Consider the following 55,380-nt stretch of genomic DNA (forward strand, 5'->3'; position numbering starts at 1 on the left):
TCGATGTTGGCTGTCCGCTATGGAGACACAACGGCTATGTCTGCTGATGGCCGAGCGCGGTCTTGCGGCGTGAGTGACTGACCGGCCGCTCCCGCTGCAAACCAGCCCTACAGCCAGCAACTGCAGCTTCCGGCTGAATTGAGTCGTTCAGGTTCCCTGGCCGCACGTCAACATTTAGCCGGAGGACCAGTCATCGACTCCGCTGCAGCGCCCTCCTGTGGCGGTACCGATGCTCGGTCTCGATTCAAGACCCATTGACTTGGCCGAAGGATTGACGTCCATGAAAGCGAGCAAGCCTGCAGCCGCTTTGCGTGGCTATCAAGAGCTGCACTTTCTCGGGCTGCGACAGGTTTTGATTCACTGAATTTGTATGAGGCGCTAAATCTTAAAAATTCGACAGCTTTAAGAGGCATTTTTTCGGTGCGTCTTCCTCCCTTGCGAAGTCGACAGGGTATGTTTTTCTGGCCATCGCGGGCTTCTTTCACCTCGGTGTCGGCCAGTCCCACCAAGGTGAAGCTGGGCAGGCCGTTGGCCAGGTGCACTTCCACGCACACCGGCCGGGCCTCCAGCCCCAAAAGGGCGCGCGAGCGCACCAAACACAAGCCCATGAATTCCCTCCTTGGGGGCGCCTTCGGTCTGGCGCACGTTTTGTGTGCACCGATGTGGTGCGTCCGTCTTTTGAGCCCCCGACCGATGCGGGTCCTGCGTTCGCACAGGACCGCTTTTTGTGCGGGAGCGGGCGAGTTTGGCGGTGCTGCCTGGGGGGAAACGCCCACGGGTATGCGCTCTTTCGCATGACTGGCACGGACGTTGCAATGGGGTGTCAGCGATTGAATCCAGACCGGGGTTGCCCGGGTCAGTCCACAAGCGCGGTGTCGGCCTTCAGGTCGGGCCACCCTTCAAAACAGAAGAGGAATCACAGCATGAAAATGGTTTCAGCCATCATCAAACCGTTCAAGCTGGACGAGGTGCGCGAGGCACTCTCCGGCATGGGCGTGCAGGGCATCACGGTGACCGAGGTCAAGGGCTTCGGGCGCCAAAAGGGCCACACCGAGCTTTACCGCGGCGCCGAGTACGTGGTCGATTTCCTGCCCAAGGTCAAGGTGGAAGCCGCCGTGGCCGACGAACTGGTGGACCGTGTGATCGAGGCCATCGAAGGTGCCGCGCGCACCGGCAAGATCGGCGACGGCAAGATTTTTGTCACCCCGCTCGAACAGGTGGTTCGCATCCGCACCGGCGAGACCGGCAAGGAAGCCCTCTGATTTCCGCCCCCTGACCTTCGAAAGAACACGGACATGAAAAAACTCATCGCATCCCTGTTGCTGGGCGCGGGCCTGGCATTTGGCGGGCTGGGCGCCATCGCGCAGACCGCACCTGCAGAACCCACTCCAGCCGTGGCCGCGCCGGCGGCTGACGCTGCACCGGCCGCGGCTCCTGCTGCCGCCGCACCGGCGGCTGCCGAGGCTGCACCGGTCGCCGCCGAAGCGCCCAAGGAAACCGTCGACAAGGGCGACGTCACCTGGATGATGATCTCCACCATCCTGGTGATCCTGATGGTCATCCCCGGCCTGGCCCTGTTCTACGGCGGCCTGGTGCGCAGCAAGAACATGCTGTCGGTGCTGATGCAAGTGATGGTGGTGTTCTCGCTGATCTCGGTGCTGTGGGCCGTGTACGGCTACAGCCTGGCGTTTGGCGGCGAGGGCCTGATCATCGGCAACCTGAGCAAGGTGTTCCTGGCCGGTATCACGCCTGAGACGCTGGCGGCCACCTTCACGCCCGGCGTGATGATCCCCGAGTTCATCTTCATCGCCTTCCAGGCCACCTTCGCCGGCATCACCTGCGCGCTGATCGTGGGTTCGTTCGCCGAGCGCATCAAGTTCAGCGCCGTGCTGCTGTTCTCGGTGATCTGGTTCACCTTCAGCTACCTGCCGATCGCCCACATGGTGTGGGGCGCTGGCGGCTACCTGTTTGGCAAGGGCGCGCTGGACTTCGCTGGCGGCACCGTGGTGCACATCAACGCCGCCATGGCTGGCCTGGTGGGTGCCTACCTGGTGGGCAAGCGCATCGGCTACGGCAAGGAAGCCATGGCCCCGCACAGCCTGACGCTGACCATGGTGGGCGCCTCGCTGCTGTGGGTGGGCTGGTTCGGCTTCAACGCTGGCTCCAACCTGGAAGCCAACGGCGGTGCCACCCTGGCCTTCATCAACACCCTGGTCGCCACCGCCGCCGCCGTGCTGGCCTGGTGCGTGGGTGAAGCCCTGGGCAAGGGCAAGGCCTCGATGCTGGGTGCCGCTTCTGGTGCCGTCGCTGGCCTGGTGGCCATCACCCCGGCCTGTGGCACCGTGGGCCCGATGGGCGCCATCGTGATCGGTCTGGTCTCTGGCTTCCTGTGCCTGTGGGGCGTGACCGGCCTGAAGAAGATGCTGGGCGCTGACGACTCGCTCGACGTGTTCGGCGTGCACGGTGTCGGTGGCATCGTGGGTGCCCTGCTCACCGGTGTGTTCTCTGCCGCATCGCTGGGTGGCATCAAGGCCGACGGCTACTCCATCGCCAGCCAGATGGTGGTGCAGGCCGAAGGCGTGGTGATCACCATGGTGTGGTCGTCGGTGGTGGCTTTCATCGCCTACAAGATCGTTGACATGGTGGTGGGTCTGCGCGTGACCGAAGAAGCCGAGCGCGAAGGCCTGGACATCAGCTCGCACGGCGAGACCGCGTACAACCGCTGATCGCTTTCCCATCCCTTCATGGGTTTGCTCCAAGGACTGCGTTGACCATCGGCGCAGCGCCTGCTCTGTTACCCCCGCGTGGCCAAAAGCCCGTGGGGGTTTTTTCATTGGGGTCCCCCTAAGATGCGCCGCGCCACATCCACAAAGGGAGGAACCCATGCACATCACCCGTTGGCCCGTCGTTCAGGCTGCCGCCATTGCCTTGGTCTTGGCCTGTGGCCCGGTTCATGCCGAGGGCACGAAAAAGGTGGTGCGCAGCGCCCCCCGCGTGAAGGTGCATGAGGCGCCCTCGCACGAGACCCCAGCCCAGCGCGACCGCCGCCTGCTGCGCGAGTGCAAGGGCCGGCCCAACGCGGGCGCCTGCCTGGGCTACGCGAGCTGAGGCGGCCAGCGGCTTTGCAGCCGCGCGTGCAAAAAATTCAAGTGCCGCCGCCAGGGCGCGCACTACCATCGCTGACATGTCCGACACCCAGGAACTCTTGCCCACCGACTGGATTGACCGCATCCGCGCCGCGGCGGCCGATCGCACCCGCCTGCATATCGTGGGCGGTGCCACCAAGGCGTTTGCGCGCGCGGCGCCCGAGGGTGAGGCCCTGTCCACCCTGGGCTTTCGCGGCATCGTCAGCTACGAGCCCACCGAGCTGGTGGTGACGGCCCGCGCCGGCACGCCGCTGGCCGAGCTGGAGGCCGCGCTGGCCGAGCAGGGCCAGTGCCTGGCCTTCGAGCCACCCCACTTTGGCCCCGGCGCCACCGTGGGCGGCATGGTGGCCGCGGGCCTGTCGGGCCCGGCCCGTGTGGCCGTGGGTTGCGTGCGCGATTTCGTGCTGGGCGCCCGTTTCGTTGATGGCCAGGGCCAGTGGCTGACCTTTGGCGGCCAGGTCATGAAAAACGTGGCTGGCTATGACGTGAGCCGCGTGCTGGCCGGCAGTTGGGGCCAGCTTGGCGTGATCGGCGAGGTGAGCCTGAAGGTGCTGCCGGTGGCGCCCGCCGAGGCCACGCTCTTGTTCCCCTTGGGGCAGCGCGAGGCCCTGGCGCAGTTGCACTGCTGGTGCGCCCAGCCCTTGCCGCTCAATGCCTCTTGCTGGGTGAAAGACACCACCGCCGCTGGCGCGCCGGAGTGCCTGTTTGTGCGCCTGCGCGGCGCCAAGGCCGCGGTGGAATCGGCCTGCGAGCGCATGGTTCGCGAGGCCGGCGGGCAGCGCCTGGACGCCGCGCAGGTGGCGCCCGATTGGGCCGCCTGCCGCGAGCAGACATTGCCCTTCTTTCAAGCGCCCTCGGCCGCGCACGCCCTGTGGCGCCTGTCGGTGCCGCCCACCGCGCCGGTGCTTGATTTGCCGGCGTCGCCGCTGATCGAATGGCACGGCGGTTTGCGTTGGGTGTGGGCGCCGCTGGACGCCGCCGATGCCCTGCGCGCCACGGCCCGCGAGGCGGGCGGGCACGCCACCTTGTTCCGCACGCCGGCCTCGGGCGACGGCGGTGTGCCGCGCGAGCAAGCGCTGGCGCCCGCCAACGCGGCCATCGCCCAGCGCCTGCGCGCTGCCTTCGACCCCGCTGGCGTCTTTTCGCCCGCTTCGGCCTGATCCCTCGCCATGCAAACCCACCTCTCCGACGAGTTCGCGCAGCGCGCCGATGGCCGCGCGGCCGAGGCCATTCTGCGCAAGTGCGTGCACTGCGGCTTCTGCACCGCCACCTGCCCCACCTACCAGTTGCTGGGCGATGAACTGGACGGCCCGCGCGGGCGCATCTACCTGATCAAGCAAGTGCTCGAAGGCGCCGAGCCCACGCGCAAAACCCAGCAGCACCTGGACCGCTGCCTCACCTGCCGCAACTGCGAAAGCACCTGCCCCAGCGGGGTGGATTACGGGCACTTGGTGGACATCGGCCGTGCCATCGTCGATGAGAAAGTGCCGCGCCCGGCTGGCGAGCGCGCCGTGCGCTGGCTGCTCAAAGAGGGCCTGCCCTCGCCCGCCTTTGGCCCGGCCATGAAGCTGGGCCAGGCGGTGCGTGGCTTGCTGCCCGAATCGCTCAAGGCCAAGGTGCCGCAGCCCCGGCCCGCGGGCGCCTGGCCCACGCGCGAACACGCCCGCCGCGTGCTCATGCTGGGCGGTTGCGTGCAGCCCGCCATGGCGCCCAACATCAACGCGGCCACCGCCCGCGTGCTGGACGCGGCTGGCATCCAGACCGTGGTGGCCGCTGAGGCCGGTTGCTGCGGCGCGGTGAAGTTCCACCTGAACGACCAGGACGGCGGCCGCGCGCAGATGCGCGCCAACATCGACGCCTGGTGGCCGCACATCGAGCGCGGCGTGGAGGCCATCGTGATGAACGCCTCGGGCTGTGGCGTCACCGTCAAGGAATACGGCCACCTGCTCAAAGACGACCTGGCCTACGCCGAGAAGGCCGCCCGCGTGAGCGCCATCACCAAAGACCTGAGCGAGTTGCTGCCCACGCTGGTGCCGGCGCTGAAAGACCGCCTGAAACGCGCGCCCGAGGGCCTGATCGGCTTTCACCCGCCCTGCACCTTGCAGCACGGGCAGAAGCTCAAAGGCGGCGTGGAACAGCACCTGGGCACCCTGGGGTTCAAGGTGGCCGTGGCGCGGGTAGAGCCGCACCTGTGCTGCGGCTCGGCGGGCACTTACTCGGTGCTCAACCCCGACATTGCCTACACCCTGCGCGACCGCAAGCTCGGCCACCTGGGTGAGATGAAGCCGGCGGTGATCGCCAGTGCCAACATTGGCTGCATCACCCACCTGCAAAGCGGCACCGACACACCGGTGCGGCACTGGGTGGAACTGCTCGACGAAGCCTTGAGCTGAGGCCCCCGCATGATCCCCGCGCTGGCCACCTTGCTCGTGTTCCAGTTGCTGGGCGAATCGCTGGTGTTGGCGCTGGGTGCGCCGGTGCCCGGCCCGGTGGTGGGCCTGGCCCTGCTACTGCTCGTCCTGGTGCTGAAGCCGGCTGTGCTGGACGCGCTGCGGCCCACGGTTCAGACGCTGTTGCAACACCTGTCGCTGCTGTTCGTGCCCGCCGCCGTGGGCGTCATGCAGCACCTGCAGCGCCTGGGCGATGAGGCCCTGGCCATTGGCGTGGCCCTGGTGGTGAGCACCCTGGTGTGCATGGCCACCTCGGCCTGGACCATGCTCTGGCTCATGAAGCGCGTGGCGCCGAAGGAAGGGCCCAAGCCATGAGTGCCCCGCTGCCGCTGCCCGCGCCCCTGGCCGACATCTGGGTCTACCTCTCGGCCACGCCCTTGCTGGGCCTCACGCTCACGTTGCTGGTGTACCAAGGCGCTTTCGTGCTGTACCGCCGCAGCGGCTTCAACCCCCTGGCCAACCCGGTGGCCATGGCGGTGGCGGTGCTGGCCACGCTGTTGTGGCTCACGGGCACGCCCTACGCCACCTATTTCGAGGGCGCGCAGTTCGCGCACTTCTTGCTGGGGCCGGCCACCGTGGCGCTGGCCGTGCCCTTGTTCGAGCAATGGCAGCGCTTGCGCCGGTTGTGGCTGCCGCTGCTGGGGGCTTTGGTGGTGGGCTCGCTCTCGGCCACCGTCACCGCCATTGGCGTGGGCTGGGCACTGGGCGCGAGCAAGGCCACCTTGGCCTCGCTGGCGCCCAAGTCGGTCACCTCACCAGTGGCCATGGGCATTGCCGAAAAGATCGGCGGCATTCCCTCGCTCACCGCCGTGCTGGTGGCGGGCACCGGCATCGTGGGGGCGGTGACGGCGCGCTCGCTCTTCAATGCGATGCGCATCCAAGACCCCACCGTGCGCGGCTTTGCGCTGGGCACGGCGGCGCATGGCATCGGCACCGCGCGCGCCTTCCAGGTGAGCGAAGAAATGGGTGCCTTCGCCGGCCTGGCCATGGGCCTGTCGGCCCTGTTCAGCGCCCTGACCTTGCCGCTGTTGGCCGGGGCCTTGCTGCGCTGGCTCTGAGGCCGATCAGCCCAGGGCCTGCTCAATGTCTTGTGTGAGCTTCTCGGGCGCGTCTTGCGGCGCGTAGCGCTTGAGCACGCGACCGTCGCGCCCCACGAGAAACTTGGTGAAGTTCCACTTGATGGCCTTGCTGCCCAGGATGCCGGGCGCCTCTGCCGTGAGCCACTGGTACAGCGGGTGGGCGCCAGCGCCGTTCACGTCGATCTTGGCCATCATCGGGAAGCTCACGCCGTAGTTGCGCTGGCAGAAGGTGGCGATCTCGTCGTTGCTGCCCGGGTCTTGCTGGCCGAACTGGTTGCAGGGAAAGCCCAGCACCACCAGGCCGCGCGCGGCGTAGGTTTCGTTCAGCTTCTCCAGCCCCCCGAACTGCGGCGTGAAGCCGCAGGCGCTGGCGGTGTTCACGATGAGCAGCACGCGGTCACGGTACTGGTCGAGCGAGACGGTCTGGCCGTCGATGGTCTGGGCCTGAAAGTCGTAGACAGTGGTCATGGCGGCATCTCGGTGAGGACGGGCTGCCATGGTAGAGCGCCGCCGTTCGGCTTGCAGGTGTGACACCAAAGTACCCCATAAGCTACCGCAGTCGCATGCTCTCGTTGCATACTGGCGCGCATTCAGAAAACCTTGTTTGCAATTCAATTGGGGACGGCTGATGGGCGAGGCGTATCGGGTGGCGCTGGTGGGGTTCTCGCACGAGGAGGTGGGCACCTTCGTGTCCTTCTTTCGCCTGGCCGCCCGTCGGCCGCCGGCCTACCAGGTGCAGGACGAGGTGCTGGACGCCCAGGCGCTGATCGTCAACGCCGACGACACGCAGGCCATGCACCTGGTGCGCTATGCGCAGCTGCCCGGCAAGGTGCTGCTCGTGGGGCGCAGCGACCGGGGCACGGGCTGGCCGGTGCAGCACCGCCCGGTGAAGCTGGTGCAGGTGCTGGGCGCGCTGGATGGGCTGGTGGGGCCTTCCCGCACCGCGCCGCCACAGAGGCGCAGTTCGGACAGCATTCCTGAGGCCGTGCGCCGTGTACAACGCGCGGCCGTGCCCGAGACCACCTTTGCCCTCACTTTGCCGATGCCGCGCCCCGACTTGCCCGCCCTGGCCGAGCACCGGGTGGGCGTGATGCCGCTCACCGAAATCGGCGCCGATCACGACCTGCCGGTTCGCATCCCGCGTTCGCCCCATTCGCGCCGGGACAGCGACCCCAAAGAGCTGCCGCTGCCCGAACGCGGCGATTTACTGGTGGTGTCGCAAAGCCTGGTGGAAGGCCGGGTGCTGCTGCGCCGCTTCAAGAAATACGGGCTCAAGGCCGACTGGTCGCGCGAGGCGACGCAAGCCCTGGCGCTGATGCAGGCGCACCCTTACCGCATCGTCGTCATCGACCACCTCACCGGGCACCCGGACGCCTTCGAGTTGTGCCGCGCCGCCAAAAAAACGCGGGGCCCCAAGGGGCCGCCGGTGGTGATTTTGTTTGCGTTGATGGTGGGCACCATGGAGCGCATGCGCGCCAGCTTGGCGGGCTGTGATGCGTTCTTGTCGCGCTCGGTGAACGAGGCCGATCTGTACAAAACCCTGGCCCAGCACCGACTGGTGCACCTGGACGGTTTCGCCCCCACGAACTTCGGGTTCTGAGCGGCCGGCTCAGCCGTGCAGATCATCGCGGCGGGCGATTTCCAGCAGGCGCTCCAGCTCGTGCGGGTGCGCGCGCTGGTTGTGGCGGTGCCAGATGGCGATCAGCAGCATGACGCCGGCCACCAGCACGCCGAAGGCCGTGATGGCGGCAAAGGCCGACCAGCCCATGCCAGTGGAGAAGCTGTACAGGAAGCCCAGGCCAAGGATGCAGGCCTGTTCGTTGAAGTTCTGCACCGCGATCGAGCGGCCCGCGCCCATGAGGTTGTGGCCGCGGTGTTGCAGCAAGGCGTTCATCGGCACCACCAGGAAGCCGCCCAGCCCGCCCAGCAGCACCAGGAAAGGCGCGGCCACCCAGACGTTGTCGATGAAGTTCATCGCGATCACCAGCACGCCCATGCCAATGCCCAGCGGCATCACGCGCGTGGCCTGGTCCAGGCGCATGCGCAGGGACGCCACCACCGCACCCACGGCCGTGCCCAGCGCCACCACCCCTACCAGTGAAGAGGCCTGTGTGGTGCTGTAGCCCAGCGCCGCCGCCGCCCAGGCCAGCACGATGTAGCGCAGGTTGCCGCTCACGCCCCAGAACAGGGTGGTGGTGGCCAGCGAGATCTGCCCCAGGCGGTCTTTCCAGAGGCGGGTGTTGCAGAGCCAGAAATCGGGCAGCAGGGCCAGCGGGTTGCTGGGCATGGGGCGCGGTGTCACGCCAGTGAGCGGGATGCGCGTGTTGAACCAGGCCGCCAGCGCGTACACCGCCACCAGCGCCGCGATGGCCGCCTCGGCCGGGTGGTCAAGGCCCGTGTGCAAACCGGGCAGGTCGATCGACAGCAGCGCCCCGGCCACCCAGGGGCTGACCAATTGGCCGCCCAGCAGCACGCCCAGGATGATGGAGGCAATCGTCAGGCCCTCGATCCAGCCATTGGCCTTCACCAGCTGGGAGGGCGGCAGCAGTTCGGTCAGGATGCCGTACTTGGCCGGTGAATAAGCGGCAGCGCCCAGGCCCACCAGGGTGTAGGCCAGCAAGGGGTGCACGCCCACCAGCATCAACAGGCAGCCCACCACCTTGATGGCATTGCTGATGAACATCACCTGGCCCTTGGGTCTGGCGTCGGCAAAGGCGCCCACGAAGGGCGCCAGCACCACATAGAACAGGGCAAACATGGGCACCAGGGCGGCGCTTTGCCACTCGGGGGCGTGGCGGGAGCGCAGCAACTCGATGGCGGCCACGAAAAGCGCGTTGTCAGCCAGAGAGCTGAAAAACTGCGCCGTCATGATGGTGTAGAAGCCGCGCTTCATGGCGATGATGGATGGGCCTTGGGGGCCGTGGCCGCGTGTCCGCGCAGGGGGCCGTGGCTGAGATTTGTGCGACAGTAACCGAGTGTCTCGGAAGGGTGGCCGGTTATAGCACGCGCCCTTGACGCCGCCGGGCAGGATGTGCCCCAGTGTCAGGTGCCTTCTGGCGCTTCCCGAGAACCCTTGCACACCATTTCATTGCGCCATGCCCCGTCCGATTCTTGCCACCGTCCACCCCGAAGCCCTCCGCCACAACCTGCAGCGCGCCCGCGACTGCGCGCCCGATTCGCAGGTGATGGCGGTGGTGAAAGCCAACGCTTACGGGCACGGCATCGAGCGCTGCTTTGACGCCCTGCGCGCCGCCGACGGCTTTGCCCTGCTCGACCTGGACGAAGCCCAGCGCCTGCGCGCGCTGGACTGGCGCGGCCCCATCCTGCTGCTCGAAGGCGTGTTTGAGCCGCGCGACCTGGAGCTGTGTTCGCGCCTGCACCTGTGGCACGCGGTGCACTGCACCGAACAGATCGACTGGCTGGCCGCGCACAAGACGCAGGTGCCGCACCGCGTGTTCCTCAAGCTCAATTCCGGCATGAACCGCCTGGGCTTCACCCCGGCGGCCTTCCGCAGCGCCTGGGCGCGCCTGAACGCCCTGCCGCAGGTGGATGAGATTTCGTTCATGACCCACTTCAGCGACGCCGACGGCCCGCGCGGCATTGCCCACCAAGTGGCCGTCTTCGAGGCCGCTACCGCTGACTTGCCGGGCGAACGCAGCCTGGCCAACAGCGCCGCCATCCTTCGCCACGCCACCAGCCCGCTGCGTGGCAGCGGCAACGGCCACCTGGCGGCCGACTGGGTGCGCGAGGGCATCTCGCTTTATGGCAGCGCACCCGACTATCCCCAGCACAGCGCCGCCGACTGGGGCCTGCTGCCCACCATGACCTTGTCCAGCCGCCTGATTGGCGTGCAGCAACTGCGTGCCGGCGACACCGTGGGCTACGGCTCCACCTTCACCGCCGATGGCGACCTGCGCGTGGGCGTGGTGGCCTGTGGCTACGCCGACGGCTACCCCCGCGTGGCGCCCACCGGCACGCCGATCCTGGTGGCCGGGCAGCGCACCCGCACCCTGGGCCGCGTGAGCATGGACATGCTGGCCGTTGACCTGACGCCCGTGCCCGAGGCGGGCATTGGCGCCGAGGTGGTGCTGTGGGGCCGCTCGGCCACCGGCGCGGTGCTGCCGATTGACGAAGTGGCGCGGGCAGCGGGCACCTTGTCGTACGAACTGATGTGCGCCGTGGCGCCCCGCGTGCCCTTCGCCGCCGCGGCCTGATCGCACCCGCTGGCGCCCGCGCCAGCCCACGGGAGTTGGCCCCTTGATACTGGGGGTAGTATCAGAATATACTGATGCACCAATCAGGAGGTCCCGCCATGCCCATTCGATCCGCCGTTCGCCGCCACCGCCCCGTTGCCTGGGCAGGGGCGGCCGTGCTGGCCTTGTCATCCCTGGTCTGGATGGGGGCACACGCCGCGGGCGAGCCCGCCACCGCCGGGCCGCAGGTGCCGGTGCTCACCGTGGGCGAGCGCGCCGTGGGCGACGGCCTCACGCTGGACGGCAGCCTGCAGGCCGTGCGCCAGAGCGTGCTGTCGGCCCAGGCCAGCGGCCGCATCGCCACCCTGGCGGTGAAGGCGGGCGACCGGGTGAAGGCAGGTCAGGTGCTGGCCACGATTGACGACCGCGTCACCCAAGCCGGCGTGGCCCAGGCGCAGGCCGGCGTGGCCCAGGCGCAAGCGACCCTGGTGAACGCACAGGCGCAATTCGATCGCACCAAAGAGCTTCGCGCGCAAGGTTTCGTGGCCCAGGCCGCGCTGGACACCGCGCAGGCCCAGCTCAAGGCCGCGCAGGCGGCGGTGAATGCCGCGCGCGCCGGGCAAACGCAGTCTGACCTGGCGCAGGGCTTCACCCGCCTGACCGCGCCTTACGACGGCTGGGTGCTGGCCACCCACGCCGAAGCCGGTTCGCTGGCCCAGCCGGGCTCGCCGGTGCTCACGGTGTACGCGCCGCAGCCCATTCGCGCCGTGGTGCACGTGCCGGCCTCGCAACAGGTGCTGGCCGAGCAGGCGCAGCGGGTGGAGGTGCTCTTGCCCGGCACCTCGCGCTGGGTGAAGCCGGCGGCCGCCAGCCGCGTGCCCGCGGCCGACCCGGTGTCGCAGACGGTGGAGTGGCGCCTGGACCTCAGCGCGGACGACAGCGCCACCCAGGTGCCCGGCCGTGCCGTGCAGGTGCGCTTTGTGGGTGGGCAGGCGCAGCGCCTACTGGTGCCGGCCAGCGCCGTGCTGCGGCGCGGCGAACTGACGGCGGTGTACGTGGCGCCCGAGGGCGGGCAGGCCTTTGTGCTGCGCGCGGTGCGCCTGGGGGCGTCCCACGGTGAGGCGGGCTTCGAGGTGCTGGCCGGCCTGCGCGGCGGTGAGCGCGTGGCGCAAGACGCCGTGCGCGCCGGTCTGGCGGGCGCCCGCCCCGCCCCCTGAGGAGGCCGCATGAACACCAACCACAAGCTGGGTGCCTCGGGCCGCGTGGCGCGGCTGTTTCAGGCCAACGCCATCACGCCGCTGCTGGCGATGGTGGCCTTGCTGCTGGGCTTTTTCGCGGTGATGGTGACACCGCGCGAAGAAGAACCGCAGATCAACGTGACCATGGCCAACGTGCTGATCCCCTTCCCTGGGGCGTCCAGCGCGGACGTGGCCAGCCTGGTGGCCGGCCCGGCCGAGCAGGTGCTGTCGCAGATCGCCGGCATTGAGCACACCTACTCGGTGGCGCGCCCCGGCATGGCGGTGCTCACGGTGCAGTTCCAGGTGGGGGTGCCGCGCACCGAGGCCTTGGTGCGCCTGTACGACGTGCTCAACGCCAACCAGGATTGGCTGCCCGCCAAGCTGGGCGTGCTGCCGCCCATCGTGAAACCCAAAGGCATCGACGACGTGCCCGTGCTGGCGGCCACGCTGTGGAGCCCCGACGCCGCCTCGGCCCACGAGCTGCAGCGTGTGGCGTTGTCGGTGGAGGGTGAACTCAAGCGCGTGCCCGGCACCCGCGAGATCGACACCATCGGTGGCCCCGGCCGCGCGGTGAACGTATGGCTGGACCCGGCCCGCCTGCGCGAACGCAGCGTGAGCGTGGCCGCCCTTCAGCAGGCCATTGCCGCCGCCAACCAGGCCATGCCCGCGGGCAACGTGGCCAACCCCGGCGCGGCCAAGGGTGAGCCCGGCCTGCTGAGCGTGCAGACCGGCGAGTTCCTGCGCAACGAAGACGACGTGGGCGACATCGTGGTGGGCGTGAGCCAGGGCCGCCCCATCTACCTGCGCGAGGTGGCGCGGGTGGAGGCCGGTGCCCAGCAGCCGCAGCGTTACGTGTGGTTCACCCCTGGCGCGGCCGAGGGCGGCCAGCACGCCGGCCAGAGCTTCCCGGCCGTGACCATCACCGTGACCAAGAAGCCCGGCCAGAACGCGGTGGACGTGGCGCGCCACGCACGCGAGCGCCTGGCCGAGTTGCAGAACAGCGTGATCCCCGACGGCGTGCGCGTGAGCATCACCCGCGACTACGGCCAGACCGCCGCCGAGAAGGCCAACAAGCTCATTCAGAAGCTCATCTTCGCCACCGGGAGCGTGATCGTGCTGGTGGGCCTGGCGCTGGGTCGCCGCGAGGCCGTCATCGTGGGCGCGGCGGTGGTGCTCACCCTCACCGCCACCCTGTTCGCCAGTTGGGCCTGGGGCTTCACGCTCAACCGCGTGTCGCTGTTCGCGCTGATCTTCTCGATTGGCATCTTGGTGGACGACGCCATCGTGGTGGTGGAGAACATTCACCGCCACCGCCAGCTCACGCCCGATGCGCCGCTGCGCGAGGTCATTCCGCGCGCGGTGGACGAGGTGGGCGGCCCCACCATCCTGGCCACGCTCACCGTGATCGCGGCGCTGCTGCCCATGGCCTTCGTCAGCGGCCTCATGGGGCCGTACATGAGCCCCATCCCCATCAACGCCAGCATGGGCATGGCCATCTCGCTGGCCATCGCCTTCACCGTCACGCCCTGGCTGGCCTTGAAGCTCACCAAGGCCGACGGCCACGCCGCGCACGGGCCGTCGAAGCTGACCACCGCGCTGCAGACCACCTTCACCCGCGTGCTCACGCCGCTGCTGGCCAGCGCACGCAAGCGCTGGCTGCTGCTGGGCGGCATCGTGGCCGCGCTGGTGTTGTCCATGGGCCTGGCCGTGGTGCAGTGGGTGGTGCTGAAGATGCTGCCCTTTGACAACAAGAGCGAGTACCAGGTGGTGCTCGACATGCCGGCCGGCACGCCGCTGGAAAACACGGCCGCTGCCCTGCAAGACATGACGGCCTACCTCAGCCGCCAGCCCGAGGTGGCCAACGTGCAGGGCTACGCCGGCACCGCCAGCCCCATCACCTTCAACGGCCTGGTGCGCCAGTACTACCTGCGCGCCGAGCCCGAGGGTGGCGACCTGCAGGTGAACCTGATCGACGCCCACCAGCGCCACGAGAAGAGCCACGCCATCGCGCAGCGCCACCGCCCCGAGCTGGAGAAGATCGCACAGGCCCACGGCGGGCGCCTTCAGGTGGTGGAAGTGCCGCCCGGCCCGCCCGTGATGTCGCCCATCGTGGCCGAGGTGTACGGCCCCGACCTCAAGGGCCGCGAGGCCCTGGCCCAGCGCGTGGCCAAGGCCTTTGGCGACAGCGCCGACATCGTGGGCATTCACACCTCGCTCAAGGAAGAGGCCCCGCGCGCCTTCCTGCGCATCCAGCGCCAGCGGGCCGAGTCGCTCGGCATCCCGGCCCAGGCGATTGCCCAGACCGTGGCCGGCGCGCTCTCAGGCGTGGACGCCGCCTACCTGCACGACGAAGGCCACTCGCGCGACGCCGTGCCGGTGCGCCTGCAACTGCCGCTGGACCGCCAGATCGGCCTGGACGCGCTGCTGGCCCTGCCGATGCAGGCCGCCAACGGCGCCATGGTGCCGCTGTCTGAGCTGGTGCGCGTGGAGCGCGGCGTGATCGACACCCCGCGCTTCACCAAAGACGGCCTGCCCGTGGTCTACGTGATGGGCGACATGGCCGGCCGGCTCGATTCGCCCCTGTACGGCCTGTTCGGCATCCGCCCGCATCTCAGCGACGCGGCCCTGCCCAACGCGGGTGAGCTGGGCGAGTACTGGATTCGCCAGCCGTCTGACCCGTACCGCGCCTACGCCATCAAGTGGGACGGCGAGTGGCAGATCACGTACGAGACCTTCCGCGACATGGGCGCCGCTTACGCCGTGGGCCTCATCCTCATTTACCTGCTGGTGGTGGCCCAGTTCAGGAGCTACCTCACGCCGCTGGTGATCATGGCGCCCATTCCGCTCACGCTGATCGGCGTGATGCCGGGGCACGCCCTGCTGGGCGCGCAGTTCACCGCCACCAGCATGATCGGCATGATCGCGCTGGCCGGCATCATCGTGCGCAACTCCATCTTGCTGGTGGACTTCATCGAGCTGGAAACCGCACGCGGCGTGCCCTTTGCCGAGGCGGTGGTGCAGTCCGCCGCGGTGCGCGCCCAGCCCATCGCGCTGACGGGCCTGGCCGCCATGATGGGCGCCTTCTTCATCCTCGACGACCCGATCTTCAACGGCCTGGCCGTGTCCCTGATCTTCGGCATCGCCGTCTCCACCCTGCTCACGCTGGTGGTGATCCCGGTTTTCTATTACGCGCTCTACCAGAAGCGCCACGCCGCCCCCGGCGCCCCTGTCACCCCCACCAGCCCCATCCCTCAAGGAGATTGAAATGACCGTTGAACGCTACATCCGCATCATTGCCGGCCTGTTCATCATGGTGTCGCTGGCCCTCGGCGTGCAAGGCAGCCCGCTGTTCGTCAGCCCCTGGTTCCTCGCCTTCACCGCCTTCGTCGGCGCGAACCTGTTCCAGTTCGGCTTCACCAACTTCTGCCCACTGGCCATCGTGCTGAAGAAGCTAGGCGTGAAGGAAGGTGGGGCTTCCTGCTCCACCTGCTGAGGTCTCAGCGCCCCGGCGAGCACTGCGCGAACCCGTAGCGATCGCAGAAGGGGTTGCCCAGCACCGGCAGCCAGGCCGGGATGGCGTGGAACTCTCGCGCGATCTCGGCCAGCACGGTGTCGCGGAAGGGCTGGAACTTGAAGCCGGTGCCGTCCACGGCCCAGAAGGGCACGCCTTCGATCTCGAAGCGCTTGGCGCTCACGCGCTCGAAGTAGGGGGCGAAGTCGGCGAGGTCGGGTTCGTCGTACAGGAACACGCGGATCGCTTGGCCTTCGTACTGGCGGAAGTCGATGATCTGGTCGTCTTGCCGGGCGTGGTGGCGGCCCACGCCGAACACCGGCACGTACTGTTTGTGGTGGTAGGCCAGCATGGCGGCCGGGTTGTAGGTGCGGGCCATGAGGGTGGCGCCGGCGGGCATGTCGGCGCGCAGCGCGGCCACCACGGCGGCGGTTTCGCGCAAGAAGACGGCGCGGTCAAACAGCTTGGTGTGGGCCCACCAGCTCAAGGGGCCGATGGCGATCAACAGCACCGCGATGAGGTGCGGCACCGACAGCGCGGTGGTCCATTTCAAGCTGCGGCGCAGCGCGTGCACGTCCACCCGCAGGCCAGCCCACACCACGAACACCGGCACAAAGCCCAGCACCCAGTGCAGGCCCACGGTGCGGCGCAGGCTGACGAAGGTGAACACCGCCACCGGGAACAGCCACAGCACCGCGAGGGTGCGGCGCGTGGTGGGCGACACGCCCGCGGCCGGGCGGGCCAGCGCGCCTTGCCACAGCAGCCAGGGCGTGAACAGGTAGGCCACCATGGCCAGGTAGGTGCCGAAGGTCTTGACCGACCAGGCCGAGCCTTCGTTGCGGTTGAAGACGTTGAACATCACGTTGCTCCAGCCGTGGGTGGCGTTGAAGGCGATGTTCAAGGCGATGGCGGGCAGGGCGAACACAAAGACGAGAAAGGGCGCCCACCAGCGCTCGCGCCGCCAGCCGAAGGCGTGCGCCGCGTAGGCGAAGCCCAGCAGCGCCGCGAAGTACTTGGACAGAAAGGCCAGGCCCAGCAGCACGCCGCACAGCGCGTACCAGCCGGCCGCGCCGCGTTCGCTGGTGTCGGCGCGCACATAGGCCCAGGCCGAGAGGGCCATGAAGAGGATGAGCGGCGTGTCGGTGGTGACGAGCACGAACATCCAGCTCCAGGGCAGGGCCAGGTACACCGCGCCGGCCATCCAGGCCGCGGGCTCGCGGTCTTCGGGCAGCAGGCGGCGCAACACATCGACCACCCCCAGGCCGATGACGCTGGTCACCAGCAGCGTGGCGCTGCGCAGCACCAGGGGCGCATCGCCCATGGCGTGCAGGCCGGCCAGCAACCAGCCCACCATGGGCGGGTGGTCGGAATAGCCCCAGCTGGGGAACACGCCCCACTGGAAGAAAAAGGCCTCGTCGCCCGAGAAGGGAAAGATGGCGGCCAGCACCACCTTGAGCGCCAGCGTGACGGCGAAGGTGATCCAGAAGGCGCGCCGGGCGGCGGCCAGGGAATGGTCGGGAGCGTGCATGTCAGGCGTCCAGGGCCAGCAGAGAAACACCGAGCACGATGAGCGTGCAGCCGCCCACGCGCACCCACGAGAAGGGCTCGCCCAGCCAGGCAATGCCCAGCGCCATCGTGACCACGAAACCCAGGCTCACCAGCGGGTAGGCCAGGCTCACGTCCAGGCGCGAGAGCACCCACAGCCACAGCACGGCGCTGGCGCCGTACAGCACCAGGCCCAGCCAGACCATGGGGCTGGTGAAGGCGTGCAAGTAGGTGCTGGCCACGTCGGCCCCGCTGGGCGCGCCCAGGCCTTTTTTCATGGCCAGTTGTGCGGCCGAAGACAGCAGCACGCAGAACACGGCCAGTGCGATGGCGATGGTTTTCATGCGCCCACTCCCACGGTGGCCACCAGGCCAATGGCGCCCATCACCGCCACGGTGCCCCAGCTGAAGGGGTCGCGCAGGGCGAATTGCAGCGGGTCTTCGCCCACCAGTTCGCGCCGCCCGGTCTTGAGCCAGATGCGCATGATCCACAGCAACAGCACTGGGGCGGCGGCCCACAGCCAGTCGGGGTGGGCGTAGAGCGCGCGGCTGTTCTGGCTGTCGATGTACAGCGCCAGCACCAGCACGGCCATGAAGCCGCTGGACATGCCCATGGCACGCAGCGAGGCCAGGTCATTGGCGCGGTAACCCCGGCCAGGGGCCAGGGTGGCGTCTTCGTCCACCAGCTCTTCCAGCTCGGCGCAGCGCTTCACCAGGGCCAGGCTCAGGAACAGGAAGATGGAGATGGCCAGCAGCCAGTTGGACAAGTCAACGCCAGCGGCCACGGCGCCTGCGCCAATGCGCAGCGTGTACAGGGCCGAGAGCACCAGCACGTCGATCAGGGGAATGCGCTTGAGGCGCATGGAATACGCCAGCGTGACCACGGTGTAGAGCAGCAGCAGGGCGGTGAAGCCGACCGACACCACCCAGGCCAGCGCGAAGGCCGCCACGATCATGGCCACGCCCAGCGCCACCGCAGAGGGAATGGCGATGGCACCGGCGGCCAGCGGGCGGCGGCGCTTGATGCGGTGCACGCGGTCGCTGGGTAGATCGAGCAGGTCGTTCACCAGGTAGGTGGCCGAGGCGCACAGGCCAAAGGACACGAAGGCCAGCAGCATCATTCCCCAGGCCTTCGGGTCCAGCGAATGGGCCGTGAGCAAGGGAATGAAGAGCAAGGCGTTCTTGGCCCATTGCTTCAGGCGAATGGCCTTGAGCACGGTCTTGAGCGTCAGCGGCTCGCGCGCGAACTCGCGCGCCTGGGGGTGTTGGCGCCGCAGTTCGCGCAGCACGCCATCGGGTGCGTTCACCACGATGGCCTCGCGCGCGCCGGCCCACACCGCCAGGTCGTCGCGGCTGTTGCCCGCGTAGGCCCAGGCCTCGTGGCCGCGGGCGCGGGCGTGCGCCTCGATGGCCTCGCGCTTGTTCGCGCGGCTCAGGTTGGGGCCATCGGGTTCGGTGCCCAGGGTGTCGGTGAAGCAGCCCAGGTGCTCGGCCACCTCGCGCACGATGCGGGCATCGGCCGCACTGGCCAGCACCACCTCGCGCCCGCTGGCGTGTTCGTCTTTCAGGTAATTGATGAGGTCATCGCGCCAGGGCAGGCGGGCCGGGTCGGGCCGCACCGCGTCGCCCAGGCGCTGCTTGAAGCCGGCCTTGCCCTGCGGCAGCCAGGTCAGCAGGCGCAGCAGGTTGAGCGGGTTCTGCTTGATGAACAGCAGCACCGATTCGTGCAGGGTGTCGCTGGGGGTAAGCGAACCATCGAGGTCCACATAGAGCGGCAGTGGGGTCGGGGCAGTCACGAGGGCATCCGTCTTGGGGGTAGACGGATTCTAGGAGGCCTTCTGTGGCCTTTCGTGTCAACGCCGGGGTCAGAGGCCCAACCAGCCGCGCACCGGGGCCAAGGCCGTCAGGGCCAGGTGCCCCAGCGAGACGGTGTAGCCCACCGCCGCACTGCCCACCAGGGTAGACAGCAAGAGCGCAATTCCATCGCGCGCCATCCAACCGAGCCCAAGCAAAATCAGGCTGACGCTGGGCAGCACATTGCCCAGGGGCAGCGGCAGGAAGATGATGGCCGCCATCAGCGCGATCCAGGCGCCCCACAGGGCGCGCGTGGCGCCGTGGCTCCACACCGTCCAGCGCGGGCGCAGCCAGCGCGTGGCCTGCTCGTACACCCAGGCCAGGCCGTGCAGGCAGCGGCGCGTCCAGGTTTCGTTCAGGGTGAGGCCGTCCAGGCGGCGCGGCAAGGGCACGCGGTCTTGTCCGCGCACCCAGGCCCAGGCGATGACCACCAGGCCAAAGCTCAGCACCGTGCCGGCGCCGGCAATGGGCACCACGGTGAGGGCCGACATCAGCATCAGCAGCACGGCCACCGAGGCGTCGTCGTGCAGGCGCACGAGTTCGCCCACGCTCAGGCGCAGGTCGGCGGCCTCGGCGCGGTCGTGGGCGTCGGCGGCCGCGCGCAGGCGCTGGGCCAGCGGTTCGGCGCTCAAGCGGGGGCCCCGTTGCGCAGCTTGGGCCCGAACTGGCCCGCCAGCCAGTGCAGGGCCACGGCCCCCACCAGCATGGCGATCAGGCCCAGGCCCCAGCACAGCCACACCAGCACGGTGATCCACTGGCCCAGGCTGTCGCCCGAGGGCAGCACGCTCACCAGGGCGGGCACCCAGTCGGCCCACAGGGCTTGCAGGGCCTGCAGCCAGGCCGGGTCAAGCCAGATCGAGAGCCAGGCGGGCAGATCGGCCGGGTTCCACTGGGCGGTGCCCTGGGCCATGGCGGCCAGGGCCCAGTCGGCCAGTTGCACGCTGAGCACGGCCATGCCGGTCCAGAGAAGGGCGATCAGGGCGAACAGCGACCAGATGAGGGTTTTCATGCGCGGGCGGGCGAAGGAGGTGGGGCATGGCCACCCCACAGCGGAGGGCCATGCTGGCACAGAGCCGTGACAGCCGCGTGGAGTTCCGCAGCCCGCGCGATGCGAGAGCGCTCAGGCCGCCACGGCGCTGCGGCGCGGGCGCACCAGCACGGCGTCGCCTTCGCGCAGGCCCAGGTTGTTGAAGTGGGCCGTGGCCAGGCGGGCTTCGATCAGGTCGTGCTCGCCTTGCTGGGCCTCCAGCTCCAGGCGCACCACCGGGTCGAGCACCAGGGCGCGGCGCAGCGTGGCCACCACGGCGCCACGGGTGTCGGCATCGGGCGTGAGGGGGCGCACGTCCAGTTCGTGCGGGCGCAGCGGGGTGCCGCTGTCGCCCAGCAGGGGAACGCCGCCCAGGAAGGACGCCACGAAGGGCGTGGCCGGGTGGTCCCACACCTGGGTGGGGCTGCCCACCTGTTCGATCTTGCCGTGGTTCATCAGCACCACGCGGTCGGCCACCTCAAGGGCTTCTTCCTGGTCGTGGGTGACGAAGATGCTGGTCACGTGCAGCTCGTCGTGCAGGCGGCGCAGCCAGCGGCGCAGCTCTTTGCGCACCTTGGCGTCCAGCGCACCGAAGGGCTCGTCGAGCAGCAGCACCTTGGGCTCAACGGCCAGTGCGCGGGCCAGGGCGATGCGCTGGCGTTGCCCGCCCGAGAGTTGCGAGGGGTAGCGGTCGGCCAGCCAGTCAAGTTGCACCAGCTTGAGCAGGTCGTGCACCTTGGCCTTGATTTGCTTCTCGCTGGGGCGCTGGCTGCGCGGCTTCACGCGCAGGCCGAAGGCCACGTTGTCGGCCACGGTCATGTGGCGAAAGAGCGCGTAGTGCTGGAACACAAAACCCACCTCGCGGTCGCGCACGTGCTTGTCGGTGGCGTCTTCGCCGCTGAACAGGATGTGGCCGTGGTCGGCGGTTTCCAGCCCGGCGATGATGCGCAGCAGCGTGGTCTTGCCGCAGCCCGAGGGGCCGAGCAGGGCCAGCAGCTCGCCCGAGGCGATGTCCAGGTCGATGTTGTCCAGCGCCTGGAAGGTGCCGAAGCGCTTGGAGACGTTGCGGATGTCGATGCTCATGGGGCTTCCTTCAGAACCAGGGGGGCGGGCGTGGGGGCTTGTGAGGGGGCTTCTGGTGGCAGCTCGGCGGCGGCCTTCAGTTCGCGTTCGTGGCGCCACTCCACCGCGCTCTTGATGGCCAGCGTCACCAGGGCCAGCAGGGCCAGCAACGAGGCCACGGCAAAGGCGGCCACCGACTGGTACTCGTTGTAGAGAATTTCCACGTGCAGGGGCATGGTGTTGGTCTGGCCGCGGATGTGGCCCGACACCACCGACACCGCGCCGAACTCGCCCATAGCGCGGGCGTTGCACAAAATGACGCCGTAGATCAGGCCCCACTTGATGTTGGGCAGTGTCACGTACCAGAAGGTCTGCCAGCCGCTGGCGCCCAGCACCTGCGCGGCTTGCTCTTCGTCGTTGCCCTGCGCCTGCATCAGCGGAATCAGCTCGCGGGCGATGAAGGGGAAGGTCACGAAGATGGTGGCCAGGATGATGCCCGGCACCGCGAACACGATCTTGATGTCGTGCTCGGCCAGCCAGGGGCCCAGCCAGCCTTGCGCGCCGAACACCAGCACGTAGATCAGGCCGGCCACCACGGGCGAGACCGAGAAGGGCAGGTCGATCAGCGTGATCAGGAAGCTCTTGCCCTTGAAGTCAAACTTGGCCACCGCCCAGGCCGCGGCCACGCCGAACACCAGGTTCAGCGGCACGGCCACGGCGGCGGTGATGAGCGTCAGGCGGATGGCCGACCAGGCGTCGGGCTCTTTCAGCGCTTCCCAGTAGGCGTCCCAGCCTTTGCGCAGGGCCTCGGTGAACACGGCGGCCAGCGGCATCACCAGGAACAGGGCCATGAAGCCCAGGGCCAGCGCGATCAGCAGCACCCGCACGGGGCGCGATTCGGTGGTGCGAATGCTCATGCCAGGTCTCCCGAGCGGCGGCGTTGCCAGCCTTGCAGTGCGTTGATGACCAGCAGCAGGATGAACGAGATGCCCAGCATCACCGTGGCCACGGCGGTGGCGCCGGCGTAGTCGTATTGCTCGAGCTTGCCGATGATGATGAGCGGCGTGATCTCCGACACCATGGGCACGTTGCCCGCGATGAAGATCACCGAGCCGTATTCCCCCACGGCGCGCGCAAAGGCCATGGCAAAGCCGGTGAGCAGCGCGGGCGCGATGGTGGGGAAGATGACCTTGCTGAAGGTCTGCCAGCGCGTGGCGCCCAGGCACATGGCGGCCTCTTCCAGTTCTTTCTCGGCGTCTTCCAGCACCGGCTGCACCGTGCGCACCACGAAGGGCAGGCCAATGAAGATCAGCGCGATCACCACGCCCGCCGGTTGAAACGCGAGCTGAATGCCCAGCGGCTCCAGGTACTGGCCGATCCAGCCGTTGCCCGCCAGCAGCGCGGTGAGCGAAATGCCGGCCACGGCGGTGGGCAGGGCGAAGGGCAGATCGACCAGCGCGTCCACGATCTTCTTGCCTGGGAAGGAATAGCGCACCAGCACCCAGGCCACCAGCAGGCCGGCCACCACGTTCACCAGCGCCGCGATCAGCGAGGCGCCAAAGGTCAGGCGGTACGAGGCCATCACGCGCGGGCCGGTCACGGCCTCCCAGAACTGCGGCCAGGTGAGCGTGAAGGTCTTGAACAGCAGCGCCGACAAGGGGATCAGCACGATCAGCCCCAGGTAGAACAGCGTGTAGCCCAGCGTCAGGTGAAAGCCCGGCAGCACGCGGCGCCGGGGGCGGGCAGCAGACGCCGGTGCAGCGCCCGCAGGCAACGTGGCAGTGGTCATGGCAAAAAAACCAAATAGGGTGGAGCGACATGCCTCATCGCGAGGCGCGGCGGAACCGGCTCCGCCGGGCCGCTCGCGCCGCCCCCTTGAGGGGGTCGCGCGCAGCGCGGCGGGGGTGGGCTTACTTCGTGGTGTAGAGCTGGTCGAACTTGCCGCCGTCGTTGAAGTGCACCTTCTGCGCCTCGGCCAGCGAGCCGAAGTACTGGTTCACCGTGAACAGCTTGATGGGCTTGAAGGCCGCGGCGTACTTCTTCAGCACCGCTTCGTTGCGCGGGCGGATGTTGTGCTTGGCCGCGATTTCCTGGCCCTCATCGCTGTAGAGGAAGTCAAGGTAGGCCTTGGCCTGGGCGGCGGTGCCCTTCTTGTTCACCGTGCGCTCCACGATGGCCACCGGGTTCTCGGCCACGATGCTGGCGCTGGGGTGGATGGCGTCCACCTTGCCGGCGCCGAACTCGCGGTCCACCGACACCACTTCCGATTCAAAGGTCACCAGCACGTCGCCGATGTTGCGCTGCAGGAAGATGCCCGTGGCATCGCGCCCGCCACGCGCCAGCACCGGCACGTTCTTGTAGAGCTTGCTCACGAACTCGGCGGCCTGCTCGTCGCTGCCGCCCTTGCTGCGCACATAGCCCCAGGCGGCGAGATACGCCATGCGGCCGTTGCCGCCCGTCTTGGGGTTCACCACCACCACCTGCACGCCGGGCTTGACCAGGTCGTCCCAGTCTTTGATGTTCTTGGGGTTGCCGTTGCGCACCAGGAACAGCATGGTGGACGTGGTGGGGGCGGCGTTGTTCGGGAAGCGCTTGGCCCAGTCTTTGGCCACCACGCCCTTGTCGGCCAGGAAGTCGACGTCGGTGGTGGTGTTGAAGGTCACCACGTCGGCGTCCAGGCCATCGGCCACGGCGCGCGCCTGCGCGCTGGAGCCGGCGTGCGACTGGTCCACCTTGATGTCTTGGCCGGTGGTCTTCTTGTAATGGGCCACGAAGGCCACGTTCAGGTCTTTGTAGAACTCGCGCGCCACGTCGTACGACACGTTCAGCAGCGAGGTCTGGGCGGAGGCCAGGCCCGAGGTGGCCAGGGCGAGGGCGGCAAGGGCCGCGCGCAGAGAGGTTTTCATGGCAAGCCTGTCAGGAAACGGTTGGGATGTAGGCCATTCTGGGAGCCCAGAAACCAAACACAAACGACTTTGTTCTTGTTTTCTTATGCCGCCTGGGAATAAAGAGCGCCAGGTGTGAGCGGCAGCGGCAGCAGCGACTGCAGCAGCGCCAGGCCCAGGGGCCATTCGCCGTGGCCCGATTCCACGTTGATGTGCCCGGCCCGGGGCACCCGCACGAACTCGCTGCCCCAGGCCCGCGCGTAGGCCCCGGCCAGGCGTACGGGGCAGAACGGGTCGTTGTCGCTGGCCACCAGCACGCTGCGGTAGGGCAGGCGCTGGTAGGGAACGGGCGCGAAATCGGCCAGCACGCCGCGCCGCTCGGGGTCGGCCGGGGCCACCAGCAGCGCGCCCTGCACCCGGCTGGCCACCTCGTCGGGCAGGTGGGCGGTGGTGATGCAGCCCAGGCTATGGGCCACCAGCACCACTGGGCCTGGCTGGGCCTGCACGGTGTCGCCCAGGCGCTGCACCCAGGCCGGGCGCTTGGGCCAGAGCCAGTCGTCTTGTTCCACGCGCACGGCGCCGGGCAGGCGCTCGGCCCACAGGGTTTGCCAGTGCCCAGGCCCGGAATTGCGCCAGCCGGGCACGATGATGACGGTGGGAATGCTCATGATCGGGCCATTCTGGCGAGCACTCTTTATTCTGGGAACGAATGAATCGTTGTTTGTTAATTGCTTAATCGTCTGAGTGGTGCCTTGGCCCGCCGCACTGGCCAAAAAAAGCGCCCCGGGGTTGCCGGGGCGCGAAAAGCTTCCCGGGGGAAGCGGAGACAACACCGGTTGGGTGTCCCATGAAACCTCGGGCCCACCAGGGGCCCGGTGTGGGCGATCAGACCGCGGCCAGCGCCTGATCCAGGTCGGCCAGCAGGTCGTCGATGTGCTCGATGCCCACCGACAGGCGAACCGCGTCTTCCGACACACCCGACTTGGCCAGCTCTTCGGGCGAGAGCTGGCGGTGGGTGGTGGAGGCCGGGTGGGTGGCCAGCGACTTGGCGTCGCCGATGTTCACCAGGCGGGTGAAGAGCTGCAGCGCGTCCAGGAAGCGCGCCCCGGCGGCACGACCGTCGCCGGCGGCGGCCTTCACGCCGAAGGTCAGCAGGCCCGAGGCCTTGCCGCCCAGGTACTTCTGGGCCAGCGCGTGCTCGGGGTGAGAGGGCAGGCCGGCGTAGTTCACCCAGCCCACCTTGGGGTGCTGCTGCAGGTGCTGGGCCACGGCCAGCGCGTTGCTGTTGATGCGCTCCATGCGCAGGGCCAGGGTCTCGATGCCTTGCAGGATGAGGAAGGCGTTGAAGGGCGAGATGGCCGCGCCCATGTTGCGCAGGGGCACCACGCGCGCACGGCCGATGTAGGCGGCCGGGCCCAGGGCCTCGGTGTAGACCACGCCGTGGTAGCTCACGTCGGGCTCGTTCAGGCGGGGGAAGCGGGCCTTGTGCTCAGCCCAGGGGAACTTGCCGCTGTCGACGATGGCGCCGCCAATGGTGGTGCCGTGGCCGCCGAGGTACTTGGTGAGCGAGTGCACCACGATGTCGGCGCCGTGCTCGATGGGGCGAAGCAGGAAGGGCGAGGCCACCGTGTTGTCCACGATCAGGGGCACGCCATGGCGGTGGGCGATCTCGGCCACGCGGGCGATGTCGGTCACGTTGCCCTGCGGGTTGCCCAGGCTCTCCACGAAGATGGCCTTGGTCTTGGCGTCGATCAGGGGCTCGAAGCTGGCCGGGTCGCGGTGGTCGGCGAAGCGGGTGGTGATGCCGTATTGCGGCAGGGTGTGGGCGAACAGGTTGTAGGTGCCGCCGTACAGCGCCGTGCTGGAGATGATGTTGTCGCCCGCCTCCGCGATGGTCTGGATCGCGTAGGTCACGGCGGCCTGGCCCGAGGCCAGTGCCAGCGCGGCGATGCCGCCCTCCAGCGAGGCCACGCGCTGCTCCAGCACGTCCTGCGTGGGGTTCATGATGCGGGTGTAGATGTTGCCCGGCACCTTCAGGTCAAACAGGTCGGCGCCGTGCTGCGCGTTGTCGAAGGCGTAGGCGGCCGTCTGGTAGATGGGCACGGCCGCGGCCTTGGTGGTGGGGTCGGGCCGGTAGCCGGCGTGCACCGATCGGGTTTCGAATTTCCAGTTGGCTGACATGGGGTGTGTCTCCTCGTTGCGGGTTGCGGGGACGCTAGGGTAATGGGAGCGCGGCACTCAGGCCGCGCCCGCCCCGGCAGAACCGCCGGGTGGGCCAGGGCCTTTGTCTCGCGGGTGTCAGAAGCCAGGCACCACCGAGCCCTTGAACTCGGTCTGGATGAACTGGCGCACCGCGTCCGACTGGTAGGCCTTCACCAGCTTGGCCACCCAGGGCTTGTCCTTGTCGGCGGTGCGCACCGCGATCAGGTTCACGTAGGGGCTTTTGGCGCTCTCGCGGGCGATGGCGTCCTTGCCCGGGTTCAGGCCGGCGGAGAGGGCGTAGTTGGTGTTGATGGCCGAGGCGTCCAGGTCATCCAGCGAGCGCGGCAGTTGCGCGGCGTCCAGTTCCACGAACTTCAGCTTCTTGGGGTTGCCCACCACGTCCAGTGGCGTGGCCTTCAGGCCGGCGTTGGGGCGCAGCTGGATGAGGCCCTGGTCTTGCAGCACCAGCAGCACGCGCCCGCCGTTGGTGGGGTCGTTGGGGATGCCCACCTTGGCGCCCTCGGGCAGGTCTTTCAGACTTTTGACCTTCTTGCTGTAGATGCCGATGGGAAAGTTCACCGTGTAGCCCACGGGCGAGAACTTGTAGCCGCGGTCGGCGATTTGCTGATCGAGGTAGGGCTTGTGCTGGTAGCTGTTGGCGTCCAGGTCGCCGGCGGCCAGGGCGGCGTTGGGCTGCACGTAGTCGCTGAACTCGATCACTTGAATCTTCAGGCCGTCTTTCTCGGCGATCTTCTTCACCTGCTCGAAGATTTGCGCGTGCGGGCCGGCGGTCACGCCGATCTTCAGCGGCTTGTCTTGCGCCAGCGCAGGCAGGGCGAAGGCGGCGCCCAGGGTGAGGGCGAGGGTGGTTTTCAGCAGTTGGCGTTTGCTCATGGTGGGTCCTTGTGGGAATGAAATGAACGAAGGTTGGGGTGGAGGGGAAATCACTGGTGGGTCACTTGTGAGTCACTTGTGGCTTAGGCGGCGCACGAACCAGTCGCCCAGGCTCTGCACGGCCTGCACGAAGACGATGAGCAGCAGCACCACGGCCAGCATCACCTCGGGCAGGAAGCGCTGGTAGCCGTAGCGGATGCCCAGGTCGCCCAGGCCGCCGCCGCCAATGGCGCCGGCCATGGCCGAGTAGCCGGTGAGGCTGACCAGGGTGATGGTCAGGCCGGCCACGATGCCGGGCACCGCCTCGGGCAGCAGCACCTTGAACACGATCTGCGGCACGGTGGCGCCCATGGCTTGCGCGGCTTCGATCAGGCCGCTGTCCACCTCGCGCAGCGAGGCCTCCACCAGCCGGGCCACGAAGGGCGCGGCGGCCAGGGTGAGCGGCACCACGGCCGCCGCCGTGCCGATGGACGAGCCGGTGAGCAAGCGCGTGAACGGAATGATCGCCACCAGCAAGATGATGAAAGGCGTGGAGCGCACCGCGTTCACCAGCCCGCCCACCGTGCGGTTGAAGGCCGCGCTTTCCAGCACGCCGCCGCGGTCGGTCAGGCGCAGCGACACGCCCAGCGGAATGCCGATGAGCGCGCCCAGCGCGCCCGAGATGCCCACCATCACCAGCGTCTCCCAGAAGGAGGTGATGAACAGGTCAATGAGGGCCGGGGGGAACCAGGCCGAGAGTTGGTCAAGCATGGGCCACCTCCGTGGAGGGCAGTTCTTGCACCAGCACACCCGCGCCGCGCAGGTGGCCAATGGCCGCCTGCACCTGCTCGTGCGCGCCGCGCGCCAGCACCGCCAGCGTGCCGAAGGGGTGGCCTTGCACCTCGTCGATCTGGCCGTGCACGATGTTCAGGTCCACGCCGAAGCGGCGCACCAGGTCGGCCAGCAGGGGCTGCTCGCCACTGCTGCCGGCGAACACCAGGCGCAGCAGGCTGGCCGGCGCCTGGCCTGGGCGCCCCAGCAGCGCGCGCACGCGCTCCAGCACCGGGGCGGGCAACTCTTGTGGCACCACGTCGTCCAGCAGGCTGCGGGTGGTCTCGTGCTGCGGGGCGCTGAACACCTGAAGGGTCTCGCCCTGCTCGACGATCTGGCCCGCGTCCATCACCGCCACGCGATGCGCCACTTGTTTGATGACTTGCATCTGGTGGGTGATGAGCACCACCGTCAGGCCCAGCTCGCGGTTGATCTGCTGCAGCAGCGCCAGGATGGAGCGGGTGGTCTCCGGGTCGAGCGCCGAGGTGGCCTCGTCCGAGAGCAGCACCTGGGGGCGGCTGGCCAGCGCGCGGGCAATGCCCACGCGCTGCTTCTGCCCGCCGCTGATCTGCGCCGGGTAACGCTCGCCCAGGGCGCCCAGGCCCACCAGCTCCAGCAGGGGCTGCACGCGCTCGCGAATCTCGCGCCGCGACAGGCCCGCCAGTTCCAGTGGCAGGGCCACGTTGTCAAACACCGTGCGCGAGGACAGCAGGTTGAAGTGCTGGAAGACCATGCCGATGCCGTGGCGGGCGCGGCGCAGGCCGGCCGCGTTGAGCGCGGTGAGGTCTTGCCCGTCCACCCACACGCGGCCCTGGTCGGGGCGGTTGAGCAGGTTGATGGTGCGCACCAGCGAGCTCTTGCCCGCGCCGCTGCGCCCGATCACGCCGAACACCTCGCCGCGCTGCACCCGCAGGTCCACGCCGCGCAGGGCGTGCACCGGGCCGTTGCCGCCGCGGTAGGTGTGGTGAATGCCGTCGAGTTGGATCACGGTGCTTCTCGCGGCCCGATCAGAGCTTGGCCAGCGACACTTCGGTCGACTTCACCAGCGCCACCACCTCCGAGCCGATCTTCAGCTCCAGGCTGTCCACCGAGCGGGTGGTGATGACCGAGGTGACGATGCCGCCCCAGGGGGTCTCGACGTCGATCTCCGAGACGACATCGCCACGGATGATTTCCTTGACCTTGCCTTTGAACTGGTTGCGCACGTTGATGGCTTGAATGGACATGGGGTTCTCCTGAAAAAAGAAAGGTGAAAAAGAAAAAGAGAAAAAGGAATGGGGGAATCAGATGGCCCAGCGCAGGCCGTGCGCGGGCACGCCGGGCCAGTTCGGGTCGGGCGCGGGCTCGGCCGTGTCGGGGTGTTGCAGCACGCGGTCGAGGATGCGCTTCTCGGTGGCGGCGAAGGCCGCGTCACCGCGCGAACGCGGCCGGGGCAGGGCGATGCGCTCGTCCAGCGCGATCTCGCCGTCTTCGATCAGCACCACGCGGTCGGCCAGGGCCACCGCCTCTTGCACGTCGTGCGTGACGAGCAAGGCCGTGAAGCCGTGGCGCCGCCACAGGCCTTCAATGAGTTCGTGCATCTCGATGCGGGTGAGCGCGTCCAGCGCGCCCAGCGGTTCGTCCAGCAAGAGCAGGCGCGGCTGGTGCACCAGGGCACGGGCCAGCGACACGCGCTGGCGCTGCCCGCCCGAGAGGCGCGCGGGCCAGTCGTTCACGCGGTCGCCCAGGCCCACTTGCGAGAGCACGGCGGCCGCGTCGGCCCGCCGCTCGGGCGGCAGGCCCAGGGCCACGTTGTCGAGCACGCGCTTCCAGGGCAGCAGGCGCGCGTCTTGGAACATGATGCGCGTGCTGTCGTTCAGGCCTTGCACGGGCGCGCCGTCCAGCCGCAGCTCGCCGCTGCTGGCCTGTTCCAGGCCCGCGATCAGGCGCAGCAGCGTGCTCTTGCCGCAGCCGCTGCGGCCCACGATGGCCACGAACTCGCCGGGCTCGATCGTCAGCTCATTGCGCTTGAGCACCTCGCGCTGGCCGAAGCGTTTGGAGAGCTGGTGCAGCTGCACGCGCACGCCGCCAGAAGATGGGTGTTGGCTCATGGGGGCTCCTCAGGTGGTGGTCTGGTAGCCCGGGTGCCAGCGCAGCCAGTGGCGCTCCAGGGCACGGGCGAACACATCGGCCAGCTTGCCCAGCAGGGCATAGAGCAGGATGCCCACCAGCACGATGTCGGTCTGCAGGAACTCGCGGGCGTTCATCGTGAGGTAGCCAATGCCGGCCTGCGCCGAGATGGTCTCGGCCACGATCAGGATCACCCACATGAGCCCCAGCGAAAAGCGCAGGCCCACCAGGATGGAGCTCAGCGCGCCGGGCAGGATGACCTGCGTGTACAGGCCCCAGCGCGAGAGGCCGTAGGTGCGGCCCATCTCGATCAGGCCCGGGTCCACGTTGCGGATGCCGTGGAAGGTGTTCAGGTAGATCGGGAAGAACACCGCCACCGCGATGAGGAACAGCTTGGCCGCCTCGTCGATGCCGAACCACAGAATCACCAGCGGAATCAGCGCCAGGGCCGGGATGTTGCGGACCATCTGCACGGTGGAGTCCAGCAGCGTCTCGGCCACGCGCACCGACCCAGTGAGCAGGCCCAGCGCCAGGCCCAGGCCACCGCCGATGGCCAGGCCCAGCAAGGCGCGGCCGGCGCTGATCTTCACGTGTTGCCACAGCTCGCCCGATTCGGCCAGCGTCCACCCGGCCTGCAGCACGCCCAGCGGCGCGGGCAGCACGCGAGACGACAGCCAGCCCCATTGGGCCGAGAGCTGCCACAGCACCACCAGCACCAGCGGCAAGAGCCAGGGCAGCAGGCGCTTGGCCAGCGCGCGCAGGGCGCGGCCCCAGGGGCGGGTGGCCGCCTGCACTGGGGCGGCGGGCGCGGGGTTGAGGGTCACGGCGGGGTTGCTCATGGCCGTGCCTTCAGCTTTGCGAGGCCCGCTGGGCCGGTGGCGAGTACAGGTTGGCCACGGTCTCACCAAACGGGCCGGTGGGCGTGGCGCCGGGCAGCTTCTCGCGCACCGACAGCGGCAGCAGCGGGAACACCAGTTCCGCGAAGCGGTAAGCCTCTTCCAGGTGCGGGTAGCCCGAGAGCACGAAGTGGTCCAGCCCCAGCTCGGCGTATTCCTGAATGCGGGCGGCCACGGTTTGCGGGTCGCCCACCAGGGCGGTGCCGGCCCCGCCGCGCACCAGGCCCACGCCGGCCCACAGGTTGGGGCTGATCTCCAGCTCGGCGCGCGTGCGTTTCTTGCCGCCTGCGTGCAGCGCGGCCATGCGGCGCTGGCCTTCTGAGTCCATGCGCGCAAACGCGGCCTGTGCCTGCACCACGATGTTGTCGTCCAGGCGGCTGATAAGGCGCTCGGCGGCTGCCCAGGCCTCGGCCTCGGTTTCGCGCACGATCACGTGCAGGCGAATGCCGAACTTCACCGTGCGCCCGTGCCGGGCGGCGCGCTCGCGCACGTCGGCCACTTTGCGGGCCACATCGGCGGGCGGTTCGCCCCAGGTGAGGTAGGTGTCCACCTGCTCGGCGGCCAGCTCGTGTGCGGCCTCTGACGAGCCACCGAAGAACACCGGCGGGTGGGGCTGTTGCAGGGGCGGGAACAGCAGCTTGGCGCCCTTGACCTGCAGGTGCTCGCCCTCGAAATCCAGGGCCTCGCCGGTGTGGCTGCGGCGGAAGATTTCGCGCCAGATGCGAATGAACTCGGCCGATTGTTCGTAGCGCTGGGCGTGGTCCAGGAACACGCCGTCGCCTTCCAGCTCGGCGCGGTCGCCACCGGTGACGAGGTTGATGAGCAGGCGCCCGCCGGAGAGGCGGTCAAAGCTGGCGGCCATGCGCGCGGCCAGCGCGGGCTGGTGCAGGCCGGGGCGCACGGCGATCAGGAACTTCAGCCGCTGCGTCACCGGCAGCAGGCTGGCGGCCACCACCCAGGGGTCTTCGCACGAGCGCCCGGTGGGAATGAGCACGCCCTCGTAGCCCAGGCTGTCGGCGGCCTGCGCCACTTGCTTGAGGTAGTCGTGCGTGAGCTGGCGCGCGCCTTCGGCGGTGCCCAGGTAGCGGCTGTCGCCGTGGGTGGGGATGAACCAGAAGATCTTCATGTCAGGGCCTTTGGGTGGGGGTCACAGCGCGCCGACGGCGGCGTCGAGCAGGCGGATCTTTTTGGGGATCAGCTTCAAGTCGAAGAAGGTGTCGGCAATGGCCTGCTGCTCTTGCAAGATGGCCTTGGTGATCGGGCCGGTGCCGTATACCGAGCGCTGCACCGCGATGTCCACCGCCGGCTTGGGCAGGCCCCACAGCGGCGCGAACTCGGCGGCCAGCGCGTCGCGGTTGGCGCTGCCCCAGGTGTCGAGCTTGGAGAGTTCCTCGATCAGCACCTTGGTCACGTCGGGGTTCTGGCGCGCGTAGGGCAGCGACGAGAAGTAGTAAGAGCGGTTGTTCACCACGCCCTTGGCATCGGCCAGCACCCGCGCGCCCAGGCTGTGTTCGGCCGCGGCGAGGAAGGGGTCCCAGATCACCCAGGCGTCCACCGAGCCCTTCTCGAAGGCGGCGCGCGCATCGGCCGGGGGCAGGAAGATGGGCTGCACGTCGGCGTACTTCAGACCGTGTTTTTCCAGCAGCTTCACCAGGAAGTAGTGCACGTTGGAGCCTTTGTTGAAGGCCACCTTTTTGCCCTTGAGATCCGCCACGGTTTTGATGGCCGAGTCTTTGGGCACCAGCACCGCTTCCGACGCCGGGCGCGGCGGCGTGGCGGCCACGTAGGCCAGCGGGGCGCCGGCGGCCTGCGCGAAGATGGGCGGGGCCTCGCCCACGTCACCGAAGTCGATGGAGCCCACGTTCAGGGCCTCGAGCTGCACCGGGCCGGCGGTGAATTCGGTCCAGGTGACCTTCACGCCCAGCGGGGCCAGGCGCTGTTCCAGCGTGCCGCGGCCTTTGAGCAGGCTCAGCAGGCCCTTCTGGTGGCCGATGCGCAGCACGCGGCCCTGCTGGGCGAAGGCCGCGGTGGCCGGCAGGGTGGAGAGGACGGTGGCGCCGAGGGCGCTAAGCGCGCCCAAGGCCAGTTGGCGGCGGGTGATCGAAGACATGCGAATTTCCTTTGGGGGGCGATGGCCCGCAGGCGCGCACAGGCGCAGCCCTGCCGACCACCGCGAGGTGGTGAACAAAACGAAGGGGAAGGGGAAGGGGGAGCGATGGCGCGGGCGCGGGGCCCGCGGGCGCCGTCAGACGCTACATCGCACCTGCGAGAACGGCACGGGCGCGAAGCCGGCCGTGGGCGGCATTCGCAGGCCGTCGGTGAGCAAGGTGTTGACGGCGTCGTCCAGCCGGCTGGCGATCTCATCGCCCACGTGGTACCGGCCGTGCTCGTCTTTCGGAATCTGGGCGTCGGTGGCGTAGACGCCGGGCAGGATCTGGCGCGCCGAGAGCGACTGCAGCACCGGGCGCAGCGCGTAGTCCAGCGCGAGCATGTGGTGCGGGCTGCCGCCCGTGGCCAGCGGCAGCACGATCTTGCCCTTCAGGCCGGTCTGCGGCAGCAGGTCGAGAAAGACCTTGAGCACGCCGCTGTAGGCGGCCTTGTAGACCGGGGTGGCCACCACCACCGCGCGCGCGGTTTCCACCTGGGCGATGGCGCGGCGCACGCTGGCGTGGTTGAAATCGGCCAGCAGCAGCGCCTGGGGCGACAGGTCGCGGATGGGCAGCCGGCTGAAGTGCACCTGGCGCTGGGCCAGGCGCTCGGCCACCGCGTCGAGCAGGGCGGCCGAGCGCGAGTGCTCGGACGGGCTGCCAGCGATCAACAGAATGGACACGGTGAATCTCCCTGGGGGTGCGGTGACAGCGCGGCTTATTTTTTGGTGTAGATCTGGTCAAAGCTGCCGCCGTCGGCGAAGTGCACCTTGGTGGCGTTGTCCCAGCCGCCGAAGGCCTCGTCGATCTTGAATAGGTTGAGCTTGGGCAGCTGCTTGGCGTACTTGGCCTGCGCCTTGGGCGAGATGGGGCGGTAGAAGTTTTTGCCCGCGATGTCCTGGCCTTCGTCGCTGTAGAGGTACTCCAGGTAAGCCTGGGCCACGGCTCGGGTGCCCTTCTTGTCCACGTTTTTGTCCACCACGGTCACGGCCGGTTCGGCCAGGATGGACAGCGAGGGGTAGACGAAGTCCACCTTGCTGCCGAATTCTTTTTCCAGCAGGTAGGCCTCGTTTTCCCAGGCGATCAGCACGTCACCCTGGTTGCGCTGCGAGAAGGTGATGGTGGAGCCACGCGCGCCGGTGTCGAGCACGGGCACGTTGTTGTAGAGCTTGGCCACGAACTCCTTGGCCCGGGCATCGCCGCCGTACTTGCGCTTGGCGAATTCCCAGGCGGCCAGGTAGTTCCAGCGGGCACCGCCCGAGGTCTTGGGGTTGGGGGTGATGACCTTCACGTCCGGGCGGATCAGGTCGTCCCAGTCTTTGATGTTCTTGGGGTTGCCCGCGCGGGTCACCAGCACGATGGTGGAGGTGTAGGGCGAGCTGTTGTGCGGCAGGCGCTTTTGCCAGTCTTTGGGAATCCACTGGCCGTTGGTGTGCAGCGCGTCGGTGTCGCCTGCCAGGGCCAGGGTGGCCACGTCGGCGTCCAGGCCGTCAATGATGGAGCGCGCCTGCTTGCCCGAGCCGCCGTGGCTTTGTTTGATGGTCACGTCTTGGCCGGTCTTGGCCTTCCAGTGCTTGGCGAAGGCGGCGTTGAATTCCACGTACAGCTCGCGCGTCGGGTCATACGACACGTTGAGCAGGGTCACGGGCGCGGGCTGGGCCACGGCCAGGGTGCCGGCGGCGGCCAGCGCGGCGGCGGCCAGGGTTTGCAGAAGGGTGCGGCGGGTGCTCATGGGGGTTCCTTGTGTGCGAAAGGGGGCGGTTGTCAGGGGGTCAATCGACCTTGGAGCGCATCATCTCGGCAATCGCTCAGACACGGAACGAATACGTTTTTGGTTGTTTATCACCAAAACATCTTTGGGCCCGCGCCGCCACCGTCTCAGTGTTTCGCGTGGGTCTTGGGAGGGCGCCACGACGGCACGCTTCTCAGCAACGCCTGGGCTGCCTCGCGGGTTTCGGGGTTGAGCGTCATCAGGTGATCGTCCCCGAGCGCCATCGCAAGCAGTGCGCCGTGCAGCAGGGCCTGGCGCTGGTGGGCGCCGTGGGCGCGCATCCAGTCGGCCAGCGCGCAGGCTTGCCCCTGGTGTTTGAGGTGGGCCAGGATTCGGTGCAGCCCGTTGTCGGGTGCCATGGCCTCTGGCACGTCCAGCGCCCGCACCAACTCGTCGAATACCCGTGGCCAGTCGGGCGTGGGGGTGGCCAAGGCGAGGACCACGCCGTCCAGGGGTTGTGGCGCGATCGCCATGGCCGCCGTCAGGTGCGGCCGCGCAGCCTCTGGCTGGCCCAACGCCAGCGCCTGCAGTTGCCCCAACAGACGATGCGCGGCAGCCCGGTCGGCCTCTGGCATGTGCAGGGTGAGCGTCACCTCCAGCACGGTGGCCGCCTCATGGGCCTGACCCGCCGGGTCCGCCAGCAAGCTGGCTTGTGCCAGCCGTGGTTCGATTGATGTGGCGTCGAGTTCAATGACCCGTTGCCATTGGTCGATGGCCTCTTGCCAGCGTTGCTGGCGTTCCATCAGGTCGGCCAGGCCCGCGTGGCACAGGGCCCGCATCTCCATGGACTGGCGGTCTTCCAGCACGGCGCAGCGGTGGATGCCTTCCTCCAGGCAGTGTTCTGCTGCCTCCAACTGGCCGCGTTCGATCCACACATCGCTGCGCTGCAGGGCCACCCAGATTTGTTGCAGAGCGCGCTCGCCTGGCGGCAGGCGTTCGCACAGGGCCTCGGCCTGGTCGGTGGCCAAGGCCGCCGCGTCGGTGTGGCCCAGTTCCAGCTCGCATTCGGCTTGCAGCAGCCGTGCGCTGATCAGGCGGCGCACGATGTCCTTGTCTTCGCTTGCCCCCAGCGCGTCCAGCAGCCGCTGCTTCGAGGCGATGCTGTCCTGCGTCAGGCCCAGCATCGACAGCGCCTTGCCTTCGAAGGTCAGGGCCCACGCCCATTGCTTCTGCCAGGCACGCTCGGCTGTGCCGGCCAGGTCGCGGATCACCGGCGCCAGGTGTTCGCGTGAGGCAGCCCATTCTTCGGCTTCCTGCAGCAACTGGGCGCGCGACAACAGGGCGCCGGCCCACCACTCGGTCCAGGCCTGTGCATCGGTTTCGCGCCGCTCGGTGGCGATCTGCGCCGCTTGGGTCAGGACGTCCAGGGCCTCGGGTGTGTCGCCGCCATCGGCCAGCAGCCGCGCCAGGGCAAGGCGTGCGCGCGTGACCTGCAGCGCCAGGGGCGAGTCTTGGTTGGCCGCGAACCAGCCGATGAGCCGGCGGTAGGTGTCCAGCGCCGCCGGGCGCTGCCCGTGATCGGCCAGTACCTGGGCCAGCAGGGTGCCAGCCCTGATGGTGTCCTCGTTCAGGGCGCCCGCTGCGCCGCCGTCGTCGGGCCCCAGCAGTGCCTGTAAGTCCTGCACGGCCAGGCGCCAGCGGCCCAGGCTGGCCTGGGCCGCAGCCCGGTTGAGGCGCGCCCGGGTGAGGTGGCGCTGGTGCACCGGATCGGTGGATTCGCCTAGCCTTGCGATGAACTCTTCGCTCAAGGCCAGCACCTGGCGGTGCTGCCGCAGCCGCGAGTGCAGGGCGATGCTGAGCCTATAGGCCCAAGCCACTTCCTCGAGGGCCATGGCATCGTGGCTTTGGCCAAATTGTTCGCGCACGGCTTGGTAGCGCGCCAGGGCCACGCGCGGGCGGTCGGCGCTCTCGGCGGCCAGGCCTTCGCGCATGAGCGCACGCGCCTGCACATGGTCGTGCGCGATGCCGTGCGGGCCATCGCGCACGACGGGTGCGCGGGCATCGGCTTGCAGATCGGCGATCAGCTCGCGGTACACGTCGGCCTGGCCACTGGCCTGGGTCAGGTTGGTGGCGTGGTCGATCAGGCGCTGGCGCAGCGGCCCGGGGCGCAGCATGCTGGCCAGGGCCAGCGCGTACTCGGGCTCGGCCTTGCCCTCGTTCAGCGTTTTTTGCGCCAAGCGGCGCCGCTCTGCCGGGCTGTAGCAGGTCTGCATGAAGCTGGTGAGGAAGCGAATGCTTTGCCGGGCGCGGCGCGGACCGTTTCGCATCAGGTACCAGATGTTGTAGAAGCGCTCGGCCACTTGGTAGCCCTTGCGGCCTTTGCGATGGCTGGTGAGTGAGACCGCCTCGACATGCCCGCTTTTTTCCAGTCGGCTCAGGTGGCTGCTCACCGCCGCCGTGTCCAGGCCCGTAACCTCGCTGAGCTTGGCCGCGGTCATGGGGTTCCAGTTCAGCGCCAGCGCGTCGAACACCGCGCGGCTTTGCAAGGCCAGTTCTTCGGTGCGCGCCTGGTACCAGCCGGTGAAGGTGTCGAGCATGGCGCTGAGTTGCGAGAGCACGTCGGCGCTCATGTGCGATTCGAGCACGCGGTACAGCACGCTGAGCGTGCGCGGGTTGCCGCCGGCCAGCGTGTTGAGCGCGGCAATGCGCCCGGGCTCGTGGCGCAGCAACTGCAACACCGGCGTGCCGCTGGTTCCGCGCTGCTGCGCGATGTGCTTCAGGCAGGCCATCACCTCGGCGTTGTCCAGGCGGTCAAGCGGCTGGATGCGGAAGAAATCGAAGAAGGGGGCTTGGTGCTGGTGAATGGATTCGGGGTAGCGCGAGGCCGCGGCCAGCATCACCGGGCCGTCGTCTTGTTGCAGGCATTTGCGCAGCGCCCACTGGTGCGCCTCGCTCAGGCCAGCCAGCAGGGTGTCGAGGTTGTCGATCAGCAGCACCGCACGGCGCCCCAGGCGTCGGCACTCCTGCTGCAAGGCGTCCCAAGCGGGGCCGCCATCTTGCTGCGTGCGCGCCTCCAGGTGCCGAGGGGTGTGCCGCTCCCACAGGGCGTCGAGGCGGTCCAGCTCATCGGCGGGCGCGCCTTCGTCCTCGCGAGCTTCCAGCAGCGCGTGCAGGCAATTGCGCCAGAACACGTCCAGGCTGATCACGTTGTGCTGTTCTTCGCGAAAGCGCAACGGCACGAAGCGGGCCATCAGCTCGGGGGCTTCTCGAATGCCAATGGCAGTGCGCCGCAGCAAAGACGTTTTGCCGAAACCTCTTGGCGCCACCATCAGGTGGTGGCGCGCCGCCTGGTCCTCGGGCAGCTGGCGCAGCTGGTTCAGCAGGAAGTCCAGGATGTCCTGCCGGGCGATGAAGCCCTTCAGGAAATCGGCTTCGTTCTGCGCGTTGGGGTTGAAGAGGATCAGGTCCATGTCGGCACTCCTCAAGGCTGGGGGCGGTAGCGCTGCCACCAGCGCTTGAGCAGCGGGTTGCGAAAGGCGCTCACCGGTTGGTCGGCGGCCCAGTCGTCCACCTCGACGAAGCCCTCGATGTGCAGGCGCTGCAGCACACCCAGCAGCGCGTCACGGGTAAGGGCCGGTTTCGCCACCTGCGCCAGCAGGTTGTTGAGGTCCAGGCCCTGAGGGCGGACGGCCAGGGCATTGAGCACGGCGAAGGCCACGGCGCATTCCGCGTCGCGGTAGTGCTTGCGAATGTGCTCTTCCCATGGCCCGAAGGTGGCCATTTCTGAGGGTTCCAGCAGGCGCGAGACCGCGTCTTCAATGGCTTGTTGCGCGCCCTCGCGGTCTTCCGATGGTGCGCCGCGCACCTTCTGCGCCACGGCTTCCAGGTAGAAGGCCGAGCGCCAGCCCACTGCCGCCACCAGGCAGTTGGCCTCGTCGTCGGTGATGCATTGGCGGCCCATCAGCTTGCCTTCTCGTGCCAGGTCTTGCACCAGGTCGCGCGCGGGCCCTTCGGGCAGCGGGTGCAGCGTGAATGGCCGGAACTTCGCCAGCGTGCCCAGGTACTGGCCCAAGCGGGCCAGCGGCTCGATGCCGATGGAGCCCGTGATGAGCCAGCGCACCCGCGGGCAGGCCTGCTGCATGCGGATGAGCTGGTTCATGAACTGGCGCGCTGCGTCAACGCCGGCCGTGCCTTGGTCGTGCAAGGCCTTGAGGAAGATGGGAAGCTCGTCGATCAGCAGCACCCAGCGGCGCGCGGTGTCCTCGTGCAGCGCACGGATGAGGCGCTCCAGGAACTGGGCGTGATCGAGGTGTATGAACGCCTGGTACCAGGGGCCGCCATCCTGGGCCGAGGCCCCCAGGCACTGCGTCAGGCGCTGCAGCAGGTAGCTTTTGGCCTGTTCGCCTCCGCTGCGGCGCTCACCCAGCCGGCTGCACAACTCGCGAAACACCATGGCGGCGCTGGTGCAGCCCGCCAGTTCCACCTTCACCGCCACCCAGCGTCGCTCTGGGGCCTGTTCCACCAGCCGGTCCAGCAAAAAGGTCTTGCCCAGCCGCCACGGGCCGTGCATGGAAATGTTGTCGCCGCGATCGAACGCGTCGTATAGGTCGGCCACTTCTTGCTGGCGGCCGTAGGACTTGTCTCGGTAGGGGAGGGCGGCAATCACGGGGGCTCCTGTCTCTTCCGGCGGATGAAAACAAAGTTGTTTTGCAACAGCTTTGTTTTGAAACGGCTTTGTTGTTTCGGCGCCGGAAAGGGAAAAAGCCCACCTTATAAATCGAAAGAACTACATCAAAGTGCCTGGGTATTGCCTGTCTTTAACCCCACACCGCGTCCAGCGCCGCCCAGGCTGCCGCGATGGGTGCCTCGCCCAGGCGCTCGGCGCGGCAGATGAACACCAGGTCGCAGGCCAGGCTCACCTGCTCGGCAATGGCCAGGCCACGCGCCTGCGCTTCGCGCATGGCAATCGCATCGCGCACCAGCGACAGGCCCACGCCGCTTTTCACCAGGTCGAGCATGGAGGCCTCCTGGTCCACCAGCGCCACGCGCCGGGGCTCCAGGCCGGTGAGCGAGCCCGGGCCGAACACGCGGCGCTGCAGGCGGTGGTGTGCGCTGTCGGGCGGCGTGTCCAGCCAGGGCAGGGCGGCCAGGGCCTTCCAATCTTTGTCGCGCACCTGCGGGCCCCAGCCGGCTGGCGCCAGCACGCGGTAGTGAAAGCGCGTGAGGTGTCGCAGGTGAAAGGGCGCGCCCAGGGGCGCGTCGGGCAGGTCCAGAAAGAAGCCCACGTCCAGGTCGCCCCGGTCCACCTGGGCCAGCACCTCGCCGCTCATGCCCTGGCGAAGCACCGTGTCCACCTGCGGGTTGGATTCGACCAGTTGCTTCAGGAAGGCGCCCAGGCGCGTGAACTCCGGGTCAAGAATGGTGCCGATGCGCAGCGTGCCGCGCACCGTGTCGTGCAGGCCGGCGGCCGCCTGGCCGAACTCGGCCAAGGCCTGCAAGGCCTTGTCGGCCAGGGGCAGCAGGGCGGCGCCGTCGGGCGTGAGCGCCATGCCCTGCGGCGTGCGGGTGAAGAGTTGCAGCCCGGTGGCCTCGGCCAGGGCCTTGAGTTGCAGGCTCACCGCTGGCTGGCTCAGGTGCAGCCGCTGGGCTGCCCGCGACACATTGCCCTCTCGCGCCACGGCGGCGAAGGCGCGCAGGATTTGCGGGTCGATGGGGGGCGTTTTGGGGCGGTTCATGCCACCCATTATTTGACCGGCTTATGAGGTATCGCCACACAAGTCATTGGCATTTCACCCAGCCAGCGGCCAAACTGTGGGCTATCGGGCGGCCGCCACATGAGCGCAGCAAATAAAACAGGCCCTCGCCACCCCCCTTCAGGAGACCCATCGATGGACAACACCGTGTTCGATTACGTGGTGATCGGGGCCGGCACCGCCGGCTGCCTGCTGGCCAACCGCCTCTCGGCCAACCCGGCGCACCGGGTGCTGCTGATCGAGGCTGGCCGCCCCGACGACTACCACTGGATTCACATCCCGGTGGGCTACCTTTACTGCATCAACAACCCTCGCACCGACTGGCGTTACCAGACCGAGCCCGACCCTGGCCTGAACGGGCGGCGCCTGCTGTACCCGCGCGGCAAGACGCTGGGGGGCTGCTCCAGCATCAACGGCATGATTTACATGCGCGGCCAGCAGCGCGACTACGACCAGTGGGCCCGGCTCACGGGCGACAGCGACTGGCGCTGGGACCAGTGCCTGAGCGACTTCCGCGCCCACGAAGACCACTACCGCCTCGACACCGAGGCCAACCCCGATTTCCGCCGCCTGCACGGCAACGGTGGCGAGTGGCGCGTGGAGAAACAGCGCCTGCGCTGGGACTTGCTCGACGCCTTTGCCCAGGCCGCGCAGCAGGCTGGCATTCCCGCCACCGATGACTTCAACAGCGGCACCAACGAAGGCGTGGGTTACTTCGAGGTGAACCAGAAAGCCGGCTGGCGCTGGAACGCCTCCAAGGCCTTTCTGCGCCCGGTGTCGCACCGGCCCAACCTCACGGTGTGGACCCAGGCCCTCACCGAGCGCCTGCTGTTCGAGCGCGACGCTCAGGGCCGCCTGTGCTGCACCGGCGCACAGGTGCGCGCCCTCGGCGGCCGGGTGTCGGTGACGGCGCGGCGCGAGGTGGTGCTGAGTGCCGGCGCGGTGGGCTCGCCTGCCATCCTGCAGCGCTCGGGCGTGGGGCCGGCGCCGCTGCTGCAATCGCAGGGCATTGCCGTGCAGCACGAGCTGCCCGGCGTGGGCGAGAACCTGCAAGACCACCTGCAGATCCGCTCGGTCTACAAAGTGCAGGGCGCGCGCACCCTCAACACCCTGGCCAGCTCGCTCTGGGGCAAGGCCAAGATCGGCCTGGAATACGCCCTCAAGCGCAGCGGCCCCATGAGCATGGCGCCCAGCCAGCTCGGGGCTTTTACCCGCAGCGACCCCGCGCAGCCCTGGCCCAACATCGAGTACCACGTGCAGCCGCTCTCGCTGGACGCCTTCGGCCAGCCGCTGCACCGCTTCCCGGCCTTCACCGCCAGTGTGTGCAACCTCAACCCCACCAGCCGCGGGCATGTGCGCATCACCAGTGCCGAGCCCGAGGCCGCGCCAGCCATCGCGCCCAACTACCTGAGCACGCCCGAAGACCGCCAGGTGGCCGCCGACAGCCTGCGCGTGACCCGGCGCATCGTGGCCCAGCCCGCGCTGGCCCAGTACCAGCCCGAAGAATTCAAGCCCGGCGTGCAGTTCCAGACCGACGAAGAACTCGCCCGCCTGGCCGGCGACATCGCCAGCACCATCTTCCACCCCGTGGGCACCACCCGCATGGGCCGGACCGACGACCCGATGGCCGTGGTGGACAGCCACTTGCGCGTGCGCGGCGTGGCCGGCTTGCGCGTGGTGGACGCGGGCGTGATGCCCACCATCACCAGCGGCAACACCAACAGCCCCACGCTCATGATCGCCGAGAAGGCAGCGCGCTGGATGTTGTCGGGCAATTGACTCGCGTGCAACCTATATCAGCGCAAACGGCCGATGTACTTGGCCTGCGCCGTGGCGTCTTCCGGGCCGGGGACGGGCTGCACCTGGCCCGCACGCAGCGCCTCGGCCGCGCTTTGCACCAGAGGCTTGCGGGGCGCAGGCGCCAGCGTGGCGATGGCCGATTCCAGCTTCTCGGCCCACACCAGCAGCTCCACGTGGCCGTCCACCCGCGCGCGCTCGCGGGCGAAGCGGGCGATCTCCCGCGCGTACTCGGCGTTGCAGGCCATCCACTCGGTGTCGGTCACGCGCCCGGTCTTGCGCCGCAGCAGCACGTGCATGTGGGCCGCGATGCCGAACAAATCACTGGGGCTCATGGTGGTCTCCCAAAGGGTGGCGCGGGGGCATCTCAGTGGCCAAGCTGTTCTTTGTGCAAGGCCAGGTCGAGACCGGTGCGCTCCTGCTCTTCGCTCACCCGCAGCGACACGAAGCGCGAGGTGATCCACAGCACCACGGTGGTCATCACCACGCTGTAGCCCAGCACCGCCACGCAGGCCACCAGCTGCGCGGCCACGCTGGCCTGCACACCTGAGATGGCCGGGTCGGCCAGCACGCCGGTGAGCAGCGCGCCCACCAACCCGCCCACGCCGTGCACGCCGAACACGTCCAGCGAGTCGTCGGCCCGCAGCCAGCGCTTGAGCGCCGTGGCGCCCCAGTAGCAGGCCACACCCGCGACCAGGCCGATCACCAGCGCCCCCCGCAGCGTGACGAAACCCGCCGCCGGCGTGATGGCCACCAGCCCCGCCACCACACCTGAACACAGGCCCAGCAAAGAGGCGCGCCGGCGCGCCAGCCACTCCGCCGCCATCCAGGCCATGGCCCCGGCCGCCGCCGCCAGGTGCGTGACCGCCATGGCCAGGCCTGCGCGCCCATCGGCCGCCAGGGCCGAGCCCGCGTTGAAGCCGAACCAGCCCACCCACAACAGGCCGGTGCCGGCCATGGTGAGCCCCAGGTTGAAGGGAATGAAGGGCTCGCGACCGTAGCCGGTGCGTGGGCCCAGGGCGTAGGCCACCACCAGGGCCGCGGCCCCGGCGTTGATGTGCACCACCGCACCGCCCGCGAAATCGAGCGCGCCCAGCTTGGCCAGCCAGCCACTGGGCTCCCACACCCAGTGCGCGATCGGTGCGTACACCAGCAGCAGCCACAGGCTGGCAAAGCCCAGCAGGGCACCGAAGTGCATGCGCTCCACCAAGGCGCCCACCACCAGCGCGCAGGTGATGATGGCGAAGGTGAGCTGGAACATGGCAAACACCGACTCCGGCACGTGCGGCGCCACGTGGCTCACCGCCACCTGCCCCGCGCTGCCCAGGTATTCCAGGCCCGAGAAGCCCATGCGCTGCAGCCCGCCGATAAAGGCCCCCAGGTCGGCGCTGCCGGGCGTGAAGGCCAGCGAATACGCCACCGCGAACCACAGCACGCTCACCACCGCCGCGATGCCCACCACACTGGCCATGGTGTTGATCACGTTGATCTGCCGCACCATGCCGCCATAGAACAGCGCAATGCCTGGCAGCGTCATCAGCAGCACGAGCGCAGTGCTCACCATCAGCCAGGCGGTGTCGGCGCCATTCAAGGTGTTGGCCAAGGCCAGTGCAGGCCCTCCATCGGCCCAGGCGCCCAGGGGCAAAGCACCCAGCAGGGCGGGCAACAGCAGGTGGGAAACTCGGGTTTGGTGCATGAACGGCCCTTTCTCCTGAAAGTGGGGCCAGTGCATAAGACGTGCCAAATTGAATCGGAAGCAAGGGAAACCCCGGATGCACCTGCCCGGTGCGAGCCGCTACATTGCACGCACTCGCTGCCGCGCCAAGCGCGGTGACCGCGGGGGACCGAGGAGACAACCCAGTCCAACCAGAACATTGCCGGCATCACCGCCCATCAGAGGCGTCCGGATCCCATACAGCCGACCCTAGCGGGTCGGTTTTTTTTTGTGGCCTCGCCCAGCCGCGACAATCGGGCCCCTCATGGAACTGCTGCTCGTTTCTGTCGCTTCGCTGTTTGCTGGGTTCGTGGACGCCATCGTGGGTGGCGGCGGCCTGATCCTGGTGCCTGCGCTGTTCGCCGTATTTCCCACCACGCACCCGGCCACGCTGTTCGGCGTGAACAAAAGCGCCTCGATGTGGGGCACTGCTGCCGCCACGGTGCAGTTCGCACGCTGCGTGCAAATGCCCTGGGCTTCGTTGCTGCCGGCCGCTGGCCTGGCCTTTGCGGGTTCCATGGCGGGGGCCTGGACGGTCACCGTCATTTCGCCCGATTTCCTTCGCCGCGCCTTGCCACTGGTGCTGCTGGTGGTGCTGCTCTACACCCTGGCCCGCAAAGACCTGGGGCGCCAGCACGCGCCCACCTTCTCGGGCCGGCAAGAGGCGGCCGCGGCCGGTGTGCTGGGCTTGACGATCGGTTTTTACGACGGCTTCTTCGGCCCGGGCACGGGCAGCTTTCTGGTCTTCTTGTTCGTGCGCTGGTTGGGCTACGACTTTCTGCACGCCAGCGCCAGCGCCAAGCTGCTCAACGTGTCGTCCAACGTGGCGGCCGTGCTGCTCTTTGCCTGGAAGGGTCACGTGTGGTGGCACTTCGCGCTGAGCATGGCCGTGGCCAATGTGGTGGGCAGCCTGCTTGGCACTCGCCTGGCGCTCAAGCACGGCAGCGGCTTCGTGCGCGGGGTGTTCATCGTGGTGGTGAGCGCCCTGATCCTCAAGACCACCTACGACGCCTGGCTCAAGACGTGATCAAGGCGTGAAGCTCTCCGGCGGCCAGGGAATCTCGCTGGCCTTCAGCGGCGTGCCGATGGGCGCCGCCGCCTGCCCCTTCTGCACCGCGGCCATGTCTTGCGGATTGGGGTACTGGTCCATCAGCAGGTAGTCGAACACCCGCCGCGCAATGGGTGCTGCCGCCGCCGCGCCAAAGCCCGCGTTCTCCACCACCACCGCCAGCGCCACCCGGGGGGCTTCCACCGGGGCGAACGCCAGGTAGAGCGAGTGGTCGCGCTGGTGCTCTTCGAGCTTGCGCGCGTCGTAGCGGTCTTTCTGGCCGATGGTCACGGCTTGGGCCGTGCCGGTCTTGCCGCCGCTGGTGTAGCCAGCACCAGCGAATACACGGGTAGATGTGCCCTCGGTGGTCACGGCCTGCATGGCGCGCAGCACCACGGCAATGTTCTCGGGCTTGTAGCCCAGGCGCTCGCCCTCGGGTTTGGGAATCGGGGTGCGCTGGCGCGTGACCACGCTCTCGGTGGCGATGGTCAGGTGCGGGCGGTACTTGATGCCGCCATTCGCCAGCACCGACATCGCATGCGCGATCTGCAGCATGGTGAAGTTGTTGTAGCCCTGCCCGATGCCCAGCGAGATCGTCTCGCCCGCGTACCACTTCTGTTGTTCGGGCCGCTTGTAGGTGGCGCGCTTCCAGGCCTGGCTGGGCAGCACGCCGCGCACCTCGCCCTTGAGGTCGATGCCGGTGATCTGCCCGAAGCCCAGTGGCTTCATGAAGTCGTGCATCAGGTCCACGCCCATCTCGTTGGCCAGCGAGTAGTAATAGACGTTGCTGGATTTCACGATGCTGCGGTGCATGTCCACCGGGCCCAGGCCGCCATCGCCGTGGCTGCGGAAGCGGTGGTTGCCGAACATCCACGAGCCGCTGTCCTGAATCACCGTGCTGGCGCTGCGCGAGCCGGTCTCCAGGGCTGCCAGCGCCATGAAGGGCTTATAGGTGGAGCCGGGCGGGTAGGTGCCACGCAGGGCCCGGTTGAGCAGGGGCTTGTCGAGCGACTCGTTCAGCGCCTTCCAATTCTCCACGTCGATGCCATCGACGAAGAGGTTGGGGTCAAACGTGGGCTTGGAGACAAAGGCCAGCACTTCGCCGTTGCGCGGGTCAATCGCCACCAGGGCACCGCGCCGCTCGCCGAAGAGGTCTTCCACCATCTTCTGAAGCTTCAGGTCAATCGACAGCACCACCGTGTCGCCCGGCGTGGCCGGCGTGGCCGCCAGTGAGCGCACCGCGCGGCCGCCGGCCGAGGTTTCCACCCGCTCAAAGCCGGTGACGCCGTGCAGGGTCTGCTCGTACTGCTGTTCGGTGCCCAGCTTGCCGATGTACTCGGTGCCCCGGTAGTTGGCTTGCTCTTCCTCGGGCCAATCGGCGATCTGCTCTTTCTCGCGTTGGTTGATGCGCCCGATGTAACCCACCACGTGGCTGGCCACCTCGCCCTGCGGGTACTGGCGCAGCAGACGCGCCCGCACGTCCACGCCCGGGAAGCGGAAGCGCTGCGCGGTGAAGCGGGCCACCTCTTCGTCGCTCAGCCGGGTGCGGATGGGCAGCGAGTCGAAGCGGTGTGACTCCTCGGTCAGCTTGCGAAAGCGCCGCACGTCACGCGGCGAAATGTCCATGATTTGACCCAGCGCTTCAATGGTGGCACTCAGGTTCTCCACCTGCGATGGCGTGATCTCCAGCGTGTAGGCAGAGTAGTTGGTGGCCAGTACCCGGCCCTCGCGGTCCACGATCTGCCCGCGGTTCGGCACCACCGGAATGATGGCCGTGCGGTTGCTTTCGGCCTGCGCCAGCAACTCGTCGTGCCGCACGATCTGCAGCCACACCAGCCGCGCCACGATCAACCCAAAGGCCACCGCCACCGCCAGCCCGATCACCAGCACCCGCGTGCGGAACTGAGCGAGGTCGGCCTCGACGTTGCGCAACTCAGTCATGCCAACTCCTCGCTGCGCCGCCGTGCGATGGAGGCACAGCAGCCAGCACACACCGCGGAACCGGCTTGGCCGGGCCGCTGGTGTGGCCCCCCTTCAAGGGGGGTGACGCCGAGGGCGGCGCGGGGGATCTTCATAATGGCCGGTTGTCGTCGGGGTTCGGGGCGCGGCGCTGCGGCGCCAGCAACAGCACCGAGGCCAGCGGCCACAACAAGGCCTCGATCACCGGGGCCAGCACCATGTCCCACCCGGGGAAGCTGCCGCCCACGGCCATGCGGGCGATCAGTTGCAGCAGGTGCGCCCCCAGGAACAGGCCAAACACCTGCAGCGCCTGTTGCGGCACCGGAAACCACAGCAGGCGACGGTGCACGGCAATGGCGCCGAAGCCCAGGGCGGTGTAGGCCAGGGCGTGTTGGCCCAGCAGCGTGCCCTGGTGCACGTCCATCACCAGGCCAAATGCAAAGGCCACGCCCACGCCAATGCGCAGGGGCTGGTGCACGCTCCAGAACACCAGGGCAATGGCGAGCAGGTCGGGCATCCACGCGGCGCGGCCCCACAGGCCCATGTTCATGAGCATGTTGCCCATGAGGGCCAGGATCAGGCTGAACCAGATGAAGACCGGGTTGGCGGGCAGCAGCAGTTGCTGGCCGGGGCGCATGATCATGGGTCGCGCTCCTCAGTGGGCGCGGGCACGGCGCCACGGCCACGCTGCGGGCCGGTCAATGGTGACGGGGGCAGTGGTGCACCGGTTTGCGACAGCACCAGCACGTGCAGGGCACCCTGCACGCGGGCCACGGGTTCGCACAAGATGCGCGAAAACGACGATTCGGCCTGCCGCTCCACTTTCGTGACGCGGGCCACCGGCAGGCCGGGCGGGTACACGCCGTCCACGCCACTGGTGGTGAGCAGGTCGCCCTCGGCCACGTCTGCATTGGCCAGGGTGAAGCGAAGCTCCAGGCCGTCGCCACCGGCCGAAGGCTGCCCATAGGCCACGCTGCGCACGCCGGTGCGGGCGTTCAGCACAGGAATGGCCTGGTCGCGGTCGATCAGCAAGCTCACCTCGGCCAGCAGCGGGTACACCCGCGTGACCTGCCCGAGCACACCGGCCTCGTCGATCACCGGCGCGCCGGCCACTACGCCATGGGTTTGGCCGCGGTCGATCACCACCTTGCGCGAGTACGGATCGGCCGCGTCGTACAGCACCTGCGCGCCAATGGCGTCCACCCCGGTGCGCGAGCGCATGGCCAGCAGATCGCGCAGGCGCTGGTTTTCCAGTGCCAGTTGCTCCAGTTGCAAGGTGCGCGCGGCTTGCGTGGCCAGGCGCTGCAGCGCGGCGCTTTCGTTGGCTTGGGCGCTGTGCAGCGAACTGAAGTAGTGGCCGGCCGCGGCGGCCGCCTCGATGGGCTGCATCACCAGCCACTGCACCGGGTACAGCGCCGTGGCCAGTGCGGCCCGAACGGGGGTGGCGACCTTGAAGCGCAGGTCGGCCACCATCAAAAACAGCGCCAAGGCGCTGAAGACCACCAGCTTGGACAGGGCCGACGGGCCCTGCTTGAAGAATGGCGGTGGGGTACGGTCCAGCGTGCCCAGTGGCATGGCGGCTCGCTACCGTGAACGGGCTTATTCGCTGGTGAAGATGGTGCCCAGGCGCTCCATGCGCTCCAGGGCCATGCCACAGCCACGCACCACGCAGGTCAGGGGCTCTTCGGCCACCAGCACGGGCAGGCCGGTCTCTTCGGCCAGCAGGCGGTCCAGGTCGCGCAGCAGCGCGCCACCACCGGTGAGCATCATGCCGCGCTCGGCGATGTCGGCACCGAGCTCGGGCGGGGTGTGCTCCAGGGCCATCTTCACGGCCGACACGATGTTGTTCAGCGGGTCGGTGAGGGCCTCCAGGATTTCGTTGGAGCTGATGGTGAAGCTGCGCGGCACGCCTTCGCTGAGGTTGCGGCCCTTGACTTCCATCTCTTTCACTTCGCTGCCCGGGAAGGCCGAGCCGATCTGCTTCTTGATGGCTTCGGCCGTGGGCTCGCCGATCAGCATGCCGTAGTTGCGGCGGATGTAGGCAATGATGGCATCGTCAAAACGGTCACCGCCCACGCGCACGCTGCCCTTGTAGACCATGCCGCCCAGGCTGATGACGCCCACTTCGGTGGTGCCACCGCCGATGTCCACCACCATCGAACCCGAGGCGTCCGACACGGGCAGACCCGCGCCGATGGCCGCGGCCATGGGTTCCTCGATCAGGTACACCTCGGAGGCGCCGGCGCCCAGGGCCGATTCGCGGATGGCGCGACGCTCGACCTGGGTGGAGCCGCACGGCACGCAGATGATGATGCGCGGGCTCGGCTTGAACATCGAGCGCGGGTGCACCATCTTGATGAACTGCTTGAGCATCTGCTCGGTGACGGTGAAGTCGGCGATCACGCCGTCTTTCATCGGGCGGATGGCCTCGATATTGCCGGGCACCTTGCCCAGCATGGCCTTGGCCTCGTGGCCCACGGCCTGAATGGTTTTCTTGCCTTGCGGGCCGCCTTCGTGGCGAATGGACACCACCGAGGGCTCGTCGAGCACGATGCCCTTGTTGCGAACGTAGATGAGGGTGTTGGCGGTGCCGAGATCGATGGCCAGGTCGGTCGAGAATTGCCGACGGAACGCTTCAAACATGGTGCAGGAATCCTGTGGGGCACGGGCACGGCTTCGCGCGCACGTCGCCTGGTGTGGGGCCGAATACGGGGCTGGGCATCGGGTCCAAGTGGTTGATTTGGTAGCGAATTCCGCGCCAAGCCAGGGGAACGCCACCAAACCTTGGATAATACCCGATCCCCTGTGCATAACTGCACCCCGAGCGGGCCTGAACCGCCCCTTTACACCCCGTTTCAGGGGCATGGTTTTGCCGCTTGTCGGCTCGCCAAGCCTTTCCCCTTCTCATCCCAACGTCCAGCCATGTCACTCACCTTGAACGACATCGGGCGCATTGCCAAGTTGGCGCGCCTGGAACTCAGCGGACCGCAGAGCGAGCGCATGCTCGGCCAACTCAACGGCTTTTTCGACATCGTTGAGCAGATGAACGCCGTGGATACCACAGGCGTCGAGCCCCTGGCCCACCCCACCGCCGTCATCGGCGAGGTGGCTCTGCGCCTGCGCCCTGACGTGGTGAGCGAGCCCAACAACCGCGAGGCCAACCAGAAGAGCGCGCCCGCCGTCGAGCGCGGCCTGTTCCTCGTGCCCAAGGTGATCGAATGAGCGACAAGCAGATTCACGAAATGGGCGTGGCTGAGCTGGCCGCCGCCATTGCCGACAAGCAGACCTCGTCCGTCGAAGCCGCGCAGGCCCTGCTGGCGCGCGCCAAGCAACACGAGAACCTGGGCGCTTACCTGGCCTTCAACGAAGACGCCACCCTGGCGCAGGCGCGCGCGGCCGATGCCCGCGTGGCCGCTGGCGAGCGCGGGCCGCTGCTGGGCGTGCCCGTCGCCCACAAAGACATCTTCGTCACCCGCGATTTCCCTACCACCGCCGGCTCCAAGATGTTGGCCGGCTACCAGAGCCCGTTCGACGCCACCGTGGTGGCCAAGCTGGCCGGCGCGGGCGCGGTGACCCTGGGCAAGCTCAACTGCGACGAGTTCGCCATGGGCGGCAGCAATGAGAACTCGGCCTTTGCCGTGGCGCACAACCCCTGGGACACCGGCCGCGTGCCGGGTGGTTCATCGGGCGGTTCGGCCGTGGCCGTGGCCGCGCGCCTGGCGCCCGCCGTCACCGGCACCGACACTGGCGGCTCCATCCGCCAGCCGGCGAGCTTCTGCAACGTCACCGGCATCAAGCCCACCTACGGCCGCTGCTCGCGCTACGGCATGGTGGCCTTTGCCTCCAGCCTGGACCAGGCCGGCCCCATGGCGCGCAGCGCCGCCGACTGCGCCACCCTGCTCACCGCCATGGCCGGGCCTGACATCGACCGCGACTCCACCAGCCTGGACCGCCCGGCCGAGGACTACACCGCGCTGCTGGGCAAGCCCCGCGAAGGCGCCAGCGCCGCGCAGCCGCTCAAAGGCTTGCGCATCGGTCTGCCGAAAGAGTTCTTTGGTGAGGGCTGCGCGCCCGACGTGGTCGCCGCGGTGCGCGCCGCGCTGGCCGAATACGAAAAGCTCGGCGCCACGCTGGTGGACATCTCGCTGCCGCGCACCGAGCTGTCCATCCCGGTGTACTACATCATTGCCCCAGCCGAGGCCTCGTCGAACCTGAGCCGTTTCGACGGCGTGAAGTTCGGCCACCGCGCCGCCCAGTACGACGACCTGGTGGACATGTACCAAAAGACCCGCAGCGAAGGCTTCGGGCCCGAGGTGCAGCGCCGCATCATGATCGGCACCTATGTGCTCAGCCACGGCTACTACGACGCCTACTACCTCAAGGCCCAGCAGATTCGCCGCCTGATCGCGCAAGACTTCCAGCAGGCCTTCGCCCAGTGCGACGTGATCGCCGGCCCGGTGGCCCCCACCGTGGCCTGGAAGATCGGTGAAAAGGGCGATGACCCGGTGGCCAACTACCTGGCCGACATCTTCACGCTGCCCGGCTCCCTGGCCGGCCTGCCCGGCATGAGCGTGCCGGCCGGGTTCGGCGCGGGCGGTCTGCCCGTGGGCCTGCAGTTGCTGGGCAACTACTTCAAGGAAGGCGAGCTGCTGCAAGCGGCGCACGCCTTCCAGCAAGCCACCGACTGGCACCTGAAGACGCCGGAGGGCTTCTGAACATGAGCAAGCAGAAACAAGCATCCCTGCTGGTGCAGGGTTACGAGGTCGTGATCGGCTTCGAGACCCACGCCCAGCTCGCCACGAACAGCAAGATCTTCAGTCGCGCGGCCACGGCCTTTGGCGCCGAGCCCAACACCCAGGCCTGTGCGGTGGACCTGGCCCTGCCCGGCACGCTGCCGGTGATGAACCGCGCCGCGGTGGAACACGCCATTCGCTTCGGCCTGGCCGTGGGTTCACACGTGGCCGAACAAAGCGTCTTCGCGCGCAAGAACTACTTCTACCCCGACCTGCCCAAGGGCTACCAGATCAGCCAGTTCGAGATTCCGGTGGTGCAGGGCGGCGAGGTGTCGTTCTACCTGGGCGACGAGAAGAAAACCGTGCGCCTGGTGCGCGCCCACCTCGAAGAAGACGCGGGCAAGAGCCTGCACGAGGACTTCATTGGCCAGAGCGGCATCGACCTCAACCGCGCCGGCACGCCGCTGCTGGAGATCGTGACCGAGCCCGACATCCGCTCCAGCGCCGAGGCCGTGGCCTACGCCAAAGAGCTGCACAAGATCGTCACCTGGATCGGCATTTGCGACGGCAACATGCAAGAGGGCTCGTTCCGCTGCGACGCCAACGTCTCGGTGCGCAAGCCTGGCGAGCCGCTGGGCACGCGCCGCGAGATCAAGAACCTGAACTCGTTCAAGTTCATGCAGCAGGCCATCGACTACGAGGTGCGCTGGCAGATCGAGCAACTCGAAGACGGGTACGAGATCCAGCAGGCCACGGTGCTGTTCGACCCCGACACCGGTGAGACGCGCGCCATGCGCACCAAGGAAGACGCGGCCGATTACCGCTACTTCCCCGACCCCGACCTGCCGCCGCTGGTGATTGCGCGCAGTTGGGTGGACGAGGTGAAGGCCGCGATGCCCGAGTTGCCGCGCGCCATGGCCGAGCGCCTCGTGGCCGATTACGGCCTGCCCGAGTACGACGCCACCACCCTCACGCAAAGCCCCGCCATGGCGGCCTACTTCGAGGTGGCGGCCAAGGCCTGCGGCCAGGCCAAGATGGCCAGCAACTGGATCATGGGCGAGGTCTCGCGCCGCCTGAACAACGAAGAGAAAGACATCGCCCAGGTGCCCGTGAGCGCCGACACCCTGGCCGCGCTGCTCAAGCGCATCGCCGACGGCACGGTGTCGAACAACGCCGCCAAGCAGGTGATGGACGCGCTGTGGTCGGGCGAGGGCCAGGACGTGGACGCCGTCATCGAGGCCAAGGGCCTGAAGCAGATGAACGACAGCGGCGCGCTTGAGGCCATCATCGACGAGGTGATGGCCGCCAACGCGCCCATGGTCGAGCAGTTCCGCGCCGGCAAAGACAAGGCCTTCAACGCACTGGTGGGCCTGGTGATGAAGGCCAGCAAGGGCAAGGCCAACCCGCAACAGGTCAACGACGTGCTGCGCCAGAAGCTGGGTTGAGCGGGGTGAAAACGCCTGGGCCTTTACTGGCCCGGGCGTGAGCCGGATTGCCCTGCCCACAGCGGGCGCAGGCGCGCCAATTCTTCGTCAAAGCGCGCGTTGATGCGCTGCTTCTCTTGCTGCTGCTCGTGCAGGTGGCGTTTCTGGGCCTGCTGTTCGGCCTTGTTGTCTTCCAGCTTGCGCTTGAGCCAGCCAGGGGCCTTGCTCGGGTCGCGCTGGTAGAACTCCATCTCGGTGTCGATTTCCTGGCGCTGGGCCCTTAGCGTATCGCCGCGTTTTTCCACCGCCGCGATCACGTCGTCCACTTGGGACAGGGCCTCCTGCCGTTCTTTGTCGTGCACCGCCTGATTGGGGTAGCGCACCAGCAGCGCGCGTTCGCGGCGCCACTCTTCGGCCACCCGTGCGCGGGCCTCTTCCTCTGCCCGGCGCTTGGCTTCCACCCGCTCTCGCTCTTCGGCGGTGTAGCTGGGGGGAATGACCTTGCGCACCGTGCCGGTGGCGCCGCGCTGTTCCTGCTCGCGGTCTAGGCACTCGACGATGGGGCGGTCAGAGGTGATGCGCCGCCCGTTCTTGTCGACGCAAGAGTAGATCTGCGCCCAGGTTTGTCCAGCGCTGCCAGCCAGCATCAGGGCAATGAACGCGGTTCGCAAATCGGGGCTGGGCATGTGCTGGAGGGTGGGAGGTGTCAGGCGACGCCGTACCGGGTTCGATAGGCTTGCACGCGCTCGCGGTGCTCGTCCCATTGGCCGCCAGTATGGGCCGTCAGATACTGCAGCAAATCCGACAGCCTCGCAATCGCGCAAACTTGCAGGCCCAGCTGTTGCTGCACGTATTGCACCGCGCTGTGATCGACGTCACGCACCTGGCCGTCAGGCCCCACTTCCGTGGCCTTTTCTTGCCGATCCAGCGCAATCGCCACGGCGCTGGCTGTAGCGCCGGCCGCTCGGATCAGGGCGATGGACTCGCGCGCCGCGGTGCCGGCCGACATCACGTCGTCCACGATCAGCACGCGGCCCTTGAGCGGCGCGCCCACCAGGGTGCCGCCTTCGCCGTGGTCCTTGGCTTCCTTGCGGTTGTAGGCAAAGGGCACGTTGCGGCCCAGGCGGGCCAGCTCGATGGCCACGGCCGCACCCAGCGGAATGCCCTTGTAGGCGGGGCCGAAAATCATGTCGAACTCAATGCCGCTGGCGATCAGGGCCTTGGCGTAATATTGCGCGAGCCGGCCCAGCTTGGCCCCGTCGTCGAACAGGCCCGCGTTGAAGAAATACGGGCTCATCCGACCGGCCTTGGTCTTGAATTCCCCGAACTTCAGTGCGCCGGCCTCCACACAGAACTGCACGAATTCCTGCGCCAGCCCATCGCTTGCGCCTGCCTTATCCACCATGGGTGATCCCTTGTTCAAACTCACCAGCCTCAACCTCAACGGCATCCGTTCGGCCTCCACCAAGGGACTGGAACCCTGGCTGGCGACGCACCGCCCGGATTGTATTTGCGTGCAAGAGGTCAAGGCCCAGGCGCCTGACGTGGCGGGCCGCTTCGAGCAACTCGCCGGCCTGCAGGGCCACTTTCACTTCGCCGAGAAAAAGGGCTACTCGGGCACGGGCATCTACACCCGCCACGAGCCCAGCGAGGTGATCACCGGCTTTGGCGTGCCCGAGTTCGACGCCGAAGGCCGCTACACCGAGCTGCGCTTTGACGCCCCGTCGCGCCAGTTTTCGCTCATCAGCGCCTACTTCCCCAGTGGTTCGTCTGGCCCCGAGCGGCAAGAAGCCAAGTTCCGTTTTCTGGACGCCTTCTACCCGCACCTCATGGCCCTGAAGGGTGAGCGCGAGTTCATCCTGTGCGGCGACGTGAACATCGCCCATCAGGAGAAAGACCTGAAGAACTGGAAAGGCAACCTCAAGAACAGCGGCTTCCTGCCCGAAGAGCGCGCCTGGATGACGCGCCTGCTCAACGAAGGTGGGCTGGTGGACGTCTACCGCCACCTGCAGCCCGACACCACCGACGCCTGCTACACGTGGTGGAGCAACCGCGGCCAGGCCTACGCCAAGAACGTGGGCTGGCGGCTGGACTACCACCTGGCCACGCCCGCCACCGCCGAACACGCCCGCACCGAGGCGATCTATAAGGGCGAGAAGTTCAGCGACCACGCGCCCATCACCATTGAGTACGG

Annotated in this window: 52 protein-coding genes and 1 pseudogene (1 of these 53 only partly in view); 18 read left to right on the plus strand and 35 right to left on the minus strand. The window is 68.2% G+C overall.

The genetic code is table 11. From position 1 onward, the window contains the following. Positions 1-467 precede the first annotated feature (467 nt). Positions 468-608, minus strand: a pseudogene (locus ACE3RQ_RS16275) (magnesium chelatase); the annotation flags it as partial. 315 nt (positions 609-923) lie between these two features. Here ACE3RQ_RS16275 and ACE3RQ_RS16280 point away from each other — a divergent pair. The 7 genes from ACE3RQ_RS16280 to ACE3RQ_RS16310 all read left to right on the plus strand — a co-directional run bounded on the left by ACE3RQ_RS16280 (position 924) and on the right by ACE3RQ_RS16310 (position 6,654). Then, entirely contained in the window at positions 924-1,262 is a 339-nt protein-coding gene (locus ACE3RQ_RS16280) for a P-II family nitrogen regulator (RefSeq protein ID WP_374523110.1), read from the plus strand. A 33-nt stretch (positions 1,263-1,295) separates the two neighbouring features. Further along, entirely contained in the window at positions 1,296-2,726 is a 1,431-nt protein-coding gene (locus ACE3RQ_RS16285; protein ID WP_374523111.1) for an ammonium transporter, read from the plus strand. Between the two features lie 157 nt (positions 2,727-2,883). After that, complete coding sequence (locus ACE3RQ_RS16290) at positions 2,884-3,108, plus strand: hypothetical protein (RefSeq protein WP_374523112.1); 225 nt, start codon at positions 2,884-2,886, stop codon at positions 3,106-3,108. A gap of 76 nt (positions 3,109-3,184) precedes the next feature. After that, positions 3,185-4,306 carry a glycolate oxidase subunit GlcE gene (gene glcE / locus ACE3RQ_RS16295; RefSeq protein ID WP_374523113.1) on the plus strand — a complete coding sequence of 374 codons (1,122 nt, stop codon included), beginning with the start codon at positions 3,185-3,187 and terminating at the stop codon, positions 4,304-4,306. A 9-nt stretch (positions 4,307-4,315) separates the two neighbouring features. Then, on the plus strand, positions 4,316-5,539 hold the full coding sequence (glcF, locus tag ACE3RQ_RS16300) for a glycolate oxidase subunit GlcF (RefSeq protein ID WP_374523114.1): 1,224 nt from the start codon (positions 4,316-4,318) through the stop codon (positions 5,537-5,539). A gap of 9 nt (positions 5,540-5,548) precedes the next feature. Continuing rightward, entirely contained in the window at positions 5,549-5,911 is a 363-nt protein-coding gene (locus ACE3RQ_RS16305) for a CidA/LrgA family protein (protein WP_374523115.1), read from the plus strand. Continuing rightward, entirely contained in the window at positions 5,908-6,654 is a 747-nt protein-coding gene (locus ACE3RQ_RS16310; RefSeq protein ID WP_374523116.1) for an LrgB family protein, read from the plus strand. The genes ACE3RQ_RS16305 and ACE3RQ_RS16310 overlap by 4 nt, the downstream gene beginning before the upstream one ends. 6 nt (positions 6,655-6,660) lie before the next feature. Here ACE3RQ_RS16310 and ACE3RQ_RS16315 read toward each other — a convergent pair whose 3' ends face one another. Then, the gene (locus tag ACE3RQ_RS16315; RefSeq protein WP_374523117.1) at positions 6,661-7,143 is read right to left on the minus strand and encodes a glutathione peroxidase; all 483 of its coding nucleotides are present in this window, start codon (positions 7,141-7,143) and stop codon (positions 6,661-6,663) included. Positions 7,144-7,279: 136 nt separating this feature from the next. Here ACE3RQ_RS16315 and ACE3RQ_RS16320 point away from each other — a divergent pair, with 136 nt between their 5' ends. After that, positions 7,280-8,275 carry a hypothetical protein gene (locus ACE3RQ_RS16320; RefSeq protein ID WP_374523118.1) on the plus strand — a complete coding sequence of 332 codons (996 nt, stop codon included), beginning with the start codon at positions 7,280-7,282 and terminating at the stop codon, positions 8,273-8,275. 9 nt (positions 8,276-8,284) lie between these two features. On the opposite strand, the gene lplT is transcribed toward ACE3RQ_RS16320, so the two are convergent. Further along, positions 8,285-9,568 carry a lysophospholipid transporter LplT gene (lplT, locus tag ACE3RQ_RS16325; RefSeq protein WP_374523119.1) on the minus strand — a complete coding sequence of 428 codons (1,284 nt, stop codon included), beginning with the start codon at positions 9,566-9,568 and terminating at the stop codon, positions 8,285-8,287. Between the two features lie 202 nt (positions 9,569-9,770). Here lplT and alr point away from each other — a divergent pair, with 202 nt between their 5' ends. The 4 genes from alr (at position 9,771) to ACE3RQ_RS16345 (ending at position 15,599) form a co-directional block, all read left to right on the plus strand. Then, entirely contained in the window at positions 9,771-10,889 is a 1,119-nt protein-coding gene (alr, locus tag ACE3RQ_RS16330; RefSeq protein WP_374523120.1) for an alanine racemase, read from the plus strand. Between the two features lie 98 nt (positions 10,890-10,987). Further along, entirely contained in the window at positions 10,988-12,085 is a 1,098-nt protein-coding gene (locus ACE3RQ_RS16335) for an efflux RND transporter periplasmic adaptor subunit (RefSeq protein WP_374523121.1), read from the plus strand. A 9-nt stretch (positions 12,086-12,094) separates the two neighbouring features. Then, a complete protein-coding gene (locus ACE3RQ_RS16340; RefSeq protein WP_374523122.1) occupies positions 12,095-15,370 on the plus strand; it encodes an efflux RND transporter permease subunit in 3,276 nt (1,091 codons plus the stop codon). Between the two features lies 1 nt (position 15,371). Continuing rightward, entirely contained in the window at positions 15,372-15,599 is a 228-nt protein-coding gene (locus ACE3RQ_RS16345) for a DUF2892 domain-containing protein (RefSeq protein ID WP_374523123.1), read from the plus strand. Between the two features lie 4 nt (positions 15,600-15,603). Here ACE3RQ_RS16345 and ACE3RQ_RS16350 read toward each other — a convergent pair whose 3' ends face one another. The 24 genes from ACE3RQ_RS16350 to ACE3RQ_RS16465 form a co-directional block, all read right to left on the minus strand. Beyond that, positions 15,604-17,145, minus strand: coding sequence for an ArnT family glycosyltransferase (locus ACE3RQ_RS16350; protein ID WP_374523124.1), 1,542 nt, complete (start codon positions 17,143-17,145; stop codon positions 15,604-15,606). Between the two features lies 1 nt (position 17,146). Then, entirely contained in the window at positions 17,147-17,506 is a 360-nt protein-coding gene (locus ACE3RQ_RS16355; RefSeq protein ID WP_374523125.1) for an SMR family transporter, read from the minus strand. Then, complete coding sequence (locus ACE3RQ_RS16360) at positions 17,503-18,957, minus strand: UbiA family prenyltransferase (RefSeq protein WP_374523126.1); 1,455 nt, start codon at positions 18,955-18,957, stop codon at positions 17,503-17,505. The genes ACE3RQ_RS16355 and ACE3RQ_RS16360 overlap by 4 nt, the downstream gene beginning before the upstream one ends. A gap of 69 nt (positions 18,958-19,026) precedes the next feature. Then, entirely contained in the window at positions 19,027-19,647 is a 621-nt protein-coding gene (locus tag ACE3RQ_RS16365; RefSeq protein WP_374523127.1) for an exopolysaccharide biosynthesis protein, read from the minus strand. Then, positions 19,644-20,024 carry a hypothetical protein gene (locus ACE3RQ_RS16370; RefSeq protein ID WP_374523128.1) on the minus strand — a complete coding sequence of 127 codons (381 nt, stop codon included), beginning with the start codon at positions 20,022-20,024 and terminating at the stop codon, positions 19,644-19,646. The genes ACE3RQ_RS16365 and ACE3RQ_RS16370 overlap by 4 nt, the downstream gene beginning before the upstream one ends. Positions 20,025-20,135: 111 nt before the next feature. Continuing rightward, on the minus strand, positions 20,136-21,125 hold the full coding sequence (locus tag ACE3RQ_RS16375) for a sulfate/molybdate ABC transporter ATP-binding protein (RefSeq protein WP_374523129.1): 990 nt from the start codon (positions 21,123-21,125) through the stop codon (positions 20,136-20,138). Beyond that, positions 21,122-22,021 (minus strand): sulfate ABC transporter permease subunit CysW, encoded by a 900-nt coding sequence (gene cysW / locus ACE3RQ_RS16380; protein ID WP_374523130.1) that lies wholly within the window; start codon positions 22,019-22,021, stop codon positions 21,122-21,124. Before cysW ends, ACE3RQ_RS16375 begins: the two co-directional genes overlap by 4 nt. Further along, positions 22,018-22,893 carry a sulfate ABC transporter permease subunit CysT gene (gene cysT, locus ACE3RQ_RS16385; protein ID WP_374523131.1) on the minus strand — a complete coding sequence of 292 codons (876 nt, stop codon included), beginning with the start codon at positions 22,891-22,893 and terminating at the stop codon, positions 22,018-22,020. The genes cysW and cysT overlap by 4 nt, the downstream gene beginning before the upstream one ends. Positions 22,894-23,014: 121 nt before the next feature. Then, entirely contained in the window at positions 23,015-24,010 is a 996-nt protein-coding gene (locus ACE3RQ_RS16390) for a sulfate ABC transporter substrate-binding protein (protein WP_374523132.1), read from the minus strand. Positions 24,011-24,093: 83 nt separating this feature from the next. After that, entirely contained in the window at positions 24,094-24,657 is a 564-nt protein-coding gene (locus ACE3RQ_RS16395) for an RBBP9/YdeN family alpha/beta hydrolase (protein WP_374523133.1), read from the minus strand. A gap of 217 nt (positions 24,658-24,874) precedes the next feature. Continuing rightward, on the minus strand, positions 24,875-26,170 hold the full coding sequence (locus tag ACE3RQ_RS16400; protein ID WP_374523134.1) for an O-acetylhomoserine aminocarboxypropyltransferase/cysteine synthase family protein: 1,296 nt from the start codon (positions 26,168-26,170) through the stop codon (positions 24,875-24,877). 117 nt (positions 26,171-26,287) lie between these two features. Beyond that, the gene (locus ACE3RQ_RS16405; RefSeq protein WP_374523135.1) at positions 26,288-27,085 is read right to left on the minus strand and encodes a MetQ/NlpA family ABC transporter substrate-binding protein; all 798 of its coding nucleotides are present in this window, start codon (positions 27,083-27,085) and stop codon (positions 26,288-26,290) included. A 72-nt stretch (positions 27,086-27,157) separates the two neighbouring features. Further along, positions 27,158-27,835, minus strand: a complete 678-nt coding sequence (locus tag ACE3RQ_RS16410; protein WP_374523136.1) for a methionine ABC transporter permease — start codon at positions 27,833-27,835, stop codon at positions 27,158-27,160. Then, positions 27,828-28,883, minus strand: coding sequence for a methionine ABC transporter ATP-binding protein (locus ACE3RQ_RS16415; protein ID WP_374523138.1), 1,056 nt, complete (start codon positions 28,881-28,883; stop codon positions 27,828-27,830). Before ACE3RQ_RS16415 ends, ACE3RQ_RS16410 begins: the two co-directional genes overlap by 8 nt. Before the next feature lie 19 nt (positions 28,884-28,902). Beyond that, positions 28,903-29,121 (minus strand): molybdopterin-binding protein, encoded by a 219-nt coding sequence (locus tag ACE3RQ_RS16420; RefSeq protein ID WP_374523139.1) that lies wholly within the window; start codon positions 29,119-29,121, stop codon positions 28,903-28,905. A gap of 57 nt (positions 29,122-29,178) precedes the next feature. Then, entirely contained in the window at positions 29,179-29,985 is an 807-nt protein-coding gene (locus tag ACE3RQ_RS16425) for an ATP-binding cassette domain-containing protein (protein ID WP_374523141.1), read from the minus strand. A gap of 9 nt (positions 29,986-29,994) precedes the next feature. Then, complete coding sequence (gene ssuC / locus ACE3RQ_RS16430; protein WP_374523142.1) at positions 29,995-30,843, minus strand: aliphatic sulfonate ABC transporter permease SsuC; 849 nt, start codon at positions 30,841-30,843, stop codon at positions 29,995-29,997. A 10-nt stretch (positions 30,844-30,853) separates the two neighbouring features. After that, positions 30,854-32,026, minus strand: coding sequence for an FMNH2-dependent alkanesulfonate monooxygenase (gene ssuD / locus ACE3RQ_RS16435; RefSeq protein WP_374523144.1), 1,173 nt, complete (start codon positions 32,024-32,026; stop codon positions 30,854-30,856). 21 nt (positions 32,027-32,047) lie between these two features. Next, a complete protein-coding gene (locus ACE3RQ_RS16440; RefSeq protein WP_374523145.1) occupies positions 32,048-33,010 on the minus strand; it encodes a sulfonate ABC transporter substrate-binding protein in 963 nt (320 codons plus the stop codon). A 135-nt stretch (positions 33,011-33,145) separates the two neighbouring features. Then, positions 33,146-33,730: an NADPH-dependent FMN reductase gene (gene ssuE, locus ACE3RQ_RS16445; RefSeq protein ID WP_374523146.1), complete on the minus strand. Its 585-nt coding sequence runs from the start codon at positions 33,728-33,730 to the stop codon at positions 33,146-33,148. A 35-nt stretch (positions 33,731-33,765) separates the two neighbouring features. Then, positions 33,766-34,779 (minus strand): sulfate ABC transporter substrate-binding protein, encoded by a 1,014-nt coding sequence (locus tag ACE3RQ_RS16450; RefSeq protein ID WP_374523147.1) that lies wholly within the window; start codon positions 34,777-34,779, stop codon positions 33,766-33,768. A gap of 146 nt (positions 34,780-34,925) precedes the next feature. Further along, positions 34,926-38,228, minus strand: a complete 3,303-nt coding sequence (locus tag ACE3RQ_RS16455; protein ID WP_374523148.1) for a hypothetical protein — start codon at positions 38,226-38,228, stop codon at positions 34,926-34,928. A gap of 11 nt (positions 38,229-38,239) precedes the next feature. Next, positions 38,240-39,424: an ATP-binding protein gene (locus ACE3RQ_RS16460; protein ID WP_374523149.1), complete on the minus strand. Its 1,185-nt coding sequence runs from the start codon at positions 39,422-39,424 to the stop codon at positions 38,240-38,242. A gap of 151 nt (positions 39,425-39,575) precedes the next feature. Beyond that, positions 39,576-40,493 (minus strand): LysR family transcriptional regulator, encoded by a 918-nt coding sequence (locus tag ACE3RQ_RS16465; RefSeq protein ID WP_374523150.1) that lies wholly within the window; start codon positions 40,491-40,493, stop codon positions 39,576-39,578. Between the two features lie 153 nt (positions 40,494-40,646). Here ACE3RQ_RS16465 and ACE3RQ_RS16470 point away from each other — a divergent pair, with 153 nt between their 5' ends. Beyond that, positions 40,647-42,290: a GMC family oxidoreductase gene (locus ACE3RQ_RS16470; RefSeq protein WP_374523151.1), complete on the plus strand. Its 1,644-nt coding sequence runs from the start codon at positions 40,647-40,649 to the stop codon at positions 42,288-42,290. Between the two features lie 17 nt (positions 42,291-42,307). Here the strand turns inward: ACE3RQ_RS16470 and ACE3RQ_RS16475 are convergent, their stop codons facing one another. Together ACE3RQ_RS16475 and ACE3RQ_RS16480 are read right to left on the minus strand one after the other, a co-directional pair. Continuing rightward, positions 42,308-42,643, minus strand: coding sequence for a hypothetical protein (locus ACE3RQ_RS16475; protein ID WP_374523152.1), 336 nt, complete (start codon positions 42,641-42,643; stop codon positions 42,308-42,310). A gap of 32 nt (positions 42,644-42,675) precedes the next feature. After that, positions 42,676-44,004 carry an ammonium transporter gene (locus tag ACE3RQ_RS16480; protein WP_374523153.1) on the minus strand — a complete coding sequence of 443 codons (1,329 nt, stop codon included), beginning with the start codon at positions 44,002-44,004 and terminating at the stop codon, positions 42,676-42,678. Positions 44,005-44,287: 283 nt separating this feature from the next. On the opposite strand from ACE3RQ_RS16480, the gene ACE3RQ_RS16485 reads away from it, so the two are divergent. Then, positions 44,288-45,049, plus strand: coding sequence for a sulfite exporter TauE/SafE family protein (locus tag ACE3RQ_RS16485; protein ID WP_374523155.1), 762 nt, complete (start codon positions 44,288-44,290; stop codon positions 45,047-45,049). Here the strand turns inward: ACE3RQ_RS16485 and mrdA are convergent, their stop codons facing one another. The 4 genes from mrdA to ACE3RQ_RS16505 form a co-directional block, all read right to left on the minus strand. After that, entirely contained in the window at positions 45,050-47,011 is a 1,962-nt protein-coding gene (gene mrdA, locus ACE3RQ_RS16490) for a penicillin-binding protein 2 (RefSeq protein ID WP_374523156.1), read from the minus strand. Positions 47,012-47,141: 130 nt separating this feature from the next. After that, positions 47,142-47,672: a rod shape-determining protein MreD gene (gene mreD, locus ACE3RQ_RS16495; RefSeq protein ID WP_374523157.1), complete on the minus strand. Its 531-nt coding sequence runs from the start codon at positions 47,670-47,672 to the stop codon at positions 47,142-47,144. Continuing rightward, the gene (gene mreC, locus ACE3RQ_RS16500) at positions 47,669-48,604 is read right to left on the minus strand and encodes a rod shape-determining protein MreC (protein WP_374523158.1); all 936 of its coding nucleotides are present in this window, start codon (positions 48,602-48,604) and stop codon (positions 47,669-47,671) included. Before mreC ends, mreD begins: the two co-directional genes overlap by 4 nt. A 24-nt stretch (positions 48,605-48,628) precedes the next feature. Further along, positions 48,629-49,672, minus strand: a complete 1,044-nt coding sequence (locus tag ACE3RQ_RS16505; RefSeq protein WP_374523159.1) for a rod shape-determining protein — start codon at positions 49,670-49,672, stop codon at positions 48,629-48,631. A gap of 279 nt (positions 49,673-49,951) precedes the next feature. Between ACE3RQ_RS16505 and gatC the strand changes: the two genes are divergently transcribed. Genes gatC through gatB form a run of 3 tightly spaced genes read left to right on the plus strand, consistent with a single transcriptional unit; the run spans position 49,952 to position 53,207 of the window. Further along, a complete protein-coding gene (gatC, locus tag ACE3RQ_RS16510; RefSeq protein ID WP_374523160.1) occupies positions 49,952-50,251 on the plus strand; it encodes an Asp-tRNA(Asn)/Glu-tRNA(Gln) amidotransferase subunit GatC in 300 nt (99 codons plus the stop codon). Continuing rightward, a complete protein-coding gene (gatA, locus tag ACE3RQ_RS16515) occupies positions 50,248-51,744 on the plus strand; it encodes an Asp-tRNA(Asn)/Glu-tRNA(Gln) amidotransferase subunit GatA (RefSeq protein ID WP_374523161.1) in 1,497 nt (498 codons plus the stop codon). The genes gatC and gatA overlap by 4 nt, the downstream gene beginning before the upstream one ends. Positions 51,745-51,746: 2 nt before the next feature. Continuing rightward, positions 51,747-53,207, plus strand: coding sequence for an Asp-tRNA(Asn)/Glu-tRNA(Gln) amidotransferase subunit GatB (gene gatB / locus ACE3RQ_RS16520; protein ID WP_374523162.1), 1,461 nt, complete (start codon positions 51,747-51,749; stop codon positions 53,205-53,207). Positions 53,208-53,230: 23 nt separating this feature from the next. On the opposite strand, the gene ACE3RQ_RS16525 is transcribed toward gatB, so the two are convergent. Both ACE3RQ_RS16525 and pyrE read right to left on the minus strand, forming a co-directional pair. Continuing rightward, positions 53,231-53,872, minus strand: a complete 642-nt coding sequence (locus ACE3RQ_RS16525; protein WP_374523163.1) for a DUF4124 domain-containing protein — start codon at positions 53,870-53,872, stop codon at positions 53,231-53,233. A gap of 20 nt (positions 53,873-53,892) precedes the next feature. Then, positions 53,893-54,591, minus strand: a complete 699-nt coding sequence (gene pyrE / locus ACE3RQ_RS16530; RefSeq protein ID WP_374523164.1) for an orotate phosphoribosyltransferase — start codon at positions 54,589-54,591, stop codon at positions 53,893-53,895. Between pyrE and ACE3RQ_RS16535 the strand changes: the two genes are divergently transcribed. After that, on the plus strand, positions 54,590-55,380 hold the 5' portion of the coding sequence (locus tag ACE3RQ_RS16535; RefSeq protein ID WP_374523165.1) for an exodeoxyribonuclease III. Its footprint extends 13 nt past the window's final position; the window shows 791 of its 804 coding nt (coding positions 1-791); the start codon lies at positions 54,590-54,592; its stop codon lies off the right edge, out of view. The genes pyrE and ACE3RQ_RS16535 overlap by 2 nt on opposite strands.

It is taken from the genome of Hydrogenophaga sp., assembly GCF_041913525.1.
Classification (GTDB): domain Bacteria; phylum Pseudomonadota; class Gammaproteobacteria; order Burkholderiales; family Burkholderiaceae_C; genus Hydrogenophaga.

Coding starts and splice junctions, on each gene's coding strand:
- ACE3RQ_RS16470 (WP_374523151.1), top strand. CDS start 40,647: ATGGACAACACCGTGTTCGATTACGTGGTGATCGGGGCCGGCACCGCC.
- ACE3RQ_RS16410 (WP_374523136.1), bottom strand. CDS start 27,835: ATGCTTGACCAACTCTCGGCCTGGTTCCCCCCGGCCCTCATTGACCTG.
- gatB (WP_374523162.1), top strand. CDS start 51,747: ATGAGCAAGCAGAAACAAGCATCCCTGCTGGTGCAGGGTTACGAGGTC.
- ACE3RQ_RS16505 (WP_374523159.1), bottom strand. CDS start 49,672: ATGTTTGAAGCGTTCCGTCGGCAATTCTCGACCGACCTGGCCATCGAT.
- alr (WP_374523120.1), top strand. CDS start 9,771: ATGCCCCGTCCGATTCTTGCCACCGTCCACCCCGAAGCCCTCCGCCAC.
- pyrE (WP_374523164.1), bottom strand. CDS start 54,591: ATGGTGGATAAGGCAGGCGCAAGCGATGGGCTGGCGCAGGAATTCGTG.
- ACE3RQ_RS16400 (WP_374523134.1), bottom strand. CDS start 26,170: ATGTCAGCCAACTGGAAATTCGAAACCCGATCGGTGCACGCCGGCTAC.
- ACE3RQ_RS16485 (WP_374523155.1), top strand. CDS start 44,288: ATGGAACTGCTGCTCGTTTCTGTCGCTTCGCTGTTTGCTGGGTTCGTG.
- gatA (WP_374523161.1), top strand. CDS start 50,248: ATGAGCGACAAGCAGATTCACGAAATGGGCGTGGCTGAGCTGGCCGCC.
- cysW (WP_374523130.1), bottom strand. CDS start 22,021: ATGAGCATTCGCACCACCGAATCGCGCCCCGTGCGGGTGCTGCTGATC.
- ACE3RQ_RS16390 (WP_374523132.1), bottom strand. CDS start 24,010: ATGAAAACCTCTCTGCGCGCGGCCCTTGCCGCCCTCGCCCTGGCCACC.
- ACE3RQ_RS16280 (WP_374523110.1), top strand. CDS start 924: ATGAAAATGGTTTCAGCCATCATCAAACCGTTCAAGCTGGACGAGGTG.
- ACE3RQ_RS16465 (WP_374523150.1), bottom strand. CDS start 40,493: ATGAACCGCCCCAAAACGCCCCCCATCGACCCGCAAATCCTGCGCGCC.
- lplT (WP_374523119.1), bottom strand. CDS start 9,568: ATGAAGCGCGGCTTCTACACCATCATGACGGCGCAGTTTTTCAGCTCT.
- ACE3RQ_RS16395 (WP_374523133.1), bottom strand. CDS start 24,657: ATGAGCATTCCCACCGTCATCATCGTGCCCGGCTGGCGCAATTCCGGG.
- ACE3RQ_RS16420 (WP_374523139.1), bottom strand. CDS start 29,121: ATGTCCATTCAAGCCATCAACGTGCGCAACCAGTTCAAAGGCAAGGTC.
- ssuD (WP_374523144.1), bottom strand. CDS start 32,026: ATGAAGATCTTCTGGTTCATCCCCACCCACGGCGACAGCCGCTACCTG.
- ACE3RQ_RS16425 (WP_374523141.1), bottom strand. CDS start 29,985: ATGAGCCAACACCCATCTTCTGGCGGCGTGCGCGTGCAGCTGCACCAG.
- ACE3RQ_RS16345 (WP_374523123.1), top strand. CDS start 15,372: ATGACCGTTGAACGCTACATCCGCATCATTGCCGGCCTGTTCATCATG.
- ACE3RQ_RS16305 (WP_374523115.1), top strand. CDS start 5,549: ATGATCCCCGCGCTGGCCACCTTGCTCGTGTTCCAGTTGCTGGGCGAA.
- ACE3RQ_RS16285 (WP_374523111.1), top strand. CDS start 1,296: ATGAAAAAACTCATCGCATCCCTGTTGCTGGGCGCGGGCCTGGCATTT.
- ACE3RQ_RS16310 (WP_374523116.1), top strand. CDS start 5,908: ATGAGTGCCCCGCTGCCGCTGCCCGCGCCCCTGGCCGACATCTGGGTC.
- ACE3RQ_RS16440 (WP_374523145.1), bottom strand. CDS start 33,010: ATGTCTTCGATCACCCGCCGCCAACTGGCCTTGGGCGCGCTTAGCGCC.
- ACE3RQ_RS16290 (WP_374523112.1), top strand. CDS start 2,884: ATGCACATCACCCGTTGGCCCGTCGTTCAGGCTGCCGCCATTGCCTTG.
- ACE3RQ_RS16335 (WP_374523121.1), top strand. CDS start 10,988: ATGCCCATTCGATCCGCCGTTCGCCGCCACCGCCCCGTTGCCTGGGCA.
- mrdA (WP_374523156.1), bottom strand. CDS start 47,011: ATGACTGAGTTGCGCAACGTCGAGGCCGACCTCGCTCAGTTCCGCACG.
- ACE3RQ_RS16480 (WP_374523153.1), bottom strand. CDS start 44,004: ATGCACCAAACCCGAGTTTCCCACCTGCTGTTGCCCGCCCTGCTGGGT.
- ACE3RQ_RS16315 (WP_374523117.1), bottom strand. CDS start 7,143: ATGACCACTGTCTACGACTTTCAGGCCCAGACCATCGACGGCCAGACC.
- ACE3RQ_RS16375 (WP_374523129.1), bottom strand. CDS start 21,125: ATGAGCATCGACATCCGCAACGTCTCCAAGCGCTTCGGCACCTTCCAG.
- ACE3RQ_RS16355 (WP_374523125.1), bottom strand. CDS start 17,506: ATGAAAACCATCGCCATCGCACTGGCCGTGTTCTGCGTGCTGCTGTCT.
- mreC (WP_374523158.1), bottom strand. CDS start 48,604: ATGCCACTGGGCACGCTGGACCGTACCCCACCGCCATTCTTCAAGCAG.
- ssuC (WP_374523142.1), bottom strand. CDS start 30,843: ATGAGCAACCCCGCCGTGACCCTCAACCCCGCGCCCGCCGCCCCAGTG.
- mreD (WP_374523157.1), bottom strand. CDS start 47,672: ATGATCATGCGCCCCGGCCAGCAACTGCTGCTGCCCGCCAACCCGGTC.
- glcF (WP_374523114.1), top strand. CDS start 4,316: ATGCAAACCCACCTCTCCGACGAGTTCGCGCAGCGCGCCGATGGCCGC.
- ACE3RQ_RS16475 (WP_374523152.1), bottom strand. CDS start 42,643: ATGAGCCCCAGTGATTTGTTCGGCATCGCGGCCCACATGCACGTGCTG.
- cysT (WP_374523131.1), bottom strand. CDS start 22,893: ATGACCACTGCCACGTTGCCTGCGGGCGCTGCACCGGCGTCTGCTGCC.
- ACE3RQ_RS16525 (WP_374523163.1), bottom strand. CDS start 53,872: ATGCCCAGCCCCGATTTGCGAACCGCGTTCATTGCCCTGATGCTGGCT.
- ACE3RQ_RS16450 (WP_374523147.1), bottom strand. CDS start 34,779: ATGAGCACCCGCCGCACCCTTCTGCAAACCCTGGCCGCCGCCGCGCTG.
- gatC (WP_374523160.1), top strand. CDS start 49,952: ATGTCACTCACCTTGAACGACATCGGGCGCATTGCCAAGTTGGCGCGC.
- ACE3RQ_RS16340 (WP_374523122.1), top strand. CDS start 12,095: ATGAACACCAACCACAAGCTGGGTGCCTCGGGCCGCGTGGCGCGGCTG.
- ACE3RQ_RS16370 (WP_374523128.1), bottom strand. CDS start 20,024: ATGAAAACCCTCATCTGGTCGCTGTTCGCCCTGATCGCCCTTCTCTGG.
- ACE3RQ_RS16405 (WP_374523135.1), bottom strand. CDS start 27,085: ATGAGCAAACGCCAACTGCTGAAAACCACCCTCGCCCTCACCCTGGGC.
- ACE3RQ_RS16455 (WP_374523148.1), bottom strand. CDS start 38,228: ATGGACCTGATCCTCTTCAACCCCAACGCGCAGAACGAAGCCGATTTC.
- glcE (WP_374523113.1), top strand. CDS start 3,185: ATGTCCGACACCCAGGAACTCTTGCCCACCGACTGGATTGACCGCATC.
- ACE3RQ_RS16350 (WP_374523124.1), bottom strand. CDS start 17,145: ATGCACGCTCCCGACCATTCCCTGGCCGCCGCCCGGCGCGCCTTCTGG.